The organism is Nonomuraea sp. NPDC049480 (assembly GCF_044465905.1).
Classification (GTDB): Bacteria; Actinomycetota; Actinomycetes; order Streptosporangiales; family Streptosporangiaceae; genus Nonomuraea.
Map to the genome: position 1 here is coordinate 334,845 of NZ_JBITMD010000010.1, position 55,680 is coordinate 390,524.

Below are 55,680 nucleotides of genomic sequence, written 5' to 3' on the forward strand. Positions count from 1 at the left end.
CGGAAGACGGGCTGGGTGAAAGGCACGACCCAGGACCGGCGCAACCCCTTCGGCGCCTTCGAGGCGGGCCGGCACACGATCGTCTACCACCTGCTGACACCTTCGAAGGCCACCAGGAGCGTGTCGTTCACGGCGTGCGAGCCGTTCTCCTAGCCGGTCCTGTCGAAAGCGAATGACGAGCTCAAGAGCCGAGGTAACGCAGCACCGCCAGGACCCGGCGGCTGTAACCCGTGGTGTGCGACAGGTTCAGCTTGTCGAACAGAGCGTTGACGTGCTTTTCCACCGCGCTCTGTGACACGTGCAGGGACTGCGCGATCGAGGCGTTGGTCATGCCCTGCGCCATCAGCTCCAGCACTTCCCGCTCCCGCCCGGTCAGCCGGGCGAGGGGATCGGCGTGGGTGGTGCGCGCGAGCAGCTGCCGCACCACCTCAGGGTCGAAGGCGGCGCCCCCGGCTCCCACCCGCTCCAGCGCGTCCAGGAAGTCGCCCACCTGGGCCACCCGGTCCTTGAGCAGGTAGCCAACGCCCTCGACGTCGGCGCTCATCAGCTCGGTGGCGTACTTCTTCTCCACGTACTGCGAGAGCACCAGGACCTTGACCCGCGGCCAGCGTCGCCTGATCTCCAGGGCGGCACGCAGTCCCTCGTCCGTGTGCGTGGGCGGCATGCGTACATCGACCACCACCACGTCGGGTTCCCGGGCGGCGACCGCCTCGATCAGCGCGACGCCGTCGCCCACCGCGGCGAGCACCTCGTGGCCCTCCTCGGCCAGCAGCCGCACCAGGCCCTCGCGCAGCAGGGTGGAGTCCTCGGCCAGGATCACCCGCATGGCAGCTCCGCCACGATCGTGGTCGGCCCGCCGTACGGGCTCGTCACGGTGAAGCGGCCGTCCAGCGCGGCCACCCGGCGCGCCAGCCCGGAGAGCCCGGTGCTCGCCGCGTCGGCCCCGCCCACACCATCGTCCTCAACGCGCACGATGACCATTGTGTCGTGTTCGCCGACCTCGACGGTGATCAGAGTGGCCTGGGAGTGTTTGTCGGCGTTGGTCACCGCCTCGCTGACCACGAAGTACGCCGCCGTCTCCACCGCCGCCACCGGCCGTGCCGACAGCTCGCAGGTGACCTTGACCGGGATCCCCGCGCGCTCGGCCACGCCGGCCAGCGCGTCGGCCAGCCCGAGGGAGTCCAGCGCCGACGGGTAGACCCGCCAGGCCACCTCGCGCAGCTCGGCCAGCGCCTGCTGGGCCTGCTCGTGCACCTGCTCCAGCAGCTCCGTACGCCCCCGGCGGGCACGCCCGGCCAGCATCGACAGCGCCACCAGCCGCTGCTGCAGACCGTCGTGCAGGTCCCGCTCGATCCTGCGGCGCTCGGAGTCGACCGCCGCCAGCACCCCCGCGCGGCTCTCGGTCAGCTCCGTGATCCGGCGCCGGAGCGCCTCGGTGGGATCGGGGGCGAGCATCCGTACGGCGAGCCACCGCTCCACCGCGTCCACCCCCACCAGACCCGACAGATCAAGAAAGAGGAGGACGGTGCCGGCCAGGGAGAAATAGGCCACCAACGGCAGGCTGGGCAGCATGCCGTCCACCGGCAGGCCCCTGCCCCATGACCACGTCAGGACGACGGCCACGCCCGCGCCGTACCCGAGCAGGATGACCACCAGGCCGCCGAGCACCCCCACCGGGGCCCTGGCCGCCAGATAGCGCAACTCGCCTCCGTCGGGCCGCCCCTGAAGGACGAGGTCGAGACCCAGCCGGCGAATTTCGAGCACGGCCAGCCGCCGGGCCGCCGCCTGTACCCCCGACCGGCCCGCGAACGGCAGCGCCACCAGGACGAAGGCCAGGTCGAGCAGGGCAGTGACGGTCCCCAGGACCACCGCCCCCAGCAGCCGCAGGCCCCTAGCCGCGAGCCGCATGCCGTCCCTTGTACCGCTCGCTCAGCCTGAGACCCACGAAGACGAGTACGGCCAGCAGCACCGTAGCGATCACCGCATTGGTGCCCACACCGACGTAGGTCTCCACCAGCGACCAGTTCTCGCCCAGGAAGTAGCCGGCCAGCACGAAGATCGTGTTCCAGACGAGGCTGCCGGCCGTGGTGAGCAGCGTGAAGCCGCCCAGCGGCATGCGCTCCATCCCGGCCGGGATCGAGATCAGGCTGCGGAAGATCGGGATCATCCTGCCGAAGAACACCGTCTTGCGGCCGTGCTTCAGGAACCACGCCTCGGTCTTGTCGATGTCGGAGACCTTCAGCAGCGGGATCCGGGCGGCCAGGGCCAGCGTGCGCTCGCGGCCGAGCAGCGCGCCCACCCAGTACAGCGCCAGCGCGCCGATCACCGAGCCCGCCGTGGTCCACAGCAGCACGCTCGGCAGGTCCAGCTCGCCCTGGGAGGAGGTGAAGCCCGCCAGCGGGAGGATCACCTCGCTGGGGAGAGGGGGGAAGAGGTTCTCCAGCGCGATCGCGAGCCCGGCCCCCGGCGCGCCGAAGCTTTCCATCAGTGCAACCAGCCAATCTGTCATGCCAGTGAGGCTATGAATGATCAGGATAGGACCACCATGAGGCCCGCGGCCGTTTCGAGGTGTGGGAAACCACACCCTCGCTGTCTCGCCGGGCCCGCGCCTCAACTGCCGTAGCCGGGGTGGCCGGAAAATCGTTCGCTCCCGCGTACACACTGCGGGCAACATGGCCAAGGCGGCGTCGGCATTCGGGAGGGCGATATGGCTTTGCTCGAATCGCTTGAGGACTCACGAAGCGGTCCATCTGCACGAAAGTCGGCGATCCTGCTGGCACTGCGCCTCTACTGCGGTGAGCTGCGGCGCCAGTGGCGGGTCGCGGTGCCCGCGCTGACGCTACCGGCCATGGGGAACATCTGCCTGTTCTACCTGGCACCGCTGGCGGTGGCCGGGCTTGTCGGGCATCTGGCCGGCGGCGGGGACGGCTCCGTCGCCGCGCTCCTGCCTTATGTGCTCGGCTTCGGCGCGTTGCTGCTGGCGGGCGAGGCGCTGTGGCGGGTGGGAATGCACTTCCTCAACCGTACGGACGCCAGGGGCATCGAGCGGCTCGGCGTGGTGGGCATGGACGAGTTGCTGACCAAGGACGCCGCGTTCTTCCATGACAACTTCGCCGGTTCGCTGACCAAACGGGTGCTGGGATTCTCCTCCAGGTTCGAGGACTTCGCCGACACGCTCACGTTCTCGATCATGGCCAAGGTGGTGCCGCTGGCCTTCGCCTCGGTGGTGCTGTGGCGGTATCACCCGCTGCTGGTCCTCGTTCTCGTGGGCCTGATCATGGTCACCGGTTTTCTCGTAACCCCGCTGATTCGCCGTCGCCAGGCGCTGGTCGACGAACGTGAGGCCGCCAAGGTGCTGGTGTCGGGCCACGTCGCCGATGTGCTGGCCAACATGGAGACGGTCCGCGCGTTCGCCGCCGAGGACCGCGAAGCCGCCGAACATCGGGTCAGGGTCGCCGAGCAGCACAGGCTGTCGCTCCGGTCCTGGGATTACGGCAATCTCCGGGTGGACACCGTCGTCGCGCCGCTGGCGGTCCTCACCAGCTCCGTCGGCCTGCTCCTCGCCGTGGCGCTCCGAGGCGGTCTAGGCGTCGAGGCCATCGTGGTGACGTTCACCTATTACACGAACACGATCAACATCATGTTCGAGTTCAACCAGATCTACCGGCGCATCGAGAGCGTGCTCACCGAAGCCGCCCAGTTCACCGAACTGCTCCTGGTGCCGCCGACCGTGGTGGATCCGCCCGACCCGCAGCCGCTGCGCCCGGCCGACGCGAGCGTGCGCTTCGAGCGGGTGAGGTTCGCGCACGCCGGCGGCCCACCCCTCTTCGAGGGCCTGGATCTGGACATTCCCAGCGGGACCAAGATCGGGCTGGTCGGTCAGTCCGGCGGCGGCAAGAGCACCCTCACCCGGCTGTTGCTGCGCCTCATGGACATCGACGAAGGCCGGATCCTGATAGGCGGCCAGGACATCACCCGACTGCGCCAAGCCGACCTACGCAGCCTGATCGCCTATGTCCCCCAGGAACCCGCCATGTTCCACCGGTCATTGCGCGACAACATCGCGTTCGCCCGGCCGGGCGCCACCGAAGCCGAGATCCTCCGGGCCGCGAGGGCAGCGCATGTCATGGAATTCGCCGACTCTCTGCCGAACGGATTCGACACCTTGGTCGGCGAGCGTGGCATCAAGCTCTCCGGCGGGCAGCGGCAACGCCTCGCCCTCGCCCGCGCCATCCTGCGCGACTCCCCGATCCTGCTGCTGGACGAGGCGACCAGTGCCCTGGACTCCGAAAGCGAACTCCTCGTCCAGGAAGCCTTGTGGCATCTGATGCAGGACCGCACCGCGCTCGTGGTCGCCCACCGCCTGAGCACCGTCGTCCGCATGGACCGGCTTGTTGTGCTCAACCGGGGACATGTCGTGGAGCAGGGCACCCACAGCGAGCTGCTCCAGGCGCAAGGTGCCTACGCCCGGCTCTGGCACCACCAATCCGGTGGCTTCCTGGTCGATGACGACGCCCCGGACGCGCTCCACCGTTGACCGGCCGGTCTCAGTCGCGGCCCATCCAGGTGGCCACATCGACCTCGTTGCCCTCGGCGTCGGCCAACGTCCACCACGCCGGCGCGTTCTCGTCGGAGAGCAGATGCCCGCCCGCGGCGAGCGCCGCAGCGATACGAGCCTCGGCCTGGTCGTGCGGCACCGAGACGTCGATGTGGATCCGGTTGCGCTGCGGGCGCGGCGCGTCCATCTCCTGAAACCAGATCGAAGGCCCCCGCCTGTACGGGTCGACCAGGTCCTCGTCGCCCAGCTCCCGATAGCCCAGCACGGCCCGCCAGAAGGGCATCACCTTGGGGCTGACGAGCGAGTCGATCGCGACCTGGACGGTCTGAACGGCGGCCGGGTCGGCAGGCGCGTCCAGCTCGCGCGCCGCCGCCGAGATCCCCCGGGCCATCTCGACGTCGCGCCGGCTCAGCCCGCCGCCCTGATACGTCATCAGGCGCACCGTCACACCCTCGTGCCGCAGGTCGACATCGGGATGACGGCCGCCGACGCCCGCCAGGTCGCTGATCGCGTTCACGAGCGCGACACCGGCCATGAACGATCCGGTGCGGAAGTACGCACACGCCCCACCGAACAGCACCCGCCAATCGTCGACGCCGACGCTCGCGTGGAACTGCCTCGGTGTGATCTCCTCGACCATGCACACAACGTAACACCGAGGTCGCCCAGGGTTCCTTGCCGGACCGGCCGCCTGACCTCGTGTCGCGCCCTCCACAAGCTCTCTCGCACGGAGGCGCGCCGCATCGCCGTGCCGGCGCGGCTCCTGAACAGGGATCGGGCCGGCCGAAGGCCGCGTGCTGTACCGTGCCCGGGAGCCGGGCGCAGAGGCAAGGTCTAAAGAAGGTGCCGGCGGCGGACGGCCGCTTCCCTCCGGACTTCAGTGAGGAATGCCTCGGTGTGGCGTTCCTCCCCCCGGCCGCCGCATGGATCGTGGCCGGAGAGGGCGTCCTGCGCGTGTGCATGGTGTGGGTACTGCAGCCAGCAGCCGTGGATCCCGGTTATGAGGTTGTTGCGATGGCGGCTGCTGCCGGGTCGACCTGCGAGATCAGCGCCTCGCAGCCGAAGGGAGTTCTGGGTGGTGAAGGCCCTCCTCGGTCCCATAGCCGTGCACGCTGGACCGATGGCGTCCGGAGGGACGTGCCACGCGGGCCGGGGGCTTTGTCCACCGGCACCAGGGCACGAAGACGATCGGCGCATACCCGGCATTTCGCCGTGCATTGTTCCTGGGGATTCCTCAGGATCGCCAAGCCGATCAGAGACGCTTGCGACAGCTCGGTCAGGCAGGTCGCCAGACGCAGGATGTCTGGGAGGAAGGCGGCGGTGGGGAGGTCGGCCACGGTGGTGGCGACGTCGCCGATGCCGGTGCTCCAGTATGCGGTGAGCGCGTTGCGGGTGTGGTCGACGGCATACCGGGTCACGGCAGCTCCTTGAAGGGGAAGCGCGCATGCATGCCCAGGATGCATGATCCACTGTGGATCCGGAGGGCGTCGCCCGTCCCAAAGGGAGACCTTAAGCGATCCGTAAGCAGGTCCCGCGAGGCTGAAGGCACATCAGAACGGCGGGGCCGGACGGCCCCGCCCCTTCCTGGAGGATCATCATGAGGACGATCGCCGCAAGCCTGTTCATCTCCCTCGACGGGGTCGTCGAGGAGCCGGCGGAGTGGCATTTCCCGTACTTCAACGACGAGATGGGTGCCGCCGTGGGGGCGCAGATGACCGACACCCTGCTCCTGGGGCGCAAGACCTATGACAGCTTCGCCGGAGCGTGGCCGGAGCGGGAGGCCGAGGGCGGCGAAGACGCCGGCTTCGCGAAGACGCTCGGTGACGCACGGAAGATCGTCGTGTCGCGGCAGCCCCTGGAGTTCGCCTGGCGCAACTCCGAGTTGCTCCAGGGCGACCTGGTCGAGGCCGTGACCGCGTTGAAGAAGGAGCAGGGCGGCCGCATCGCCGTGAGCGGCTCGATCTCGGTGGTCCGCCAGCTGCTGGCCGCGGGAGTGCTGGACGAACTGCACCTGCTGGTGCACCCGATCGCCGTCCGCAAGGGCGAGCGCCTGTTCGACGAGGGGGACAACCCCGTCCCTCTGGAGCTGATCAAGTCGGAGACGTTCACGACGGGTGTGCTGTACCTGGTATACCGGCCTGCCGGGGCGACCGGCGACGCCTCCTACGCCGACGCCAAGGCCCACCTGTCCCAGGACGAGCAGTAGAAGGAGTTCCGGGGCTGCCCGAACAGGCCGCGGAGAAGGCCGGTGCCGGCCGCACTACGTCGTACGCCCATCTTCAGGGCTAGGCCATTTCCACGCATATCGGATGATCAGTAACATGCACACGACCTCAGCGGTCGCAAAGAATGCATAGTGGAGATTGGCCGTCCCGCCGCCTATCGTAAACACAATGGTTATGACGCATGCGACGATGTTCGCCAAACGATTCATCCTGTACTTCAATACTCGGGACAGGAAGATCATGGCGATGGGGATCTCCAGCAGTGCTGCGAACACCAGCAGGATTCCTGGGGTGATCTGAAGCGAGTCCGCATATCCCGTTGCGATTTCCTGCAGAGTGCCGGGTGTAATAAAGTTTAGAATATCCGCAAAGAGCATGTTGAACAGTACGACGATCCAGAGCGTTGACATTCTCAGTTTCGTGTCGATCTCCGCGCGCGACGCCTGGGTATTTGTGCTCATTTCTTCCTCCAGCCGGGTCGACCGTCTCTTGTGTCGCGACCGTCCGCGCGGCTGCGGGCGTCGTGTGGATCAGCCTGCCGGAGCGCCCGGTCCGCCGCTTCGGTCGAAGGTGGGGATCGGCTGGACATAGGACTACGTTCAGGGTCCGACTTTGGTCGGATGCCGCCGGACCCGCCGACACGTATCGTTTGATCGTGACCATCCCGGCGGACCTGGAGAGTCGGGGCCTGCTGCCCGCCGGTCTGCTCAGCGGCGCCCGCCCCGATCGACCACGCCGGATCCGGCGCTCACGGCGCGATTGGGCAGTCGACGTCCTGTTCTTCTCGCTGGCCGTCTGTTTCACCGTGCTCGTCCTTCTCGACGGCATCGAGCAGCGTCGCCCCCCGGTGCTGCTCGCCGTGGATCTCACCATGGGCGCGCTGGGCTGTCTCGGGTTGTGGCTGCGTCGCCGTTGGCCGGTCGGCATCGCGGTGATCGTGGGGGTGTTCAGCGTCTGGTCGTTGGCCGCCTCCGGCGTGGCGCTGATCGCGCTGTTCACCGTCGCGGTGCACCGGCGCTTCGCGGTGGTCGCCCCGATCGTGGCCGGGCATTCGCTCGCCGCGTTTCTCTCACTGCTGGTCCGGCCGGACGAGTCGGTGACGCACTGGTCGCAAGCCGTGCTCGGCGTCGTCTGCGTGACGGCGATGCTCGCGTGGGGGATGTTCGTCCGGGCCCGGCGGCAGTCTCGACGCGAACGGGCTCGGAGGGCCGAGGCCGAGCATGAGCTCCTGATGGCTCGGGCCCGCCAGCTCGAACGCACCCGCATCGCCCGGGAGATGCACGACGTGCTTGCGCACCGCATCTCCCTGCTGAGCCTGCACGCCGGGGCTTTGGAGCTGCGCTCGGGCGGGCAGGCCGACGAGATCGCCCGCGCCGCAGGGGTGATCCGCGACACCGCCCATCAGGCGTTGGAGGACCTGCGCGAGGTGATCGGCGTGCTGCGGGCGGACCCTGCGGGTGACGACTGGGCCGACGATGCCCCGGAGCGGCCCCAGCCTACGCTGGCCGACCTGCCCCAGCTGGCCGATGAGTCACGGCGGGCCGGGATACGGGTCCGGTTGGACTGCCGGATGGCCGATCCGGCGACCGTGCCGGTGGCGATCGGACGCAACGCGTACCGGATCGTGCAGGAGGGACTCACCAATGCCCGCAAACATGCGCACGGTGCCGAGGTGTCGGTGACCGTGCACGGCATTCGGGGTGATGGTCTGACGGTCGAGATCCGCAACCCATGGCCGCTGGACGCCGCGGACACCAGGTCCATCCCAGGCGCCGGCAGCGGCATCATCGGGCTCGCCGAACGGGCCGGTCTCGCCGGGGGGCGGCTGGAACACGGCCGCACCCCCGCCGGTGACTTCCGGCTCTGGGCCTGGCTGCCGTGGCCGGCATGAGCGCGGCGATCCGGGTCCTCGTCGTGGACGACGACCCGCTCGTGCGGGCGGGTCTGGCGATGATCCTGGACACCGCACCCGATCTCACCCTGGTCGGCGAGGCCGCCGACGGAACCGAGGTGGTCGCGGCGGTCGACGCCTGCGCCCCGGACGTGGTCCTGATGGACATCCGCATGCCCAGGCTCGACGGCCTGGCGGCCACCGAACTCCTGCGCGCCCGGCCAGATCCGCCGGAGGTCATCGTGCTGACCACCTTCCACGCCGACGAGTACGTGCTGCGGGCGCTGCGCGCCGGGGCCGGCGGCTTCCTGCTCAAGGACACCCGGCCCACCGAGATCCTGCATGCGATATCCCGCGTCGCGGCCGGCGACCCGATCCTGTCACCGGCGGTCACCCGCCGGCTCATCGCCCACGTCGGCACCACCGGCGCGGACGCCCGGCAGCGCAACGCCCGGACCTTGCTGGCCAGGCTCAGCCAACGGGAACGGGAGGTCGCCGTGGCGGTGGGCCAGGGCAGGTCCAACGCACAGATCGGCGACGAGCTGTTCATGAGCGTGGCCACCGTCAAAGCGCACGTGTCGTCGATACTCGCCAAGCTGGCCCTCAACAACCGCACCCAGATCGCGCTGCTCGCCCACGACGCCGGACTGACCGGCTGACCGTCACCGAAACGGCGGCGACCTTCGTGTCCGCCGCCTGCTCGATCGACGCCTCGGGCGCCATATGTCTGTTTCGTGACGAGGTCATGCCGGGCTGGTGATCGTCTCTCTGGTTGGCGGGGCCCTCGGCCAGCAGGCTTGCACTCAGTCGATGTGAAGGATTCATCATGAGTGCTCTGCTTCAGCACCGGGAAATTCAGCGCCGGGAAATTCTCAAGGTCGCGTCCTCATGGCACGGGCCGCTCACCTACTGCGCGGCGGCGATGGCGGTGCTCGCTCTGGCCAGCGCACTGGGGCTCGTGGTCGACGGGCGAACGCTGATGGGTCAGGGAGTGTGGCTCAAGCCGTTCAAGTTCGCGGTCTCCTTCGGGCTGTACGCGATCACGCTGGCGTGGATGATCGGTCAGGTCGGGCGGTGGCGGCGGACGTTGTGGTGGCTGGGCACCGTGGCCGTGGCCGGGTTCGTCTGCCCCGAGATCGCGGCCATCACCTTCCAGGCGGCGCGCGGCGTGCCCAGCCACTTCAACTTCTCCACCGGGCTGGACGAGACAGTGTTCATGATCATGGGCGGGGCCGCGTACCTGGGCTGGCTGATGACGTTCGCGATGGGGATCTTCCTGGTGACGCAGCGCCGGGTGGACCGGGCCATGGCGTGGGCGATCCCGCTCGGGCTGGTCATCTCGCTCGCCGGCATGTCGGTCGGCTATCTGATGACCGCGCCCACCCCGGACCAGGCGCACGATCTGGCCGACGGCCTGAGCCTGGCCACGATCGGTGCGCACAGCGTCGGCGCGCCGGACGGCGGCGCGAGCATGCCGGTCACCGGGTGGGAGACCGGCGCGGGCGACCTGCGGGTGGCGCACTTCGTCGGCCTGCACGCGCTGCAGGTACTGCCGCTGCTCGCGATGGGACTGCGCCTGCTGTCTCGCCGTCTTCCCGTTCTCGCGAGCGCCGCGACCCGTACGGCCCTGGTGATCGTCGCGGCGTTCGGGTACGCCGGGCTCACCGGGCTGGTGCTGTGGCAGGCGCAGCGTGGACAGGCCCTCGTCAACCCCGACGCGCTGACCCTCCAAGCCGCGGCCGTCCTGGTCGGGCTGGTGTCGGCTGGCGCCGCCGTGATCCTGGCGGTTTCCGCCCGGCGGGCAACCGGCTCCCAGCCCCGGACGTCCGCCGGGTGGTGACCGCGGCGGGCCCGGTCCCCGTGGCCAGGTGGCGAGGGGACATCTCCTAGGCTGCACGGGTGCACAAGCGGGCGAAACTGATCGTTGCCGTCGTGTTCGCGGGCTTCGCGAGCGTCTACGTGGTGGCCGGGTCGCCCTTGGCGCCGGCCGTGTTCGGGGTGCAGGTGGTCTTCACCCGGCGGCGCTCGTGGTGGCTGATCGCCCTCCAGATGGCCCTGGCGTACGGATCGGTGCTGCTGTTCGGCTCCTCGGTAGGCATCCTGGGCTTCGTCGGCGGGTCGTTGCTCCTGACCCCGCTCTGGCCGCTCGCCCTGGCTGTCGTGGCGAGCGCCGCCCTGCTGGGCCCCGTCGACCCGGTGATCAGCATGGTGCTGATCTCTCTGGTCGTGCACGGCCTGACCAGGATGATCGACCGAATCGACGAGGTGACCGCGGCCCGGCTGTCGCTGGCGATGACGGCGGCCGCCGAGGAGCGGCTGCGCATCGCCGCAGAGCTGAACGCGGGCCTGGGACGGGCACTGTCCGCGATCGCCGACGGCGCGCGTACCGGAACACCTGACGTGGAGACGGCGCGCAGTTCGCTGGCCGATGCCCGGGCGGCGGCGGCGAGCTACCGGGCCATGTCCCTGGCACCCGAGCTCTCCACCGCCAAGGCGATGCTGACCACGGCAGGCGTCACCGTGGACGTGCGCGTCGGCCACGCCGAGCCGCTCGGCCCAGCGGGCGCGCTCCTGGCGGCGGTGCTCAGAGAGGCCGTGATCGAGATCGTCCGGCGCCGCACGGCCACCACCTGCCGCATCGAGACGCTCACGGAGGGGACCGCGGTACGACTGCGCGTCTCCCACGACGGCGCCCGGACGGCGGGCGACGAGGATCTCGGCGATCTGCCGGAACAAGTCGAGGCAGCCGGCGGCACACTCACCGTCGAGCTCGCCGGGGACGCCTCGGTGACCGTGGAGACGACCCTGCCCGCCGTACGCCCGCCCGTCCAGCCCTCCTACGACAGCGCGTTGTCCATGGCGTTGCTGGCGGCCGTATCGGTGGGGTTCTCGGTGAAGGCGCTGCTGGCGGCCGGCTCGCTGTGGCCGGCTGCGCTGCTGGCCGTCATCGTCTTCATGCAGCTGCGATCGGTCGAGGGCCGTCACCCCGTGGCGCTGTCGATCATGGCGGTGCTGACGTTCGCCCCGATCCCGCTGTTCGGGCAGGCCTGGCTGGGAGTGGCCGGCTTCCTGGCGGGGCCGGTCCTGCTGGTCTTCCAGTGGGCGGTGGCGCTGCCACTGGTGGCGTTGATCGTGGCGACCGTCACGGTCTCGGGCGTGCTGCTCGCCATGCCGATCCCGCTGACCGTGAACTACGCGATCAGCACGGTGGTCACGGGCCTGGTCGTGTACGGACTGCTCAAGCTGGCCCAGCTGGCCAGGGAACTGCGCGAGTCGAAAGACGGCCTGGCCCGCGCGGCCGTCGTCGAGGAGCGGCTGCGGGCCGCCCGGGACCTGCACGACCTCCTCGGGCACACCCTGGCGGCGATCCTCCTCAAGTGCGAGCTCGCCCGCAGGCTCGACGCCGAGCGGGCGCGGAAGGAGCTCGACGACGTGCTGACGATGACCGAGCGGGCGATGCAGGACCTGCGGGCGGTGTCGGGCGAGCACGGCGAGTTGTCGCTGACCGCGGAGGCGGACTCGGCCCGCTCGCTGCTGTCGGCCGCGGGCATCGAGGTCGAGCTCGACCTGGGCCACGACACCCTCGGCAGGGACGTGGACACCACACTCGGCATCGTGCTCAGGGAGGCGGTCACCAACGTGCTGCGGCACAGCTCCGCCCGCCGGTGCACGGTCACGACGTCAGTGGAGGACGGGGTCGTACGACTGAGCGTGCGCAACGACGGCGTGGGCTCCACGACGTCCCGCCGCGGCTCGTCCGGGATCGGCAACCTCACCACCCGGCTGGCCGCGCTCGACGGCCGGCTGGCCGTCTCCGCCGAGGACGGCTGGTTCGAGCTGACCGCCACGGTGCCGACACTCGCCTGGGCACCCGCCTAGATCCAGCCCGCCTCGGAGGCGATGCGCACCGCGTCGGTGCGGTTGCGGGCGTTGAGCTTGGCCACGATCGTGGTGATGTAGTTGCGCACGGTCCCCGCGCTGAGGAAAAGCTGCCCGGCGATCTCGGGCGGTTCGGACCCCGCGGCGACCAGCCGCAGGACATCGGCTTCGCGTGGGGTGAGCGGGTTGTCGGCCAGGTGCCACGCGGTGGCGGCGAGTGAGGGGTCGAGGACGCGTTCGCCCCGTGCCACCTTCCTGATCGCAGAGGCGAGCTCCTCCGGCGAGGCGGTCTTCAGCAGGAAGCCGTCCACCTGGGAGGCGAGCGCGCGGCGGAGATGGCCCGGCTTGCCGTGGCCGGTGAGCATGAGCGTGCGGCAGGTCGGCAGCTTGGCGCGCAGCTCGCCGGCGGCGTCGAGGCCGTCGATCTTGCCGGGCATGTCGATGTCCAGGACGGCTATGTCCGGCCGGTGCACCAGTGCCGCGGCCACCGCCGCGTCCCCCGACTCGACCGCCTCCACGACCTCGATGTCGGGCTCGAGGCTGAGCAGGGTCACGAGCGCTTCTCTGATGACGTGCTGGTCCTCGGCCAGGAGCATACGGATCACCTGACCATTATGTCCGGATCATGATGAGGTCATGACCGGGTCGTGATCGCCTCTCTGGCAGCGGAAAGCGCTGATCAGCAGGCTTGGTCCCATGACAGATGCAGTGCGTTTGGACGCGGTGAGCAAGGTGTACGGCAAGGGCCGGAGCGCGGTGGCGGCTCTGCGCGAGGTGTCGGTCGGCATCCCCCGGGGCACCTTCACCGCCGTCATGGGCCCCTCCGGCTCGGGCAAGAGCACCTTCCTGCATTGTGCGGCCGGGCTCGATGTGCCCAGCTCAGGAGCGGTACGACTGGGTGGCACCGACCTGACCAGCATGGACGAGAACGCGCTGACCGAGCTCCGGCGGGGCCGGGTCGGCTTCGTGTTCCAGGCCTTCAACCTGGTCTCCGCGCTGACCGTGACCGAGAACATCACGCTCCCGCTCATGCTGGCCGGCGCCCGGATCGACCGGCCCTGGCTGGACGAGGTCGTGCACCGGGTGGGTCTCGGCGGGCGTACCGACCATCGCCCCGCCGAACTCTCCGGCGGCCAGCAGCAGCGCGTGGCCATCGCCAGAGCGCTGGTGACCAGGCCGGAGGTGGTGTTCGGCGACGAGCCGACCGGTGCGCTGGACACCATGACCGCCCGCGACGTGCTGACCCTGCTGCGGGAGGTGGTCTCCGCGCTCGGCCAGACCGTGGTGATGGTCACCCACGACCCGGTGTCCGCCGCGTACGCCGACACGGTGCTCTTCCTGGCCGACGGCCGGATCGTGGACGCGATGACGGCCCCGACCGCCGAGAAGGTGGCCGAGCGCATGACCAGGCTGGGGGCGTGGAAGTAATGATCTCCTTCGCGTTGAGAACGCTCCGCCACCGCAAGGCCGGATTCGCCGGCGCGTTCGTGGCCCTGCTGTGCGCCGCCGCGCTGGTGACGGCGTGCGGGATGTTGTTGGAGACGGGACTGCGCGGCGGCGTCGCCCCCGAGCGGTACGCCGGCGCCCCGATGATCGTGGCGGGTGACCAGTACGTCAGGCACACCAAGGAGAGCGGCAAGGAGAAGGCCAAGCTCCTGTCCGAGCGCCGGTGGATCCCCGCCTCCCTGGCCTCGGAGATCCGGCGGGTCCCCGGCGTCACGAAGGTGGTGACCGAGGTGACCTTCCCCTACGCCGGGTACACCGCCCACGGGTGGGAGTCCGCCGCGCTCACCCCGTTCACGCTCGCCGAGGGGCGCGCCCCCAAGGCCGCGGACGAGGTGGTCGTGGACGTGCGCCACGCCGGCCAGGCGATTCCCGGCTACCGCGTGGTGGGAGTGACCGCACAGGCGCTGCCCAGCCAGGACACGATCTTCTTCGCCACCGGCGAGGCCCGCCGCCTGGCCGGACGCGACGGCCTGGTGACGGCGATCGGCGTCTGGCCCGGAGCAGACGTCACCGTCAAGGGCGCCGTGGCCTACACCGGTGACGAGCGCGGCGCGGTCGAATTCCCGGAGGGGGAGGGCTCCCGGGTCAGGCTCATCAGCCTGGGCGGCGCGCTCGGCGGCACCTCGCTGCTGGTGGCGATCCTCGTCGTGGTGGGCACGTTCGCGCTGTCCATGCAGCAGCGCCGGCGCGAGATCGCCCTGCTGAGGGCCGTCGGCGCCATGCCGCGCCAGGTCAGGAAGCTCATCGGCGGCGAGGCCCTGGCAATCAGCGCAGTCGCCGGAGCGCTCGGCTCCGGGGGAGGGATCCTGCTGGGATTCTGGCTGCGGGCCAGGTTCGTCGACCTGGGCGCGATGCCCCCGAACCTGCGGCTGGTCGTCAGCCCGTTCCCCGCGATCGCCGCGGTGCTGACCACTCTGGCGGCCGCGTGGGTGGCGGCACGCGTCTCCGCCCGCCGTACCGCGCGGATCAGGCCGGTGGAGGCGCTGGGAGAGACAGCGATGCCCGCCGCGGGTCTCCCGCCGGCGCGGCTGATCGCGGGCCTGATCGCCCTCGCCGGCGGGGTGGCGCTGACGATCGTGCTGTCCAATCTGTCCACGGAGGCGGCATCCAGCCCGGTCACCATGCTGACCGCGCTGGTGTGGACGATCGCGGTCGCGCTGCTCGGACCGGCGATCGCGCGGGCGGCGACGGCGCTGCCGCTGCGGGCGCCCGGCGTGGCCGGCTACCTGGCGCGGAAGAGCCTGCGCGCCGGGACCGGGCGGCTGGCCTCCGTGATCACGCCGTTGACCCTGATGACGGCGATGACCTGCACGATCCTGTTCGCGCCGGCCACCATGGGACACGCCGCCCAGAGCGAGCGGAACGCGGGCGTCAAGGCCGACCATGTGCTCGCCCCGGGCACGTCCGTGGCCGCCGTTCGCCAGGTGCCCGGCGTGCGAGCCGTGACCGAGGTGCTGCGTACCTCGGTCAGGATCGATCTCGAGAAGTACGACGCCCAAGCCGTCACCCTCGACGGCCTGGAGCGGACGATGGACCTGGGTCTGGTGGCGGGCTCTCTGGACGGGCTCGGCGACACGTCGGCGGCTATCAGCCGTACCGCCGCCTCCCGGCTGGACGCCGGCGTGGGCGACCGGCTCTCGCTGGTGCTCGGCGACGGCACTCCAGCCGTGGTGCGGATCGCCGCGATCTACTCCCGTGGCCTGGGCTTCGGTGACCTGACCCTCTCCCGCGGGCTCGTCGCGGGCCACGTGGACGACACCCGTGGCACCGTGCTGGTGGCCGGCGGCTCACGTGCGGCGCTTCCCGCCGGGACCGTGCTGGACCAGGCTGCGCCCGGCGCCCCCAACGCGGCGGTCGCGTACGTCGCCATGGGGCTGATCATCGCCTTCTGCGCGATCGCCGTGGTCAACACCTTGGCCATGTCCACCCTGGCCCGCTCGCGCGAGCTCGCCCTGCTGCGCGTGGTGGGCACGACGCGGCGGCAGGCGGCGCGCATGCTGCGTACGGAGACGCTGACGGCGCTGGCCGTCGCCGTGGCCGTAGGGACGCTGATCTCGCTGGTCACGCTGGCGGCCTTCAGCTTGGGGATGACGGGATCGGCGCTGCCGTACGTGCCGCCGCTCACGTACGTCGCGGTGATCGGCGCCGTGGCCGCCCTTGCGCTGGCGGCCACGGCGATCCCGGCCAGATTCACACTGAGGCCCCGCCCCGCCGATGCGCTCGGCGCGCGCGAGTGATCTCAGCTGCTCAATGTAGCGGGCTAGCGGCAGGCGACGCCGGTGAGGCTACGGCGACCGTTGTAGTCGTCCTCGCCTCCGGGACCGGTGTGGTCGCCGTGCATGACGTGGATACTCACGCACATGTTCTTGCCGTAGACCTTGACCGGGCCGGCGTAGTACTTGAACCTGCCCTGTTCCATGTCGTAGTTGTTCTTGACGGCGTCCTCGGCGTAGCGCTCGTTGTACATCTCGATGAACAACGGGGTCTTCTCGCCGTAGCGGGCGTGTCCGGGACGCTTGACCAGGGCGGCGCAGTTCCAGCCGCTGGCCGGGTTGTAGAACAGCTTGATGTCGCTGCGGTAGTACGTCTCGCCGGTGAGCAGGTCCTTCAACGGCACCCGCCAGCTTCCGACGAGGTTGCCGCGGCAGCCGTAGGCACCCGCGTTCGCCGCTGAGGGAAGCGCGATCGCCACCGCCGAGACGGTCATTGTCGCCGTGAGCATGGTGAGTATTCGCTTGAACGTGCTGTTGCTCATGGTGTGACGGCGGGCCTGCTTGTCCGATTGGCGTCGCCCGGCCCGTTGTCCCGCCTGTGGGCACTCACCGTTTCCTGTCCACTCTCTGGGCATCTGCCTCGAAAAGTCTGTGGCGCAATGCACACTGAACCATTCTTTTTGTCCGAGGTGCGGGGTGCGCCGGCGCGCGGGTGGCCACGGCTTGGAAGTTCTTGAGCCGGTTGATCGCCCGTTCATGACATTGCGCCGGCCGTCCGACTGCGGCGTGACCTGCAACGCAGCTTGGCCGGGAATCTGCAACATTGTTTGGCCGCGTACGTCACGGACAGCAGCGGGGTGGTCAGCTGATCCCGATGACCAGAGCATCGCGGGCGGCATCGATGACCTCGGCGGTGATCCGGTCGACGCCGTCGTTGAGTTTCATCACCCAGGATCAGCCCCAGGCTGCTGCGGTCGTAGAAGTCGCGGACCTGATCAAGGGCGCGGGTGGTGAGCCGGGGTTTCCGGGAGCCCTGGTCGCTTCGGTGTCCTGTCGGTTCCTGTAGGGCGATCGCCGCGTCGTTGTCGGAGACGTCGTCCGCAGTAATCCGTTTGTGTATCACCACAGCCCGCTGTCAGTATGAGGGCCCATGCGTCACCCTCTTGACACGCTGGACTGGCCGATTTCCACCGAGCGGCTGCTGTTGCGCCGGGCTGCCCCCGACGACCTGGACGCGACCTGGGCCTTCCGGCAACTGCCGGAGACTCACGAATGGGTCGCGGCCGCCACAAAGACCTACGACGACTACCGTGAGCGTTTCCTCCGCGAGGAGCGGCTCGTAGACCTGCTCATCGTCGAACTGGACGGCCGGGTGATCGGCGACCTGACACTGAAAATCCAGGATGGTTGGGCCCAGGAAGAGGTCGCTGACCAGGCGAAAAGCGTCCAAGGAGAGCTCGGGTGGACGCTCGATCCCTCCTACGGCGGCAAGGGCTACGCCACCGAAGCGGTACGCGCCCTCATCGACATCTCCTTCAAGAGTCTTGGCCTGCGCCGCCTGCACGCGGACTGCTTCTACGACAACGAATCCTCGTGGCGGCTGATGGAGCGGGTCGGGATGCGCCGCGAACAGCACACGGTGAGAGACTCACTCCACCGCACCAAGGGATGGCTCGACGGTCTCTCATACGCGCTCCTGGCGGAGGAATGGCCCGCTCACGAGTGATTACGGCGGAGACGCTTGGGAGCCTCGCCGGGACGAAGATCACGTTGTCACTCATACACGCGGCCGCTCTCCTGCCGGCGCTGCGGCTGGAACCCAAGGACGCCACCGCGCCGGCACGGCTCAGTGCGTGGGGTGAAGCGCGGTGAAGGACATTCGGCCCGCCCGTCGTCGTGGGCGTCCAGGGGGTGAGCCAACGCTATGCGCGGGCACTGACAATCTGCGGGCGCCGGCGGGCCGTCTCAGAAACGCTCGATTCCGCGACCGGCCGCGGCTTGTCAATCGCTGAGGTAGCGGTGCAGGGAGGTCTTGGGGATGCCGGTCTTGGCGGCGATGACGCCGAGGGAGTCGCCTTGGGCCTTGAGGAGCAAGCAGCGGATGCAACGGATCGTCGGCTCGGCGCTGGACCAGTCCGGAAGGCCCTGACGCTGCGTATGTCCTCGCGAATCAGCGACGACGTCATCCAGCGGATGTTCACCCTGATCGCCCGCCGCAGCGAGGCCGCAGAGGCGGCCGACCAGGCCGAGCAGGAGTCACCCAGCCTAGGGACGACGAAGGGGAGGAGACGCCGGTGGACAGCGAGGGCGCGGACGTGTTCGCGGCGATCCGCGAGTACCCCGGCAACGTCAGCGTCACCACGATGGAGAAGGAGGTGTTCAAGCTCGGCGCCATCAAGGCGATCGGGCTGCCGGAGGACCTCTTCGACGACATCGCCCCGGGCGTGCTGCTGTCGTGGCGGGCCCGGCCAGCGAACACGCTCACGTGCTCCGCCAGGCCAACCTGATCGTCAGCGTCCGGCAGCTCAACCTGGTGCTGCACTTCCTCACCGAACTGGGCGCCGACCTCCTCCTCGGGCGGTCCGCCGCGGACCAGCGTCTTTCGGCGGACGCCGAAACACCCTCGCCCCCTGACGGCCGCGCGCCGATGATGGAATCCGCCGGGCGCTTGGACGAGCCCCGTACCAGGGGCGTCATGCTCACGCTGACTCGTCGGCCCGGATGAGCCCCTACGCGAGGAGACGCACCATGCGCGCACCAGGAAAGCCGCCGCGGTGATCCTGGCTACAGCACTGATGGCGGCCAGTCCGATGATCGCTCATGCACAGTCATCCGAGAGCCACGAACGAGCCCGCGCGTCGTTGCCGGCCTCGGAAGGCGCGCACAACATCGTCTATTACGGGATCCGGAACTACAAGTCCAAGAAGTTCCTTCAGCCCGCGTACGAGATCGACGCCGTCGGCGCCAGGATCGTCCAGGAGGCCGAAGCGCCGACGTGGTACCAGAGCTGGAACGATATCTTGGACGGCGGCTACTGGAGTTTCGAGAACATGGGCTCCCGCAAGAACCTCGGCATCAGCGGCGGCAGCACCGCGCACGGCGCGATAGCCATTCAGGCGAATCCGGCCGGCGACCTCAATCAGGACTGGGAGATCCGCTACGGCGTGCACCCCTACCCGGCAGGCATCTTCGTGCTGGTCAACCGCAGGAGCGGGCTGTGTCTGGGCATTTCCAACGCGAGCATCGAGAACGGCGCGCAGGCCGCCCCAGTTCCGCTGTGACGGGTCGCTCAACCAAGGCTGGGACATGCCCGTTACCGTTAACGATTAGCCTGGTCAGGCGTTCAAGCCGACACCGCTGCGATCGCGCCGACCCCGGCCAGCGCGTGCGCGCACCTGGACGACGTGCGCGCCCTCCACGCCGCGCTCGGCCCCATGGTCTCCGACCTGCTCGCGCTCGCCCTCCACGCTAACGGCCTGGACGCCGAAGCCCGCGAGGTCCGCGCGTCACCCAGCCCGATCCGCCCCGACTTCTTGGCCCGGCGCTCGGGTAGCTGCGACGGGCCCCAAAGTAGCGTTGGGTGCAACGATCACGTGAGGTAGTCGGACACCTGGAAGACGGCTCGAACATGGCGGGATAAGTCTGGCGTTATAACGATCACCAGTATGTTTCCCCAGGTCGTGGTGCTCGATATCTCTCTTTATGCCAAGCCGCCCGGGCTCCGGGTTACGCACCGTCGCTTTGGGCCGGGCGGCTCGACTCTTATCGGCACCTCTTATACGGGACCACAGTCCGATGCCAGGTAGATTCCTCGGCCGCGAGGGGCCCCGGCGCCGGCGTATCGAAACGACTTGTAGAGGTCCGCGCCGGAGATTGTGAAGGGCCCCTTGTCGGGCCAGTTGTTGATGTCCACGCAGAAGGTCTTGGACGTCGTGCAGGTGTTCTTCACCTCAACGTAACGGCCGTTATTTTTCGTGTACCACTTCGAGACGGAAATGCCACAAGCGGCTGTGACATCGGTACCCGATGTGACCTTGGCAGATGCCAGGGCGGGGGTGGTTCCGCCCATGAGCGCAGCCGCTGCGATGAGCCCCCCTGCCAAGGTGCCGATCTTACGTCCTAGCAACTTGTTTCCCCTTTCCGAGGCCCAGTCGGTCGACTGGGATGGGTCATGAGCCTCAGGCTAGGGATCGGCGGTATGTAGCCGGTATGCCGCCTACGGCGGTGGCCAGCACGCCGCCGGTCGCGTCCCGGACGCGGCGTAAATAGATCACGAGCGTAGGTTCCGTACTGAACCGCCAAGTTCCGTACGAAGGAGTCCCACGCTCGTGACTCGTCGAGTATCACCCTGCCTGGAGCGAGCCTGCCCTTCGCGGGCAGGGCAGCCGCCTGTGGCTGACCTGTAAGGCGTGGAGCCGGCCGATCAGCCTGGCGATGCGGCGTTCGCCCATGACGAGAACCTCGACCCGCTGGAGCCGGACGACCCCACGAGCCATAGCGCCATCGCCATCGCGAGCGCGTTCTTGGAGTCCGGGGGCCGGATCTCAGCCCGAGGTCACTCTCGACGACTCGTTCCTTCTGACGACGCCCTTGACCGGGTGAACGCCGTGGCGCGCGAGGGTCGGCTGGTCGGCGGCCTGGTGGCCGCGCGGACATCCTGAGCCGGGATCAGGGACGTGGATCAGGGACATGCAGGCGGGTGGAGGAGACCACGGGTCCCCGCGATCACCCGGTTTTGTCGGCGCCCTGCAGTAGATTGCCGCCACGGCTGACGCCCCAGCATCCGGACGACCTCGCCGAGCTGGAGGCGGCCAAAGCCGAGTGCCCTGGGAGTGCCTGTGTCACAACCCGATGAGGCATCGTGATCACGCAATTTCGGCTGGCTAGCCGAAGACTTTGGGTTGCTCGTTGTCTGCCTGGGGCCAAGGATGATGTCCCATGGACGAGGACGAGGGTGGCTCCGAGCGCTTCACCCTCTCGATCGGCCTGCACGAGCACTTCATCGTCGCCCGCGCGGCGGGCGAGCTCGACTACACCTCCGCCAAAATGCTGCATCTCCAGGTCAAGGACGCCTGGCAGGCGACCCGCACCTCGGGGCTGGTCCTGGACCTGAGCGGCGTGACCTTCTGCGACTCTATGGGCGTCGGCGTGTTGGTGCTGCTGCTCAAGCAGAGCCCGAGCAGCAGAGCAACCTGGTCTTGTCGAACATCCCGCCCCTGCTGGAGCGCATCCTGACGATCACAGGTCTGCGCACCGCGTTCCAGGTGGAGTCGTCGGTGGAGGAGGCCATCGAGACGGGGCAGCCGCCGCCGGGCCTGAGACACCTGAACAGCAGGCCGACCTGGCTGGAGACGCAAGGACCATGTCACGGGCGCCGTCACGGGCACCTGGGAACCGCACGTGCTGAAGCCCAGACACCCATGACCCGACGATTCGGCTCCCCCCGGCAGCCAGCCGCACAGCCCCTGCATACCAGTGATCGACGGCGTGCGAAACGTCATCACACACTGGTAGGTGGCATGAATTCCGGGAGATGCGTGGCCAGAGACAACGAGCGCGATCAAGTCGCCAACCTGCGCACCAAGACCCGGTCAGCCTCACGCTTCCGGGTCTTCTCACACCGCCGGTGTTAGTGTCCGGCCGGGCGGTCGCGCGCGTTGTTGATGCGCAGCGCCTCGGCGAGTTGGTCTTCCAAGATGATGATCCGGCAGGCGGCATCCACGGGTGTGCCCTGATCGACGAGTTCCCGGGCTCGCGCGGCCAGGCGCAGTTGGTAGCGGGAGTAGCGGCGGTGACCGCCTCTGGAGCGTTTCGGCTCGATCAGTTTCGCGGCGCCCAGAGCCCGCAGGAACGTGGGGCTGACACCGAGCATTTCCGCGGCCGCGCCCATGCTGTAGGCGGGGTAGTCCCCATCGTCGAAGCGATCGTCGAACCGGTCTTCAGCCCTGAATCCAGCCCTGGATCCGGCCGTGTCCGCAATCCTGCCGTGAGCGAGCGTGTCACCGCCGGCAGCCGAGCGACGTTGATCCATACATTCCTTTCCGTTTACGCACAGGGGGCCCCGGCGCCTGTCGCGCCGGGGCCCCGAAGAGTTCAAACACCATCTACCATCTACCGGCCATCTGGCCGGCTTACTGTTTTCCGCACCCGCCGTACTGTCCGGCGGTGATGCGGGGATCGCGGATGCGTGACCGAAGACCACCTTCCTGTCTGTGGAACTGCGGTACCCGAGCGGCGAGACTCAGCCGGCAACGGGCGATCCCGATGGCGTTCAACACTCCCTTCATCTCTTCTTCGCGACCTACTGTCCAACTTCACCTACGGCAGCGCGTCCACGGTCAGGACCCCCAACCACTTCGCTGGCCCATCACGTCCGACCTTCTGCCACCTACCAACTGCAACTACAACTTCACCTACGGCAGCGCGTCCACGGTCAGGACCCCAAACCACTTCGCTGGCCCATCACGTCCGACCTTCTGCCATCCACTTCCACTTCATCTTGCTCCGGGCAGTTCATCGTGGTGCCAATACTTCCGCTGCCCGGTCGATCCGGTCCTTGCGATGTGAGAAACAATAGCCTCAGCGGCCACAAATGTCTACTGTGGCGAACACAGGTTTTCGGTGTCGGACGCGGCAGTCTTCCAGAGGCGCCGTTGACCAGCGGAACGCCGTTACGCCGGTGGCCGTCAGGTATCTGGACACCGGCGGCGATGTCGGCGTAGCCGACCTCGCGCCCGTGATTGCAGCGCAGCCAGATCATCACTTCGGCGACGTCTTCCTCGGCCTGCGTGAAGCCCGTTGCCTCACGCCGGGAGGTCTGCCGGCGGCTCATGGCAGCCCACCGGCATCGTCCAGGAACTTCGCCAGCGCGGCGTCGTCCAGGGCCGAGCCGGTGGCCAGGTCCCGGACGGCGGTGATGGGGTGCCGTCAAGAACCATGCGATGAGCCGCCAAACCGCGCCGTCCAGGCCGGGCTGCTGCGCGAGGGCGTCCTGCTCCACCACCAACCCCACCCCAGCGGACACGGCCCGGGCCACGGCTTGGGCCACCACCAGACCGACAAACGCCGCCCCGACGTGCGCACCCTGGCCGCCCGCGGCCTGGCCGGCACCAGTCGCCACACCAGCTGGCGACCCGAAGACGATCGGCACCTTCCCGGGCACGACCACAGCACCCTGTGGATGTGGCAGCGCCGGCTGGTCCTGCGCAACCTCATCCGCCCCTCCACCAGCAGCTCAAACTCGTCTCCGACCTCGACGGCCTTCCCCTGGGTGCCGTCCGCCGCCTCTCCCACGCCCTCAACCTGACCTGGCCCGACTGGCTCGAAGCCGCCGACGACCCCCAGCCGTGCCCGGCCCTGCCCGACACCCTGAACACCACCGCCGGCCGCGCAACCCAGGCCTTCGACGACACCGGCCGCCTCCACGCCCTCCTGGCCCTGGTCCTCGGCCAATCCCTCACCCACCAGCAGATCGCCGACGTCCTGGACTGGCCCCTGCAGCGCGTACAAACCGCGCTCGCGCACCTCGTCCCCACCTCCCGGGGCATGCAGCTGAACCTCGACGACACCACCGCCGAACTCACCATCGCGCCCCGCGCCCTGCCAGCAGGCGCGCGCGACCGGCTCCAGCAGCTTCTTCTTCGGCAACACCCACCCCGGCTCTGGCCTACATCGCCTTCCGTATCGGCGCTCACAAAACCAGCGACGCGCTGGAGTTCGCCCGACACCGCCCCGACGCCATCGGCGCCGCCAAGGCCGCCGGGCTTGTCACATACAGCATCGGAGACGAGCAGTCCCCGTCACTATGGGTGACGGGGTCGTGGACTGCACTCAGCTCCACAATTGGGACGCGGCGTTAACGGGGTTTCTCCTGGTCGGCTAGCCCAGCCTTTCCTTTTCGGATGCGCGCGGGAAGACGATTCCGGCTTGCGGCGAAGGATGGGTGATCGTGACCGCCGACCGGAAGGCCGACCTTATGCCGAAGACAAGAACGTGAGCGCCGAAGTGAGCGAACAGGTGACCGACGCCGAGCTCGTCGCCCGGTACCGGCGCGACCCCGACCTGTTCACCGCCGTCCACGACCGCTACTACCGCGATATCTACCTGTACGTCGCCGGCCGCCTGGACACGCAGATCGCCGAGGACCTCGCCGCCGAGACGTTCCTGCTGGCCTTCGACCGGCGCGACCGGTACGAACCGGAACGCGGAGACCTGCGGCCCTGGCTGTTCGGCATCGCCACCAATCTGATCGCCAGGCACCGCCGCAAGGAGACCCGCCACTACAAGGCGCTGGCCAAGCTGGGGCCCGAGCCCGTCGTGGAAGGCCACGAGGACCGGGTCGTCACCTCCGTCGCCGCCGAGCGCATGCAGCCGCACCTGGCCAAGGCGCTCGCCGCCCTGTCCGGCGGCGAGCGCGACGTGCTGCTGCTCGTGGCCCTGGGCCAGCTCAGCTACGACGAGGTGGCTCAGGCGCTCGGCATCGCCGTCGGCACCGTGGGCTCCCGGCTCAGCCGCGCCCGCAGCAAGATCCTCGCCCTCATCGACAAGGAGAACGCCCATGGATGACCTGAACGCCGTCGCGAGCCTGCTGGCCAAGCCCGAACCGTCCACTGAGGCGATCACCCGCAGCAGGGGACGTCTCCAGGACAGGATGACGCGGGGCCGCGCCCGCCGGCGCCGCGGCCGGCTCCTACCGGTGCTGGGCATGGCGGTCGCCGCCGCAGTGGCCGTCGCCGTGATCGTCACCGGCGTGGCCCCGCCCGCCGCCACGCCGGTCTCGGGCAGAGACGTCCTGCTCATGGCCGCGGCCAGCGCCGAGCACATCCCCCGGGGTACGGGGACCTATTGGCACATCACGCGTACGTGGCAGGGCCCGGACGCGCCCCAGATGCAGGAGAGCTGGACCACCCGCGACGGCCACCGCTGGTCCAGGAACGAGCCGTACGCCACTCCCGGCGCCGTCGTCGAGGACCCGGCCCCGTTCAGGCTCATGGGCGCCAAGATCAGTTTCGAGGAGCTCGAAGGGCTTCCATCGGATCCGGAGGAGCTGAAGGAGCGCATCGCCGGGCTACCCCGCCATGACAGCGCCATGACCCCTGCCGACCGGCAAGGCGAGCTCGTCTCCCCGCTGATCACCCTGATCACGGAGCTGCCGACGCCCGCGCAGGTCCGTTCGGCTGCATTCGAGGCCCTCGCCGCGACGCCGGGGGTCAAGAACGCGGGGCCGGTCGAGGGCGGGCAGGAACTGCTGATCCCGCTCTTCGGGAGCCTACAGGTCAGGATGGTCGTCGATCCCGAGACCGCCCGGGTGACGCGCGCCAACACCTTGCTGACCGCCGAAGGGGGCTCGGCGATGAGCAACTCGTATATCTCGGTGACCACCGAGTGGACGGACGAGCTGCCGCGGTGAAAACCCGTCGTAGTTGAGGCGGGCGCGGCCGGTGTGCGGACCGCAGGTTCCGGGATGGTGTGGCGGATCTTGCGGCGGTGCGGGTAGCACTGGTTGGCGCGGGGCCCGGCTGATCAGACCTCTGCTGTCGATCCGGAGAAGTTCTGCACGCCGATCACGGTGAGCAGGCGCAGTTGCTCGACCGCCGGGCTGCCGGCCGGGGCGGTGAAGAACTGCAGGCGTTGCCGGCCGTCCTCGCTGAACAGGTTCTGGCAGTGGACTTCGACGACGCCCAGCGTGGGGTGGATGACGCGCTTGCGATCCCCGCGGCGCACGGCGACGTCGCCGGTCTCCCACAACTCCGAGAACTCCCGGCTGGCCCGCCGCAGGCGGGTCACCATGTCCATGGACTGCGCGTCGTAGCCGCGACGTCCTATTGCCGCTCGCAGGTCGTAGACCATCACGCGCGAATGGTGCGGGTGCTCGTCCTCCGGGTAGATCAACCGGCTGCTCGGGTCGGTGAACCAGCGGTACACATAGCCGGCCGCGGGTCCTGTCGTGTGCGCGGGCGGGCCGAGCAGGGCCACGGCCAGCCGGTTCTGGTGCCCGCCGGAACGCTCACCTCCGAGCAGAAGGAGGAACTGGTCGCCAAGGTCACCGACCTGTACTGCGCGACCTTCGGCAATGCCGTACGCGATAACACGATGGTGCTCGTCGACGAGGTCGTCGACGGGGGCTGGGGCATCCAGGGTGAGGTCCTCACCCTGGCCAAGATCCAGCAGCACGCCTGAAACCCCCGCCCGGTCCCGCGGCACGTGCCGCGGGACCGCCGCCATCGCCAGGTCCTGTACGCCGACGGAGGCTTCGCATGAACAAGACCGCCGTCATCGGTGGCTGTTCCGCACTTCTTGTGGGCGTGCCATTGACATGCGATGACGCGGATGCTTGGGTTCCTCATACGTATTAGATCCGGATGAGGAAGATTCCACATGCCTGGTAGGCCCAGCCAGCGGGACATCGCGCGACTTGCGGGGATCTCGCAGGCGACCGTGTCCATCGTGCTCAACGGCAGGGCCGACGAGTACGGCATCGCCGTCGCGACGCAGGACAAGGTGCGCGAGGCCATGCGGCAACTGGACTACGTGCCGGACGTGGCGGGCCGGTCGCTGCGCGGCGGGCGCAACGGGCTGATCGGCGTGCACACATTCGAGCGTGTCTTCCCGGTCCGCGCCGATGACTACTACCACGGGTTCCTCGTCGGCATCGAGGAGAAGGCCGTCGAGCTGGGACAGGACCTGGTGCTGTTCGCCTCGACCCAGCGTCCCGACGGCACCCGCAGCATTTATGGAGCGGGAGCCAACCGGCTGCGGCTTGCGGATGGAGCGATCATCCTTGGTCTCGAGCGCAATGACGACGAGCTGGTTCGACTCGCGGCCGAAGGCTTCCCGTTCGTCTTCATAGGGCGTCGGGACCTCCCCGGTGCGCAGGTGCCTTATGTCGCCGCCGACTACGCCGGTGCGATCGACGACGTGGTCGAGCGGCTGTCGGAGGCCGGTCATACTCGTGTCGGCTACCTGGGCGGACCTCTGCGGCGAGGCCCGCAAGAGGAACGGCGCGAAGCCTTCTACCGGTCCAGGCTGGCCACGAGCCGGCCCGTCCTGGCAGAGGCGGAGGCCGTGACCGGGCGGTGGCTGCGGGAGGTGCTGGCGTCGGCGACCACGGCGCTGCTCATCGAGACCCTTGAGCTGGCCGGCGCCGTGGCCGCGGCCGCTCGTGACGAAAAGGTCGAGATCCCCGAAGAGCTGTCGGTGGTCTGTCTCGACATCCTCCCCGACTCGCCCGCCACCAGGGGCTGGAGCCATATCCCGGTGCCCAAGCAGGAGATGGGCGCGCGCGCGGTCGCCCTTCTCCTGGGCCTGCTCGACGGCGAGGTGCCCGCCGACCGCCACGAGACGGTGGCCTGCGGGCCGCTGGCCGGCACGACCATCGCACCGCCCCGCTGATCCGAAAACGAACACCTCTATGCAACGGCTATTCACCAGCTCTAATACGAATTAGGAGTGATCATGGGCAAACATCGCTGGTCGGCGGCGGGAGCCGTACTCCTGCTGCTCGCCGGATGCGGACTGGGCGGAGGAGGGACGCAGCCGAGCAAGTCCGCGGGCAACTCGCTCACCGTCTGGTTCCCCGGCACCAACAAGACCGAGATCGACCTGGTCACCGCCACGATCGTGCCGAAGTTCGAGAAGGAGACGGGCGCGAAGGTCACGGTGACCTTCCTCGACTGGCCCGACCTGTCCACCAAACTGAACGCGGCCTTCGCCGCGGGATCCGCGCCCGACATCTTCGGCCACGGCCCTGCCGCGGTCGCCGACTTCGTGAAGAACGACCGTCTCGAGCCGCTGACCGCCTACGTCGCCAAGCTCAGCCGGCAGGACCGTGACGACCTCGCCAATGCACTGCCCGGCGGTCAAGTGGGCGGGACCCAGTACCTCATGCCGCTGTCCATGCAGGGCAACCTCATCGCCTATCGCGCCGATGACTTCACCAAGGCGGGCCTCGATCCGGACAAGCCACCCGCCACCTGGGAGGCCGTCAAGGAAGCGGCCGAGAAGCTGACCGAACGCGCCGCCGGCAAGATCACGCATGCCGGCCTGCTGCTGCCGAGCCATCCGATCGGGCGGCAGCAGACCTTCGCCGGCCTGCTGGGTTCCGCGGGCGGCACGCAACTCAGCGCCGACGGCAAGAGCGCGGCGTTCGCCTCGCCCGCCGGGGTCAAGGCACTCGACTACTTCATCGCCGCCTACCAGGGGCCCGATGCCGTGGCCGACCAGCTCGGCGGCAACTACCAGGACCTGCCGGTCGCCCAGCAACCGCTGGTGACCGGAGACGCGTCCATGACCGTTCTGGCGCCGCAGACCGTGCAGCAGATGGTCAGGGCCAACCCCGGCCTCGACATCCGGGTCATGCCGGTGCCGAAGTTCGAGGGCGCGGAGCAGGGCGTGGCCGTCGGCGGCGCCGGACCCGGGCTAATGATCAACAAGGACAGCGCGCAGAAGGAACTGGCCTGGAGGTTCATCTCCTACATGATCTCTACCGGGACGAGCGTCGAGTACACGCAGGGCATCGGCGCGATACCCGCGCGCGTCTCCGCGGCCGAGAGCGACTACGTCAAGAGCAGCCCGGTCATCCAGGCCTTCGTCCAGCAGGCCAGCCACTTCCGGCCCAACCCCAACGTGCCCGGCTGGACGCAGATTCGTGACACCCTCTCCAAGCACCTGGAGCGGGCTCTCAACAAGAAGGCCGGCGCCCAGGAAGCCTTGACGGAGGCCGCGGCCGAAGTCGACACCATCCTCAAGAGCGGATGAGCGCACTCGTCGGGAAGCGCCGGTGGGTGGGGGCGCTGTTCGTCCTGCCCGCCGCGCTCTACCTCGTCTGCTTCCAGCTGGTGCCCGTCCTGTACGGGTTCGCGCTGAGCTTCACCCGCTACAGCCCGCTCAGCCGTACCGGACCCGAGCCTGTGGGCGTGGACAACTACGCCAGGCTGCTGGACAGCTCCGAGTTCAGCCAGGCGCTGCTGGTGACCGGGAAGTACGTCCTGATCGTGTTGCCGTTCACCGTGGTCATCGCGCTCGGACTGGCCATGCTCGCCAAGCGGCCCTTCCGCGGGGTCGGCCTGTTCCGCTCGGCGCTCTACGTCCCGCACATCGTCTCGCTCACCGCGGTCAGCATGGTGTGGCTGTGGATCTACTCCCAGAACGGCCTGGTCAACGAAATCCTCGGCCTGCTCGGCCTGCAGGAGCAGAACTGGCTGCTGGAGGAGGGCTCAGCGCTGAACGCCGCCTCTGCCATGCGGGTCTGGAAGGCGCTGGGAGCCAACATGGTGCTGCTCCTGGCCGGGCTGCAGGCGATCCCGACCGTCCTGTACGAGGCGGCGCGAGTCGACGGGGCGGCACGCTGGAACGTCTTCCAGCACGTCACCCTGCCGGGACTGCGGCCGATGCTCACCTACGTCGTCGCCATGGACATCGTCTTCCTCGCCCAAGGCTTTGCCGAGATCTTCGTCCTGACCAGGGGCGGGCCGCTCGGCAGCACCACGACCGTCAACTACCTGATCTACACCGAGGCGTTCCAGTACAACCGGTTCGGCAGCGCGTCCGCGATGGCCTTCGTCCTGTTCGCCTTCATCGTCGGCTTCTCGTTCCTGGCCATCCGCGGCGTCGGAGGGAGGCGCTCATGAACCGGACCGCCCTCGCCATCGCCGCATTGCTCGTGGTCATGCCGTTCCTCTGGATGATCAGTCTGGCCTTCACGCCGGAGAACGACGCCTTCCGATCGGTGTCGCTGATTCCCGCGCGGCCCACCGCGGAGAACTTCGTGACCGCGTTCACCGACGCCCATCTGGGCCGGGCGCTGCTCAACTCGGCCGTCGTGACGGTGGTGGCCGTGCTCACGAACTGCCTGACCGCGGTGGCCGCCGGGTACGGCTTCGCGTTGTTGCCCTTCCGCGGCAGCACGCCGCTGTTCTACGCGCTGGTATCCACGGCGGCGATCCCCGTCTCGGTGACCTTGATCCCGCTGTTCCTCATGGCCAAGAGCATGCCGCTGATCGGCGGCAACGACCTGGCAGGAGTGGGCGGGACGGGGCTGCTGGACAGCCTGGGCGGCGTGGTTCTGCCGTATCTCGTCCTGCCCATGAACATCTTTCTGGCCAGGCAGTACTTCAGCACCGCCGACCCGCATCTGGCCGAGGCCGCCCGGATGGACGGCGCCGGCGAATGGCGGGTGTTCTGGAGCGTTTACTTCCCGCTCGCCCGGCCGCTGGTCGCGGTCGTCGCGATCTTCTCTTTCACCGCGGTATGGGACGACTTCCTCTGGCCGCTCGTGGTCACCACCTCGGAAGAGACCCAGACCGTGCAGCTGGCCCTGGCGCGGTTCCTGTCCACGGGCAACGTGCAGTACGGGCCGCTGATGGCCGGGGCTGTGCTCGTGACGCTGCCCGTCCTGGCCGTTTTCCTGGTCAACCAGCGCAGCTTCATCTCCGGTCTCACCGACGGCAGCGTCAAAGGCTAGAAAGGTTCCTCACATCATGCGTGAAGTCGATCTTGTCATTGTCGGGGGTGGTCTGGGCGGCGTCGCCGCCGCGCTCACCGCCACCAGGCTTGGACAGCGGGTCGTACTGGTCGAGCGGTCCGACTGGCTGGGCGGGCAGCTGACCAGTCAGGCGGTGCCCCCGGACGAGCACCAGTGGATCGAGTCGTCGTTGAGCTCGCCCAGCTATCGCGAGCTGCGCGGGCGCATCCGTGACCACTACCGGCGCAATTATCCGTTGACGGCGCAGGCGCGGGCGTGGGAGGCGCTCAATCCCGGGTTCGGCAACGTGTCGCGGTTGTGCCACGAGCCGCGGGTGGCGTCGCTGGTCATCCAGGAGATGCTCTCACCGCTGATCGCCTCGGGCCTGTTGAGCGTGATGGCGGAGCACGAGGCGGTCGAGGCGCGTCGGGAGGGCGAGCGGATCAGCTCGATCCGTGTCCGAAGCTTGCGCACGGGTCGGGAGGTCACCTTGTCGGCGCCCCTTGTGGTGGATGCGACCGAGCTGGGTGAGCTGCTGGAACTGGCGGCGGTGCCGTACGTCATAGGGGCGGAGAGCGCGGCGCAGACGGGTGAGCTGCACGCGCCCGAGCAAGCCGATCCGCTGGACCAACAGGCGGTGAGCTGGTGTTGCGCCCTGGAGTACCGGCCTGGTGAGGACCACACGATCGACGAGCCCGAAGGGTACGCGTACTGGCGGGACACGGTGGACCCGCGCTGGCCCGGCCCGCAGTTGTCGTGGGACGACGTGGTGCCCGATCTGCTGACCACCCGCACCCGGCCGCTCTTCCTCGAGAACACCGACGATGACCTGTGGCGCTACCGGCGCATCCTGGCCAAGCGCAATCTCGAGCCCGGTTTCCCGGGTGGGGAGATCACGCTGGTCAACTGGCCGCAGATCGACTATTGGGAGTTGCCGCTGCTCGGTGTCGACGACGCCACGCGGGAGCGAGCACTTCAGCAGGCCAGAGAGTTGACGTTGTCGCTGGTCTTCTGGATGCAGACGGAGGCCGGACATCCCGGGCTGCGGCTGCGTGGTGACGTGACCGGTACGGAGGACGGCCTGGCCAAGGAGGTCTACGTCCGCGAGTCGCGCCGCATCAAGGCGCTGTTCACCGTCACCGAGCAGCACATCGGGCGCGAGATGCGCGGTGCGGACGCGGGCGCGGCGAGCTTCGACGACAGCGTCGGCATCGGCTACTACCGGATCGACCTGCACCCGAGCACCTCAGGCCGCACCTACGTGGACATCGACTGCTTCCCGTTCCAGATCCCGCTCGGTGCGCTGCTGCCGCAGGGCACGCGCAACCTGCTGGCCGCCAACAAGAACATCGGCACCACCCACATCACCAACGGCGCCTACCGCCTGCACCCGGTGGAGTGGTCGATCGGGGAGGCCGTCGGCGCCCTGTCCGCTTACTGCTCGACCGAGCGGACCGAGCCGGAGGCGGTGTACGGCACGCCTTCCCTGCTGACCGGTTTCCAGCGCATGCTCACCGACCGGCTCGGCATTTCCCTCTCCTGGCCGGAGGACATCCGTGCGCCGCAGGCCAGGCACGACTCGATTCCCAAGGAGGTGTCCGTCCGTGTGGGTTGACCTGACGGGCACCTGGCACCTGGCGGACGGCACCCCGGCGATCGTGCCGGGAGTCGTCCACACCGACCTGCTGCGCGCGGGGCGCATCCCCGACCCCTACCTCGGCGACAACGAGTCCGAACTGCACTGGATCGGGCGTACCGAGTGGCGCTACATCAGGACCTTCACCTGGGAGCCCAACGAGCACGAACGGCATGAGCTCGTCTGCGAGGGCCTGGACACGATCGCCACCGTCGAGCTCAACGGCACCATCGTCGGCCACGCGGCCAACCAGCACCGGACCCACACCTTCGACGTCACCTCGCTGCTTTGTCCCGGCGCCAACGAGCTGGCCATCACCTTCGCGTCCGCCCTGGAGTACGCGGAGCGGCAGGAACCGCGGCCGCACGTCAACCAGCACCCGTACAACGCGGTACGGAAGATGGCCTGCAACTTCGGCTGGGACTGGGGTCCCGACCTGGTCACCGCCGGTATCTGGAAGCCCATCGGCATCCGCTCCTTCACCGGGGCCAGGATCGCGAGCGTCCGTCCGCTGGCCACCGCGGCGAGCGTCTCGTTCGTCGTCGATCTCGTTCCCGGTCCCGCACCGGTGACGGTCACCGCCCGGCTGGGGTCCGACGTGCGGACGGTCGAGGTCCCCGCGGGTCGGAGCCAGGTGACCGTGCCGGTCACCGTCGAGCGTCCTCGCCTGTGGTGGCCTCGTGGGTACGGTGACCAGCACCTCTACGAAGCCGCCGTGACCCTCGACGGGCAGGAGGAGTGGCGGGGACGTGTCGGCCTGCGCACCGTCGAGCTGGACACCACCGGCGGAGCGTTCATCGTGCGGATCAACGGCCAGGACGTATTCGTCCGCGGCGCGAACTGGATCCCCGACGACGCCTTCCCCACCCGCGTGGACCATGAGCGCTACGCCGCCCGCATCGCCGACGCCACGGAGGCCGGGATCAACCTGCTGCGCGTCTGGGGCGGCGGCATCTACGAGAGCGAGGACTTCTACCGGCTGTGCGACGAGGCCGGGGTGCTGGTCTGGCAGGACTTCCTGTTCGCCTGTGCGGCCTACGACGAGGAGCTCCTGTGGGCGGAGGTCGACGCCGAGGCCCGCGAGGCGGTCACCCGGCTGTCCCAGCATCCCAGCCTGGTCCTGTGGAACGGCGGCAACGAGAACCTGTGGGGTTACGAGGACTGGGGCTGGAAGGAACAGCTGAGTGATCGCAGCTGGGGGGCCGGATTCTACAACGATCTGCTGCCCGGCATCGTCGCCGAACTGGATCCGACCAGGCCCTACATCCCCGGCAGCCCGTATTCGACCGCCGGCCGTCCCAACGACCCGAGCACCGGCCCGATCCACATCTGGGACGTCTGGAACGAGAAGGACTACCTGGCCTACGCCGAGTACACGCCGCGCTTCGTGGCCGAGTTCGGCTTCCAGGGCCCGCCCGCCTGGTCGACCCTGACGGCCGCCGGAGCCATCCACCAGAAGGCCGAGGACGGAAACGGCAAACTCGAACGCGGGTGGCGAGGCCATTTCCCCGACCCGGCCGACCTCACCGCCTGGCACTGGACCACCCAGCTGAACCAGGCCCACGCGATCACTTTCGCCGTCGAGCGCTTCCGTGCTCTCGCTCCGCACTGCCGGGGAGTGATCCTCTGGCAGCTCAACGACTGCTGGCCGGTGGTCTCGTGGGCGGCGGTCGACGGGTACGGCCGGCGCAAGCCGCTCTGGTACGCCCTGCGCCGCGCCTACGCCGAGCGGCTGGTCACCGTTCAGCCCCAGGGCCTGGTCGTGGTCAACGACGCCGCGTCGCCCTGGGAGGCGCAGTTGCTGGTGCGCTATCTGGGACTCGACGGCAAGGAGCTGGGCGACCGGCCTGTGGACGTCCGGCTGGCCGCCCGGCAGACGATGACGGTGCCCATAGAGCCGGACGGCGCCGCCCTCATCGCGGTGGACGGCCCCGGCGTCCGCGTCCGCCACTTCCTCGACGGCGGGCTGCCCGCCCCTGACTGGCACGGCACGCTGACCCCGGTTCCGGGCGGCTACGTGGTCGACGTCGAAGCGCGGACCCTGCTCCGAGACCTCAGCCTGCACGCCGACCGCCTCGACCCTGAGGCGGTCGTCGACGAGCAGCTCGTCACGCTCCTGCCCGGCGAGCGGGCACGCTTCACGATCATCACCCGCGCCTCGCTCGAGGCCGGGCAGGTCCTCGCCTATCCCGTCCTGACCACGGCCAACCACCTGGAGGTCGCATGCGATTCCTAGTCATCGCCCTGGCGATGTCGCTGCTGTCCGTCGACCCCGGCGACGTCCCCGCCGACCGGCTCCCGCGCGGCGGGTGGACCGACACCCAGTGGCGTAACCCGGGCGGCTTCTTCACCGTGGACGTCACCACCCGAGGACTTCCCGCGAACAACAGCGGCATCGACGCCTCTGCCAAGATCCGCGAGATCATCGCCGCCACATCCGGCAACCGCGTGTTGTACTTCCCGCCCGGCGCGTACTACTTCCGGTCCACGCTGAACATCACCACGGACAACATCCTCCTGCGCGGCGCCGGCCGTACTCAGACCAGATTCCTGATCGGGGCGGCCGACGCGGAGCTGAAGTTCAGCGGCGCCTACACCGGTGACCCGGTGAGCACCACGGTGACGGGCAGCCGGACGATCGCGGTGCCCGGCGCGTCCAGCTTGCAGGCGGGCGACTTCGTCCAGCTGTACAAGGACGCGGGCAGGCACGCCTACGGCTATCCCATCGAGACCCAGATCTTCAAAGTGCTCTCCCGGAGTGGCGACACCCTGACCCTGAACATGGAGATCGGCTTGGACTACCCGGCGTCGTCCGCGCCCCAGGTCAGGGAGATCGACATGCTGGAGAACGCCGGCGTCGACCAGCTGAAGATCGAGCGGCTCGTCCAGCCCACCGTGGAGAACGTCAACAACCTGACCTTCCACATGGTCAACAACGGCTTCGTCGAGGACATCGAGTCGGTGAAGTCCGGCCGCTCCCACATCAACATCTACTGGAGCAAGGACATCTCGATCGACCGCAACTACGTGCACGGCGCCTTCGTCATGCAGAACGGCTACGCCTACGGCATCAGCCTCAACTGGGGATCCACCCGCGTGCGCGTCAGCGACAACAAGCTGTGGGACCTACGGCACAGCATCCTGATGCAGCTCGGCGCCAACCACAACGTCGTCAGCTACAACTCCATTGAGGCGCCCTTCCAGGGCTACAACGATCTGGCCCTGCACGGCACCTTCGCCTACATGAATCTCATCGAGGGCAACCGCTTCTACGAGGGGTACGCCGACAACTCCAAGCTGGGCCAGGGAGAGCTGGAAGCCACCGGCCCCGGCAACACCTGGTTCCGCAACTACGCCACCTACCAGATCGGCAGCATCAACGGCCAGACGGTCAGGCAGAACGTCATCGGGAACAAGCTCGGCCTCATCCGTCTGTCGGGCACTGACCATTACCACGGCGCCAACCTGGAGGGAAGCACGCTGAAGTGGGGGGCTCTCACCTCGAGCTCCCGGATCCCGCCGTCGCTCTACACCAGCACCAAACCGGCGTTTCTCGGCAACACCCCCTGGCCGGTGTACGGCCCCGGGGCCGCCGACTGGGGAACGGCCAACAGCCTCCCGGCGGCGACCCGGCCGCGGTGAGGACTCAGGACGGCGAGCAGGAGATGACCGCACGCCGCCTGGCCGACCGACTGCAGTGCGACGCGTCGACCGCTACCTCGATGATCGACCGCTTTACCGGCGGCGCGGGGGACTGGGCCTGGTCACCGCCCCGTCCGCATCGATGTCCTCGTCGACAACGCGGGGGCAGCGTTCCCTCGCTACGGACAGTCCGCAGACGGTGTCGAGCGCACCTACGCCGTCAACCATCACGCATCGTTCCTGTTGGCGACCAGCAAACTGCTCAGCCTCCTGGCCACCAGGGAACTGGCCCGCCGCCTGCCCGCCGGCATGCACGCCTACAGCGTCAATCCCGGCATGGTGAGGGACACCGGTATGAACACCAGCGCCGGCGGACTGATTGAGGTTGACCGCGCCGCTGTTCCGGCCGTTCTCCATCACGCCGGACGAGGGCGTGCAGACCACACTGGGGCTGGGCACCGAAGTCCTCCAGGCCGGTTAGTGCTCGGCTGGTGCTTGTCGAAAGCGCATGCGGGTCCTGTTCACCGGCGCGCATAGGCACGCCGCACGAACGGGCGCTCGAACAGGTGGTAGAAGAGGTAGATGCCGACCTGGAAGATCATCGCGAACGCGATGCCCTCCACGGACCGCGACCAGACCGCCCACCCGTAACCCTGGAGATTGCCGACGCTGTACATGGGGTTGCCGACATACCGATAGGGGCCCGAGATGATGAGCCCGCCGCCGTCGTCCATCGAGCGGCCGATGAACATGTCGCGGCAGTAGTACGTGTCCAGGCCGGTCGTGTTCGCCGCCCAGACCTTGCAGGACAGTCCCACCACCATGAGGACCGCGCCGCCGAGGTAGCTCATCCAGGCAGGGATCAGGGCAGGAAAGCCATCACCGAAGGCATTGATGACGACGGCCTGCGCGAAGCCCTGGTTGAGGAAAAGGACGCCCAAGGCGACCTCGAAGAGCGCATAGCCCCGATCCTCCCCGAACCGTCTGATCAAGTATTTCCTGCCCGGTCCACCCAGGATCAGGCTCAGACCGCCGTAATAGGCGATCCAGACGGTCACGGCGTACCAACTGGCGATCAACGGTGTCGCCACCAGCGGCAAGGTGACGTAGTACAGCGCGGTCATGCCCGAGAAAAGGGCCAGCCGCAGGAGCCGATAGGCGGCGCGGCCGTCCAGTCGCAGCCCGGACATGCCGAGGCAGATGATGGCGAGGCGCCACAGTGATGACGATTGGACGGTGGACGGGAGCACGGGAGGCCCTCCAGCGAGAGAAGGATGTTCCAGGGGTCTGCTCTACGGGGCCGTGGTTCTGGGGCACACGACGATGCGGCAGTCGTGGCCGGGCAGGTTGGAGATCGCCCGCCATTTGATCGGCTCGTCGCGCGGCTCGGCGGGGCTGAGCACCGCCGAGCGGGTGAAGACGTGCAGGAACGTCTTCATCAGCATGAGTGTCAGCCGATCACCGATGCAGGTCCGCTGGCCGCCGCCGAACGGCATCCACCCATAGCCCCCCGGCCGCTTGCTGAGCCAGCGTTCGGGGCGGAACGCCGTGGGGTCAGGGTAGAGGCCAGGGTCGTGGTGAAGTGCCCGGAGATGGATGGTGATGGCGGTGCCCGGCCGCAGCAGGCGTCCGCCCAGCTCGAACGGCCGCTGGGCTTTCCGGCCGAAGAACGCCACCGGTGGTCGCACCCGGAGCGCCTCGTACGACACCGCGCCCGCGTAGACGTCCTGGGCCGCCGCATCGCTCTCCGCGGTCAGCCGCCGCAGCACCTCCGGATGGCGAACCACCCGTTCGAACGCCCAGGCGATGCCGGTGGCGGCGGTGGTGCGCGCACCGGCGATGATGCTCATCACCTGGTCGCGCAGTGCCTGATCGGTCAGTTGGGCGCCACGGTCGTCGCGGGCCCGCATCAGCACCCCGAGCAGATCGTCGCGATCCTCGCCGCGATGGCGTCGGCGGTCGATCTCGGTGTAGATCAAGCGGTCGCACACGTCCATGCTGCGGCGGAACGACGGCCACAGGGCCAGTCCGCCGACGTGGCGCAGCATGTACCGCACAGTGATCTCGGCGGAGACGGCACGCTGGAACATCCGCGTCGTCACCCGGATCCATTCGCCGAATGCCGGGGACCGGTCCTCGCCGATGATGAGCGTCAGGATCGTCTCCATCATGGCCGTTCGGAGCCGCGGGCCCAGAGCGAACGGCGTGCCGACGGGACACTCGTCCACCAGCCGCTGTGCGCGCAGCGCCGTCAACTCGCGCAGGCGGAGCAGCGCCTCGGGGCGAAGGGCGGGCGTCATGATCTGGCGCAGGCAGCGGTTCTGGGCGCGATCCAGCACCGCCAGGCCCTGGCGTCCGATGACCGGGCTTTGGACGCGATTCACCTCGTAGTCGTCGATGACGTCGGCGGGGGCGAGCATGACCTGCCGAATCAGGGCAGGGTCCCGCAGCATCACGGCATTGCCGACGCCGGGGATCCACAGGCCGAACATGCCGCCCATCCGGCTGAACGCGCGATCGACGACCTGCTCGCCCAGGACCATGGCGGCGGGAAGCACGATGGTGCCCACGCATTGCTCCCAGAACGGACGCGCTGATCGATCAGGCACCATCCCTCCCTCCGATGGCGACCGGGACCCGCCCGCTGATCGTGTTGATGCGACCGGCGACGGCGGCGACGGCGCTCAGGAGACGATCCACCTGGGCGTCGGTGTGGGCCGCGGTGACGCTGATGCGGATCAGCGCCTTTCCCTCGGGGACGCTCGGCGGGAGCATGACATTGGCGAGAATCCCCTCGTCGAGGAGCTCGGCCCAGAACCGGCAGCAGAGCAGGGCATCTCCCACCTGCAGTGGAACGGTGGGCGTGCCGCCAGGCGGAATCGCGAATCCGAGCGCGGTCAGGCCCGAGCGCAGGCGTTCGGCGGTGGTCAGGACGGCCCGGCGGCGTTCCGGCTCCGTACGGATGATGTCGAGGGCGGCCAGCGCGGCGGCGGTGCAGGCCGGTGGCAGGGAGGCTGAAAACAGCGCTGCCCGCGCGCTGTGGCGCAGGTAGTCGATGACGTGCCTGGGCCCTGCAACGGCTCCGCCGAGGCTGCCGAAGCACTTGGAGAAGGTGAGCGTCTGCACGTCGACGGCCGATTGCAGATCATGGTGCTCGGCGGTGCCACGACCGCCGGCGCCCAGCAGGCCGACGTCGTGGGCGCTGTCGAGAATGACCCGCGCGCCGTATCTGCCGGTGAGCTCCGCGATGCCGGGCAGGTCGCACAGGTCGCCGCCGACCGAGAACATGCCTTCGGTGAGGATCAGGGACCCGGCGGCGGGATCGGCGGTCTCGAGCAGGTGGCCGAGCTGCGCCATGTCGTTGTGCCGGTATCGCCGCAACCGGGCCTGGCCCAGGCGAATGGCCTCAACGAGCGAGGCGTGGATGTGCCGGTCGGCGAGCAGGACGTCGTGCGGGCCGAACAGTGGGCTGAGGGTGAGGTTGGCCTGATAGCCGGTGGAGACCACCATCGTCGCTTCGTGGCCGAGGAACTCGGCCAGCTCGCACTCGAGGTTCTCGTGCAGGGTCAGCGTGCCGTTGAGAACCCGCGAGCCGGAGTTGCCCGTGCCCAGCCGGCGTAGCGCGTCGGCGCCCGCCGCCTTCAGCCGCGGGTCGTCCGCCAGGGCCAGGTAGTCGTTGGAGCCGGCCATCAGCACGCGGCGGCCGCGGACCATGACCTCGCCGCCTCCCAGGCGCTCCTCGATCGGCACGTAAAAGGGGTAGACGCCCGAGGCGTGGAGAGCCTCGGCCTCCTGCGGGAGCCGGCATTTGCTGAAGGCGTCCGACACGGTGCGGCACTCACTTTCCGGCTCTGTCCGAGCATTCGGGCGATCAACCCTGCCTCAAGGGATGGTAGCTGACAGTGACGAATGATAATAGTAGAGTAATCATCGCTGTTCCGGATCAAGGGCGCCCGACCGAGCGGCGATCGGTCCACAGCCCGGCAAGGACGTACGCATGGACGATGACGAGATCTTTCAACAGTTGCGCGCCATCTGCGCGAAGATCCTTTCCGTTGAGCCCGCGCTCATCACGCCGGACACGGATCTCCGTGAAGATCTGGAGGCCGACAGCCTCGACCTGGCCGAGCTGGTCGCGGCCACCGAAGATCACTTCAAGCTCGTCGTGGGCGTGGACACCGCCAAGCAGGCGCGCACCCTGGCAGACGTGACCATGCTGGTCCGAGCTGGGTCCCAGGCCGGCTGATGCACCAGCGGGCACGCGTTGCGGTCACCGGGCTGGGTGTGCGCACCCCGGCCGGCAATGACATCGAGGCCTTGTGGAGCACTCTGATGGCCGGACGTTCCACCGCGCGCACGATCACCGCCTTCGAGAGTGATGACCTGCCGGTCGACTTCGCATGCCAGGTTCCCGACTTCGCCACCGGCGATTACGTGACGGGCAAGCTGGCGCGCCGGATGGATCGCGCGACCCTGCTGGCCGTGTGCGCCGCCGACGACGCGCTGGCCGATGCGGGCCGATCCGACGTCCTGCCCGAACGCCGCGCGGTCGTGACCGGGACGGCCCTGGCCGGTAACGAGACCACCGAGACCATCCTGCTCGGACACGGCGAACGAGGTGCCGGGCAGCCGAGTGCGCTTTACATCCCGAAGGCGATGCCCAACGCCGCCGCGGCGTTCGTCAGCATGCGTCACCAGATCCTGGGCCCGAGCCTTACGGTCTCTACGGCCTGCGCCTCCGGCGGTCACACGATCGGGGAGGGGCTGCGCCTGCTCCGGGACGGCTCCGCTGATCTGGTGGTGGCCGGCGGGACGGAGGCGTGCGTCTCACCGACCATCCTGCTCGCCTTCCACCGGTGCGGCGCCCTGTCGCAGCGCGTGGCCGACCCCGAACGGGCCTCACGCCCCTTCGACGCCGACCGCGACGGCTTCGTCCTGGCCGAAGGCGCCGCTTTCGTCGTGCTCGAACGCCTCGAGGACGCCGTACGGCGCGGTGCCCGGGTGTACGCGGAGCTGACCGGCTACGGACGCACCTCCGACGCCCACCACCTGACCTCTCCCGACCCGAAGGGCGCGGGCGCCGAACGCTGCATACGCCAGGCGCTGACCGATGCGCGACTGTCTCCCGGGGACGTGACGCACGTGAACGCGCACGGCAGCGGCACCCCGCTCAACGATGTCACCGAGGCCCAGGTCATCGCCCGGTTGTTCGGCCCCGGTCAGGTCCCGGTCACCTCGACCAAGAGCGTCCTCGGTCACGCGATCGGCGCGGCCGGAGCGATCGAGGCGGTGGTGAGCGTGCTGACGCTGCACAAACGCCTGATGCATCCCACCATCAACCTCGACGTCCAGGATCCCGCCTGCGAGATCGACGTGGTGCGCCGCCCACGTTCCCTCGCGCCCGGTGCCGTTCTGTCCAACTCGTTCGCCTTCGGGGGTCACAATGCGAGCCTCGTCTTCACCCCGCCCGGCTCTTGACGCATGCCGGTGACCGCCGAGCCGGTCCGCACCCGCCGCCACCTCAAGCAGTTCATCGAACTGCCGTACCTGTTGCATGGTCGCGACCCCCACTTCGTGCCGCCGTTGCGCGGCGATTGCCGTCGCCTGCTCGACCGGCGGCGCAATCCGTTCTTCGCCTACGGCGACGCCGAGCTCTTCACGGCTCGCCAGAACGGGCGCGTTGCCGGCCGGATCGCAGCCGTGCACAATCCCCGCCACAACAGCGCTCATCAGGCGCGTGACGGCTTCTTCGGTCAGTTCGAATGCGTCGACGACCCCTCCGTCGCTCGGAAGCTCCTGGACGCCGCGGCGGAGTGGTTGGGCGTGCGTGGGCTCGACACCATGCTCGGGCCGGTCAATTTCACCACCAACGACGAATGCGGACTGCTGGTGGACGGTTTCCATGCCCCGCCGACCGTGATGATGCCCTACAACCCTGCCTACTACCCGGGACTGCTGGAAGGCTGCGGCCTGACCAAGGCCAAGGACCTGTGGGCGTGGGCGTTCGACCCGCGTCCACTCGGGGATCGGCTGCTGCGGATCGCCCGGCAGGCCGAGCGGCGTCAGCAGATCACCATCCGGCCGCTCGATCTGAGCGATTTCCCTGCCGAGATCATCCGCATCAAACACGTCTACGACAGCGCATGGCAGCACAACTGGGGCTTCACGCCGATGACGGATGCGGAGTTCGCCGCGGTCGCGCAACGCCTGCGCAAGATCATGGACTCAAGGCTCGTCCAGTTGGCCGAGGTGGCGGGCGAGCCGGTCGCGGTCGCCCTCGTGCTCCCCGATCTCAACCAGGCCCTGCCCGTCGCGCGTGGCCGCTTGAGCCGCTTCGGCCTTCCGGTCGGGCTGATCCGCCTGTCCTTGGCGGTCCGCCGCATCGATCGCACTCGCGCCGTCCTGCTCGGCGTCGTTCCGCGCCTGCGAGGCTGCGGCATCGAAACCGTGCTCTTCGCCCGGACCCATGAGGCGGTCATGGCCTGTGGCTACCACGGTGGCGTGGAACTCGGCTGGACGCTGGACGACAACCCGGACATCAACCGGTATCTCGCCCGCGTCGGCTGCACCCACGCCAAGACTTACCGCATCTACAAACGAGCCCTATGACGCATTACCTGCTCACCGGCGCCACCGGCTTCATCGGCGCCCGGCTGACCCGGATGATCTTGGCGCGCGGCGACACCGTCACCGCGCTGGCCCGCTCCTCTTCCCGCACCCAGGCGCTGCACGAGCTGGGCGTCGAGGTGGTCCACGGCGACCTTGCGACCGGCCAGGGCATTCCCGAGGCGCTCCGCGGAGCCGATCGAGTGATCCACCTGGCCGCCGCTCTCAGGGCACGCAGCGCCGCCGAATACTGGGCGCTCAACCGCGACGGCGTCGCACACCTGGTCCGCGCGCTGGCCGTCACGCCCAACCCGCCGCGCCTCGTGCTCTGCTCCTCCCTGGCCGCCGCCGGCCCGGCCTCGCCGGCCATGGCGCCGGTGTCCCTCTACGGCGCCAGCAAGCTGGCGGGTGAACAGATCGTCAGGGAGCACGCCCGCCGGGTGCCGTCGGTCATCGTGCGCCCCGGCATCGTGTACGGCCCGGGGGAATCTGCGCTGCTACCGGCGCTCATGCCCATGATCCGGCTCGGCGTGGTCATCAAAGCGGGGTTCGGCCCTCGCCGCTACTGCCTGGTCTATGTCGACGACCTGTGCACGGCCCTGCTCGCCGCCGCCGAACGCGGACCGACCGTGCACCCTGACGACCCGCGGATCGGCACCTATCCGATCAGCGACGGCAACGTCTATGACTGGGGCGACATCTGCCGTGCCCTCGCCCGGGCGGCCGGCCGCCGCGACCCCCTGGTGGTCCCACTGCCGATGCCTGCTGTGTGCGCCGTGGCGGCCTTGACCGAGCTCGCCGGACGGATTCGCGGGAGCGTCCCGGCGCTCAACCGCGACAAGGCGCGCGAAATGCGCTGCGTCGCCTGGACCTGCGTGCCCGCCGACGCTGTACGGGAGCTCGGCTTTGCGCCTGCCACCACGCTCACGCAAGGATTCGCTGCGGCTCTGGCCGCGCGCCGTACCGCTCGTTGATCGCATGCGCGACCAGCGCTACCAACAGTCCGGCGATGACATCGGACACGTAGTGGTACCAGTCGTAGACGACGGCGACGGTCAGCCCGACGGTCAGCGTCCACAGGACGAGGCGGACCTTTCTGGACACGAATCGTCGCAGGCACAGCAGGGTGATCCAGGCGCCCGCCACGTGTGGCGAGGGAAAGCACGCGCCCGGCGGGTCGAACGTGGCCATGATCTTGCTTTGCAAGGCGGTGATCACGTATCCGGACGGTTGGTGAGAGGCGAACAGTTCCGGCGACGCCAGCGCCGGGCCGGCCAGCGGGACGACGATGAACCCCAGATAACAGGACAACAGAGCGGTCAGCGTGGCGAACATATAACGCTCACCCAGCGCTCTGCGCCCCCGGACATACAGGAACACCGGAATCAGGAAACAGCTGTAGAAGGAGAAATAGCAGAAAGTCAGCAGCTCCGTCAGCAGCGGAGTGCTGACAGCGCCGATGGCGGCGTTGGGAAGAGTCCCGAACAGGGCCGTCTCCCACGCTTTCACGGCGTCGTCGAGAAAACGTCCGTGCAGGACGAGAACCGTGCGCGCGGCGGCGGTGTACACAAAGGGGAGCACGAGGAGAGGTGCGGCGAATCGCACGAACGACACCGTCCCATTTCCGGGAAGCCGTCGCTCGACCCGCTGCAGGACGATGAGGAGCAGGGCGGCCACGGCATATCCGGCGAGCAGCGCCGGCCAATCGGTCAGGCGCTCCCGGGATACGGAGACGATAATCCCCATGAGCCCGAAATAACCCAACATCAGCACTTCAACCGGCCTGATCTCCACATTACCCCTGAATTTGTGCGGTCAGCCTTTGCCGAAGGCTTAATATATAGCCGCTGATGCCGATGGATTTCTTTACTTCACCGGCATCAGGAAGATAGCGTTGCGTCTGTGGACGGCGAATTCACCGCTGGCGCGGTTCCCCTGACTTTCGGCGACCATTATGTGTCGCGTCTCAGCGCCGGCGTGGCCGACGATTCCCACATGCACCTCGGAGTCGCTGTTCGCCTGCCGGGATCGCCGCCGGTGCCGGATGACCTCCACAGGCTCATCGCCGAAACGGTGAGAACGCGGGCACCCGCGCTGGCCTACCGGCTGACCGGACAGGGGCGGCGCGCACGATGGGAGCCCGATCCCGCTTTCGATCCGGCGTACCACATCGAATACCATCGGCTGCCGCGCGGGGAGGACGTCCACCAAGCGGTGATGGAGGCCATGCGGATTCGTCCTCTTTCCCGAGAGCGGCCGCTGTGGAGTTTGATGCTGTTGCACGGCCATGCCGATGAAGCACATATTCTCTGCTACCGGGCACACCATGTTTTCCAGGACGGCATGGGAGCCGTCGGCGCCCTCCGGGCCTTGCTGGGCGCCGAGACGTTGCCGGTCCCTTCGGCAGGCATCGGCTCCGTGGCACCATCGGGTGGGGCGCGCCGGGCGCTGGCCGATCTGCGGCGGCTGGCTGGTGCGCCGCCGCGCTGGTTCGCCACCTGCGCCTCCGGCACCTCTGATCGCCGTTTGCACGTGGTCAGCTTGGACAGCGCGTCCTTCCGCGATATCTCCCGCGTCACCGGCGCCAGCGTCGCACAGATCGGCATCACGCTCGTGGCCGGTGCCCTGCGGTCGTGGAATCCGCGACCGTGGGCGCGCCGCGGAGACTTCGTGATCGCCTTGCCGGTCGGATTGCGGGGCCATCGGCAGCACGCTGGGCTGGGCAACCACACGGGCCTGCTCCCCGTTGCCCTGCCCTGTGGCGAACCGTCCGCGATGATCCGGCTGCGACGGATCCTCGACCAGACGACCATCAGGAGGATCGGCCTCGCTCGGCAAGCCGCGCGGGAAATGTACGGCGTATCCCCTGCACTCGCGGTGCCGGCTCTCCGGTTCCTCTCGCCGCTCTTCAGGAAGGGGTCGGCCAGAGGGTTCAATGTGACCACGGTGCCTTGGCCCATGACCGCCTCCTCGGCCACTGAGGTGTTCGCGATTCCGCCGCTGGCTCCTGGGGTCGCCGGCATGATCGCCTTCGTGCCCGCCGGCCCCACCGTGTCGTTCTCGGGAGTGTTCGACGCCCGGGTGTCCCGGTCCGAGCAACTGCTGGACCTGCTGCGGCAGGAGCTCACCGAGCTGCATGCCCTGGCCACCAGATGAGCCGCCCCATGTGGTGGGCGAGGGCCGGCACCAGGAACGACCGTACGATGACGGTGTCGATGATCACTCCGATGGCCACCAGCAACCCGAGTTGAATGACCGGGACCAGCGGCAGCACAGTCAGCACAACGAATGCCGCGGCCAGGACGACCCCCGCCGCAGTGATCACTCCGCCGGTCGCCCTCAACGCGTGCAAGGTGGCCTGGCGCGTTTCCAGACGGGCGGCCTCCTCGCGCACCCGGGCCATCAGGAAGATGTTGTAGTCGATGCCGAAGGCGATGAGGAAGACGAACGCGTACAGCATGAACGACGCGTCCATGGCCGGATAACCGAGGAGCCCGGTGAACAACACCGAGCAGAGCCCGAGGGTCGCGGCGAAGGAAAGTACGACCGTGCCGATCAGCAGCAACGGCGCCACCAACGAGCGCAGCAGGACGACCAGGATCATGCCCACGATCAGCAGGATCAGGGGGACCACGAGGAGGGCGTCGTCGAGGGCCGCGTCCTTGACGTCGACGAGTTCCGTGGTGAACCCGCCGACCAGCGCGGCGTCTCCGGCCACGTGACGCACGGACTGGCGAAGGCCGGCCACCAGCCGTTGCGCGGCTCTGGTGTTCGGCTCGGCGGCCAGGACCACGTCGATGGGCTGCCACGGAGCCGGCGGTCCGAGATGGACCGATGTGACGCCTTCCGTCTTCCGTGCGGCGGCGGCCACCGCGGTGCTCATGCCAGGCCTGGACAGGACCACCACGGGGGCGTTGGCGGGATAGTGCCGTTCCAGGGCGTCATGGCCGGCCACGGAGTCCGTGCGCATGGTGAACATGGCGGACGGAGGGATACCTGAGGCGTCCAGCGTGGTCAGTCCCGTGCACAGCGCGGCCAGGAGCAAGGCCGACCCCGCCCAGCAGAGCCGGGGGCGGCGGCCGACGAAGCCGGCGACGTTCCTCCACAGCCCGTCGCGCGCCGATTCCCCAGGCTGGGGGGTACTGGGCCAGAAAGCCCGCCGTCCCCCCAGGAGCATCAACGCGGGAAGGAACGTCACCATCACCGCCATCGTGATCAAGATTCCGACGGCGGCGGCAGCGCCGATCGAGCGCAGCGCGTTCGTGTCGGCCACCAGGAGACAGCCGACACCGCCCGCGACCGTGAGCGCCGAGGCCACGACCGTGCGGATCCCTCCTGCCAGCGCGGCTTTCAGCGCCCCCGCCTCGTCCGCCGTCGCGCGCAGGCGCTCCCGGTATCGGGCGATGAGCAGGAGCGCGTAATCCGTGGCCACGCCGAAAACCAGCACGGTGAAGACCTCGGGCGTCGCGCCGCGAAGCGTCATCAGGCCGGCCCGTGCCAGCGCGTAGACGGCCGCCGCCGAGATGAGATAAGCCACCACCACGGCGAGCATCGGGATCACCCAGAGGACAGGGCTGCGGTAGACGGCGAGCAGGACCAGGAACACCACTCCCAGGCTCAGGGCCAGGAGCGTGCCATCGACGTGACGGAAGGAATCGACATAGTCCGCCGCGGCTCCGCCCGCGCCGCTCACATGACCGGTCAGTCCCGGGGGACGACCTTCGGCGACGACCTGGCGGAGCTGTTCGACCAGCGGGCCGACGAGCACGCCCGGCTTGCCCGACAGCAGCACCGTCACCTGGAGCGCGCGCCCGTCCGCGCTGGGAACCGGCGCTGCCGAGGTGCCGACCACGCCCGGCACGCCGGCGAACCGCCGGACCTGCTGCTCGACCGCCGCAAGATCTCCTGATTCGAGCCGCCCGGCGCGTTCATAGACCACCAGAGCGGGAACCACCCTGCCGCCCTGGTTCGCCATCACGTCGAGGACCCGGGCCGATTCGGCGCCGCGCGCCAGCATCGACGTGCCGCTGGTGATCCTCACGTCGTCGAGACGACCACTCGTGAGAACGGCCGCGACGGCCAGAGCCGCCCAGCAGATCACCACGCCGACTGCGACTCTTCGCGCATCGACCATACGAAAGAAAGCCGACAATTCCTGCCCACCCCCGCATCGATTCGATTTGCCGGTCGATACGCAGACTCTAATTTCTCAGAATTACTTGAACAAGTTTCTGTAGCTGTCTCACATTTACTACATGTACGGATCAAGCGGGTAATCAATGAGTGCGGCGTCGGCTTTATGCGTCGAGAGAATAGCGTACGGAGCCGAGGAAATATGATTGCCGGCCCCCCATCGCAAAGCGTTCGATGCCGGGAATCCGGCTCACCAGCGCGTCACCACCAGGAACTTGGAATGCTGTTTCTGCCGTGCCGCGCGGTCGGCGGCGCCGACTACGAGAACGACGTCGTCATCACCGGCTTCGGCTCCGAGATCATCACGTCCTGCCCTGGCTGAGGGGCGGGCGGCGGGCCCAGGTGGCCCAGCGCCATAGCCACTCGATGGGGCCCTGGCGGTAGCGGCGCAGCCAGAGGGCGGAGAGCAGCCACTGGGCCGCGAGGATGGCTCCCGCGGTCAGGTACGCCGCCGTCAAGGATTGGCCGATCGGCAGGCCGAGGATGTGACTGGCAGCCAGGACGAGGAGTGTGGCGGTCAGATAGCCGGTCAGCGCCATCCGGCCCAGCGGCGCGAAGACGGCCTGCAGCGCCGGTCGCAGCGGCGTTCTGAGCAGGACCAGCAGGGCGCACACGTACACACCGGCGAGCAGCAGATCGGCAAGGGCGGACGTGAAAGACGGCTGCGGCGTGCCCGCCCCGGTTTGCAAGCCGGCCTGAACCCACAGGGCAGAGGCCGCTGCCGCCGCGAAGACCAGCCCCAGCAGGAGCGGCCCGCGGGTGGACCGGTCGATCTGCTCGATGACCCCGTACCGGACCAGTGCCGAGCCCAGCAGGAACAGCCCGGCAATCAGCAAGGGCCCGCCCCCGCCGCCGATCAGTGCCGCCGGGACGAGTGCGGCGGCGAGGCCGGCCACGGCCCACCGCGGCAGCCAGGTCGAGGGCAGCAGCACCAGCATGCCGATGATGGCGTACTTGGTCAGGATTTCGCCCGGCCACAGCAGCACATGCACAAGGCCGATCGCGAGCAGCGCCAGAAGCCGGCGCAGCAGGGCCAGCCGTGGGCGGGGGACGCGGTTCGCGGCGGAGTCCAGCAGCAGCGAGAACCCGACACCGAACAGCAGGGAGAAGATCGGGAGCCCGAGCCAGGGGTCCCAGTCGCCCATGGGCTGCGTCGCGACGGCGGTGCCGTCGTTGGCTATCAGCTGGATGTTGGCGAGCAGGATCTCGCACAGCGTGAACCCGCGCAGCACGTCGAGCGCCATGATCCGGGGCCGACCGGAGGCAAGCCCAGCGGTCTGGGCCTGGCCGGACGCGGGCGCGGCGGTCTGGGGCTGAGCGGGGGAGGCGGCGGCGGGTCCGTCGTGCGGGAGACGGTGGCCGGGATGGCCGGCCGGGCCCTTGGGGTGCGGTTCCTGGGGGAGGTCTTCGTGTGGCATGGACCTCATGCTGCGGGGCCCGCCCGGGGGACGGCACGGGTCGAAAGCAGGGTTCACGGCGTCCGAGTTCGTACTTTCGGCCGGTTCATCGGGCGAAGGCGGCGCCTGCCGTGGCGCAGCCGACCCCGCCGATCCCGATCGCCGCAGTCAACACCCCTGCCGCGCTCCACCCGCTCACCTCGACGACCCACACGTACACGGGCGGTCCAGGAGCGTGCCCAAACTGCCCAACTGCGTCACCGCCCCGACTCCCCAGGCCACACGATCATCGGCCACCGCGGGCAGTGCCGCGCCCGGCCGCCAGATAGGCCGGCAGCACGGTGACCACGGTGACCCCGACCAGGGCGACCAGGGCGAATCCGGCCGCCAGCGCGGCCACCGGCCATCTCGTACCCGGTCCGCCGCGTTCGCCGATCCGCCCCTCGGGACGGGCATCCCGCGGCACGGTGGCGGCCAGCGCCGCCACCGCCAACGTGACCACCCCCCACCCCAGCGACCGCCGCCCGCCATCCGCCCGGCCCCGCGAACGCGCCTGCCATCCCGGCCAGCGCCAGCCCGCCCGGGACGCCAAGCCCCCACAACGCCAGAGCGGTCTCTCGCGACCGGCCCTCCAGCAGCCGCGCCAGCAGACTCGGCCCGATGACCACCACCAGGGCATACCCGGCGGCCTGGACCACCCGCCAGGAGAACAACGCCGCGCCGCCGCCGCTGACCGCCGCACCCAGCCCGGACACCCCCAGCACGGCCAGCGCCGCCACGAACACCCCGCGCAGCCGGTACTGATCGAGCCGCATCCCCAGCGGCAGGCAGGCCAGCCCGGCGACCACCGTGATCGCCGACGACAACCAGCCCGCACCGGTCAGCGACAGGCCGAACTCCGCACCCACCGACGTCAGGAACGGGATGAACTCCCCCAAGGCCATGCTGGCCGCCACACCCGCCGCCACCACCGTGACGGCGATTCGAAAGCTCATCGGGGCACGCACCTCCCACAGGTCGGGGAGACGCGACCGGAGAGCCGGCCCGATCCTCATGCCCGGGAGGGGCGACGCCTCAGCGAGGATCCTTGCGCAACGAGCGACGGCACAGACCGCCGCACCTGAGCGTAACCCAACCCGAGCAGCGACCGCGGGCGGGCAGGTTGGGCGCGACCGCCCGCGACAGACCGTCTGCGCTCACCCTCCTCAGGCCGCGTCACCTGGGATGTAGCTTCAGCGTCTCTTGCGGCGCAGCCCTGCTCCTGCCTGATGAAGGCCATCGTCGGCGTGCTCGGCCTGGCCGCCGCCACCGGCACCAGTGTGGTGGATACCCCGCGAACGGTCCTCAAGGTCGTGCTCGGCGAGACCGTCTTCGTCGGCCTGGCCTTCCGCCCCACTGCCGCTCACCCCCTCGCCCCTGGCCCTCTGGGCACTGGCCGCCGTCGCCGGCTCGGCCCTGGCCGGAGCGGCCCCCGCACGCCGCGCCGCCCGGCTGACCATCCGCCAAGCCCTCGCCTACGTCTGAGGAGACTCCTATGCGAAAGAAGCTGCTCATCCTGCTCGCTGTCGCCATCGTGATCGTCGGTCTCGTCGTGGCCGCTCGTCAGTTGGACTTCGGAGACCTGATCCAGCAACTCCACGGGGGATGATCCGACGTCACGTCTGCGGAGGCTCGACGGAAAGGAGCAGGGCGACGACCCCTTGAAGATCGTTGTCCGGATCCGAGCTGAGGGAGGTCGCGTCGTGAACAGGTGGTGCGCAGTGGCCACGAGGGCGAGCGCGAGTGCCAGGTTGTCTGCCCCTGCACGCGCAGTGCTTCACATAATCGTTTTGCGCCCGCTGTCCGGTCGCGGCTAGCGTGCGCAAGCACGCGGAGAGACGACCCTGAAGGTAGGCAATTGACGCACCGAATCAGACTGGCCACGCAGCAAGACGCCCCGGACCTGGCCAAGGTGCAGACGGCATCGTGGCGGGCGGCCTTTCGCGGGCTTTTGTCGGACGAATTTCTGGATGCCCTCGACCATGAGGCGCTGACGAGGACATGGGAAGGATCGCTGACCCGCTTCGAAGGGCCACTGGCCGGCACCCTGATCTCCGAGCAGGCGTACCGCGTTGTCGGATACTCGCTTTACTACCCCTCGGACGACGAGGACGACGACTCCGTGCGGGTAGGAATGATCGGCTCGCTGTACACGCTCCCCGACGTCTGGGGCACCGGCGTGGGCAAAGCATTGATCACCGCCAGCCTCGACGCCATGACGTCGGCCGGATATGCCGAGGCAACCCTCTGGGTCCTGGAAGGCAACACCCGAGCACGCTCCTTCTACGGCCGAAACGGCTGGCACCACGATGGCGCGGTCGTCGTTGATCGCAGTGACGTTCCTCCATTCAGGAAGTTGCGCTACCGAAAGGACCTCAGCGGCTGACCAGCGGGTGCACACGACACCTGTAGGTGCGGCGTGGCGAACTGCTCGGCCTCCGTTGGGACGACACAACAACCCGTCGGATTCCCGGGATCCTTGTCGCCGGCCGCGGTCGCCACGGCGGCCGCCGTCGATGAACGGTGACATGCGGCGGACAACGCGCGCATATTCGGCGTCAATCGTGGTTCGTCATGGACGAACCACGCACCATCCCACCTCGGCCCCGTGACCGGCTGTACGCCGCGGTCACGCTGGTGCTCGCCGTGCTCCTGCTGCCCGCGGCGTTCGCCCGCCGTCCCGGCCGCGCCCGCGAACTGGCCTGCCGCTGGGCGTTGCGGATGCGATTCCCCGCCGAGGACCTCACCGGGCTCACCGACGGCGCCAAGGCGGCGTTCACCGCGGCGCGCACCGAGGCGCTCTGGCGTCACGGCCGGCTCGTCGGCCTCACCTCGGGATACCGCGATCCCCTTGTCCAGCAACGGATGTTCGACGAGGAGGTGCGCCGCGCCGGCTCCCCGGCCTCGGCACGCATGCTCGTGTTACCACCGGCGGAATCCAGCCACGTCAAGGGCATCGCGCTGGACGTGCGCCCCCACGAAGGCGCGCGCTGGCTCGAGGAACACGGCGCCCGCTATGACCTCTACCGCATGTACGACAACGAGTGGTGGCACTTCGAGCACCGCCCAGACAGCGGCGGCACGCCACCACGACGACTGCCCCACCCCGGCATGGGCTACGTAAGCGAGAACGGGGGCCAACTGTAGCCCAGGTCCGGGTCCACCCATGCGGGCGATTTGGGGACGTTGACGGGTTTGCACCCGGTAACCGAACCGGTAATCCGGCCAGCGCGCTCAAGGGTTCGGCCCGGCCGTTCAACAGCGGTATCGACCGGGTGTTCGGAGAGGGGGCAGGGGTATGTCATCGGGGAGTGACAACAAGTCCGGATTGCTGGGATGGCGGCTGCAAGCAGCGCGTGAGATGGCGTTTGCGGGGCGGGAGGAAGAGCTCGCGGTTTTCAACGCGGCGTTGTACGGCGGGGGCTGCAGCGTTCTGTATGTGCACGGTCCCGGCGGCATCGGGAAGTCAGCTTTGTTGCGGCGGTTCGCTCACGAGGCCGCGCGGGCGGGGCGGCCGGTGTCCATGGTGGACGGGCGCATGTCGGAGCCGTCCCCGGCGGCGTTCGAGGCCGAGGCTGAGCTGGTGCTTCGTGACGGGGACGCGGTGGTGCTGGTCGACAACTTCGAACGCATTCAGGGCTTGGAGGGATGGCTGCGCGAGCGGTTCCTGCCGCGGGTGCCCATGGGGGCGCTGGTGGTGATCGCGGGGCGAACCCCGCCGGATATGCGGTGGCAGGCGGATCCGGGATGGGCGGGGGCGCTGGAGGTGCTGCCGCTGCGCGACCTGCGGGCTGGAGATGCGCACGCCATGATGGACTCCTGCGGGGTGCCGGCCGAGTTGCGCGAGCCGCTGCTGGCCTTCGCCGGTGGTCATCCGCTGGCGCTGCTGCTGGGGGCCGCCGTGGCGGTGAAGGACGGTGGGGCCGGCAGGCGGTGGATGCCGAATCAGGACGTGGTGGCCACGTTGCTGGATCAGCTGGTGGGCGAGCTGCCTTCGGCGGCGCATCGGCATGCTCTGGAGGTCTGCGCGCATGCGTACATGACGACGGAGGACCTGCTGCGGGCGGCCTCGCCGGAGGACGCCGGGACGTTGTTCCGGTGGTTGCGGCGGTTGCCGTTCGTGGAGTCGAGCAGTCTCGGGCTGTTTCCGCATGACGTGGTGCGGGAGCTGCTGGAGGCGGACCTGCGATGGCGGGATCCCGAGGGGTACGCGGTCATGCACGACCGCATTCATGCGCATCTGGCGGAGAGGGTGCGCACGGGGAGCGATGTGGACGTGCTCGGCGCGGTGGCGGCACTGCTCTACCTGCATCGCGACAACGGGGCGCCGGCCGATTTCCACGGTCGCCACGACGAGGGCGAGTTCCAGGAAGAGGTGTTGCGCAAGGAGGACGTCGGCACGTTGCTCCGGGTGGCGACGGCAGCGGAGGGTGCGGCGTCCGCGGGCTGCGCCGCCTTCTGGGCGGAACGTCAGCCGGAGGCGTTCCGGCTGTATCGACGGACCGAAACCGGCGAGCCCGTGGCTTTCTCCGCGTGGTTGCGGTTGGCGGAACTCGATGAGGAGGAGCTGGCCGCCGATCCCATCGTGGCCATGGCGTGGACGCATGCGCGTGCCACCACGCCGTTGCGCGCCGGTGAACATTTGGCGGTCGCCCGGCTATGGGCGCTGCCGCCGTATCGCGGAAACTCGCCGGTGATGGATTTGATCCAGTGGCGAGTGATCGGCAATTGTTTGCGGGCCGAGCGGATGGCCTGGTCATATATCGAGATACGGCATCCGAACCAAGCCTGGGTGGAGCATTTACGGCGGTACGGGATGCGAGACATCTCCGAGCAGCCACGGCTGGGGGATGACGCGTACACCCTGTTCGTTCATGACTGGCGCGCGGTGCCGGCGCAGGCGTGGCTGGAGCGGATGAACCAACGGCTCGTCGCGGGGCCTGCCGGCGGCCCGAGTGCCGCGACGGCGGAACTGGCGGTGCTGTCCCAGGCGGAGTTCGCCAAGGCGGTCCGCAAGGCGTTGCGCCAACTGTCACGGCTGGACGCGCTGGCCGCTTCCCCGCTGACGCACACCAGGCTGATCGCCGAGCGGGCCGGGCAGGACCCGGCCGCAGCACTGGGTGACCTGCTGCGCCAGGCTATCGACGATCTGCGCGAGGATCCGCGCTCGGTCAAGTTTCACCGGGCGCTGTCCGTCACGTTCCTCAGCGGCACGCCCACCCAGGAGCTGGCCGCGGAACAACTGAGCCTCCCTTTCACCACCTACCGCCGCCATCTGACGGCCGGCATCGAACGTGTCTGCGCCGACCTGTGGCACCGCGAGCTGTATGGCACCAACGCACCGGCGTACCGATCCACCTGAGCCGCCACATCGTGCCGGCGCGGCGGCGCCGCAGGGTGCGCGGGCCCTACTCGGAGGCGCGGGCCCCTACCGCCGTGAACGAACGCGACCGAAGGCGTGTCAGTCGGCAAGCGCGAAGCCGGCCGCCGCCTCCGCGTGCAGTCGAGCGCTCGGCAGCACCGGGATGGCGCTGTCCTTCTCACTGATCAGCAGCTCGATCTCCGTGCAGCCGAGGATGACGCCTTCAGCGCCGTCGTCTGCGAAATCATCGATGATCTGGGCGTACGCGTCCCTGGACGATTCCCGGAGCACCCCGCGCACCAGTTCGTCGAAGATCACGCGATGGACCAGTTCCCGCTGCTCGCGCCGCGGGACGACCACGTCGAAGCCGTGGGCCGCCAGCCGATCCCGGTAGAAGGCCTGCTCCATGGTGAAGCGAGTGCCCAGCAGACCGACCTTGCGCATGCCCCTGGCGCGGACCCCGGAGCCCACGGCGTCGGCGATGTGCAGCACGGGCACGCTCACGGCCCGCTCCACGTCGTCGCTCACCCGGCTGAAGGTGTTGCTGCAGATGAGCAGGAGGTCGGCGCCGAGATCCTCCAGTTTCCTGCCCGCGCCGGTCAGCAACGTACTCACCTCGTCCCAGCGGTCGGCGAAGATGAGGTCCTCGACGGTCGTGTAGTCGACCGACCAGATGAGGCTGTCGGCGGAATGGCTGCCGCCGAGTCGCTCGCGTACCCGCTGGTTGATGATCTGGTAGTAGATCACCGTCGATTCCCAGCTCAACCCGCCGATGAGACCGATAGTGCGCATGGAACTCCGTTTCGCCAGCTTGTGCGGGATAAGGTCATCTATGTCCGCTTCGCTCAGCTCAGCGGCGCTGCCGGCATCGGATGTACGGGCCTTCGGCGATGCGCCAACGGTCAGGCGCCGGCCAGCGCACGGGCGCAGGCACCGAGCCCGATCTCGCTGGAGGCCTTGACGAACACCACGTCTCCCGGTTCGAGAAGCGCGGTGGCCAGCTCGACGGCCCAGGCCACGTCCTGAACGGTGTGGACGGCCACGCCCTGGTCCGAGGACTCCGCTGCCTCCG

56 protein-coding genes (2 of these 56 running past the window's edge) are annotated in these 55,680 nt (G+C 68.8%); 35 read left to right on the top strand and 21 right to left on the bottom strand.

Translation table 11 applies throughout. From position 1 onward, the window contains the following. On the top strand, nucleotides 1–153 hold the 3' end of the coding sequence (locus ACIBX3_RS29155; protein ID WP_397122403.1) for a serine/threonine-protein kinase. 1,290 nt of this gene lie to the left of the window's left edge; only the last 153 of its 1,443 coding nucleotides appear in the window; the start codon falls outside the window, past its left edge; its stop codon occupies nucleotides 151–153. A 28-nt stretch (nucleotides 154–181) separates the two neighbouring features. On the opposite strand, the gene ACIBX3_RS29160 is transcribed toward ACIBX3_RS29155, so the two are convergent. From ACIBX3_RS29160 to ACIBX3_RS29170, 3 genes are read right to left on the bottom strand one after another with little or no spacing between them, the layout of a single operon-like run. After that, entirely contained in the window at nucleotides 182–826 is a 645-nt protein-coding gene (locus ACIBX3_RS29160; RefSeq protein WP_397122405.1) for a response regulator, read from the bottom strand. After that, nucleotides 817–1,908, bottom strand: a complete 1,092-nt coding sequence (locus ACIBX3_RS29165) for a sensor histidine kinase (protein WP_397122407.1) — start codon at nucleotides 1,906–1,908, stop codon at nucleotides 817–819. The genes ACIBX3_RS29160 and ACIBX3_RS29165 overlap by 10 nt, the downstream gene beginning before the upstream one ends. Beyond that, complete coding sequence (locus ACIBX3_RS29170; protein ID WP_397122409.1) at nucleotides 1,892–2,509, bottom strand: DedA family protein; 618 nt, start codon at nucleotides 2,507–2,509, stop codon at nucleotides 1,892–1,894. The genes ACIBX3_RS29165 and ACIBX3_RS29170 overlap by 17 nt, the downstream gene beginning before the upstream one ends. 198 nt (nucleotides 2,510–2,707) lie before the next feature. Between ACIBX3_RS29170 and ACIBX3_RS29175 the strand changes: the two genes are divergently transcribed. Further along, nucleotides 2,708–4,537, top strand: coding sequence for an ABC transporter ATP-binding protein (locus ACIBX3_RS29175; protein WP_397122411.1), 1,830 nt, complete (start codon nucleotides 2,708–2,710; stop codon nucleotides 4,535–4,537). A 10-nt stretch (nucleotides 4,538–4,547) separates the two neighbouring features. Here the strand turns inward: ACIBX3_RS29175 and ACIBX3_RS29180 are convergent, their stop codons facing one another. Continuing rightward, the gene (locus ACIBX3_RS29180; RefSeq protein WP_397122413.1) at nucleotides 4,548–5,198 is read right to left on the bottom strand and encodes a VOC family protein; all 651 of its coding nucleotides are present in this window, start codon (nucleotides 5,196–5,198) and stop codon (nucleotides 4,548–4,550) included. Nucleotides 5,199–5,556: 358 nt separating this feature from the next. After that, nucleotides 5,557–5,976: a hypothetical protein gene (locus ACIBX3_RS29185; RefSeq protein WP_397122415.1), complete on the bottom strand. Its 420-nt coding sequence runs from the start codon at nucleotides 5,974–5,976 to the stop codon at nucleotides 5,557–5,559. Between the two features lie 179 nt (nucleotides 5,977–6,155). Between ACIBX3_RS29185 and ACIBX3_RS29190 the strand changes: the two genes are divergently transcribed. Continuing rightward, nucleotides 6,156–6,764: a dihydrofolate reductase family protein gene (locus tag ACIBX3_RS29190; RefSeq protein ID WP_397122417.1), complete on the top strand. Its 609-nt coding sequence runs from the start codon at nucleotides 6,156–6,158 to the stop codon at nucleotides 6,762–6,764. Between the two features lie 54 nt (nucleotides 6,765–6,818). Here the strand turns inward: ACIBX3_RS29190 and ACIBX3_RS29195 are convergent, their stop codons facing one another. Then, nucleotides 6,819–7,244, bottom strand: coding sequence for a DUF6326 family protein (locus ACIBX3_RS29195; RefSeq protein ID WP_397122419.1), 426 nt, complete (start codon nucleotides 7,242–7,244; stop codon nucleotides 6,819–6,821). Nucleotides 7,245–7,438: 194 nt separating this feature from the next. Between ACIBX3_RS29195 and ACIBX3_RS29200 the strand changes: the two genes are divergently transcribed. The 4 genes from ACIBX3_RS29200 (at nucleotide 7,439) to ACIBX3_RS29215 (ending at nucleotide 12,553) form a co-directional block, all read left to right on the top strand. Then, nucleotides 7,439–8,674 (top strand): sensor histidine kinase, encoded by a 1,236-nt coding sequence (locus ACIBX3_RS29200; RefSeq protein WP_397122421.1) that lies wholly within the window; start codon nucleotides 7,439–7,441, stop codon nucleotides 8,672–8,674. Further along, a complete protein-coding gene (locus ACIBX3_RS29205) occupies nucleotides 8,671–9,333 on the top strand; it encodes a response regulator (protein ID WP_397122423.1) in 663 nt (220 codons plus the stop codon). Before ACIBX3_RS29200 ends, ACIBX3_RS29205 begins: the two co-directional genes overlap by 4 nt. Before the next feature lie 167 nt (nucleotides 9,334–9,500). Next, the gene (locus tag ACIBX3_RS29210; protein ID WP_397122425.1) at nucleotides 9,501–10,514 is read left to right on the top strand and encodes a hypothetical protein; all 1,014 of its coding nucleotides are present in this window, start codon (nucleotides 9,501–9,503) and stop codon (nucleotides 10,512–10,514) included. Nucleotides 10,515–10,573: 59 nt separating this feature from the next. Continuing rightward, on the top strand, nucleotides 10,574–12,553 hold the full coding sequence (locus tag ACIBX3_RS29215; RefSeq protein ID WP_397122427.1) for a histidine kinase: 1,980 nt from the start codon (nucleotides 10,574–10,576) through the stop codon (nucleotides 12,551–12,553). Here the strand turns inward: ACIBX3_RS29215 and ACIBX3_RS29220 are convergent. Next, nucleotides 12,550–13,158: a DNA-binding response regulator gene (locus ACIBX3_RS29220; protein ID WP_397122429.1), complete on the bottom strand. Its 609-nt coding sequence runs from the start codon at nucleotides 13,156–13,158 to the stop codon at nucleotides 12,550–12,552. The genes ACIBX3_RS29215 and ACIBX3_RS29220 overlap by 4 nt on opposite strands. A gap of 91 nt (nucleotides 13,159–13,249) precedes the next feature. On the opposite strand from ACIBX3_RS29220, the gene ACIBX3_RS29225 reads away from it, so the two are divergent. Then, complete coding sequence (locus tag ACIBX3_RS29225; protein WP_397122431.1) at nucleotides 13,250–13,981, top strand: ABC transporter ATP-binding protein; 732 nt, start codon at nucleotides 13,250–13,252, stop codon at nucleotides 13,979–13,981. Then, complete coding sequence (locus ACIBX3_RS29230; protein ID WP_397122559.1) at nucleotides 13,981–16,296, top strand: FtsX-like permease family protein; 2,316 nt, start codon at nucleotides 13,981–13,983, stop codon at nucleotides 16,294–16,296. Before ACIBX3_RS29225 ends, ACIBX3_RS29230 begins: the two co-directional genes overlap by 1 nt. A gap of 23 nt (nucleotides 16,297–16,319) precedes the next feature. On the opposite strand, the gene ACIBX3_RS29235 is transcribed toward ACIBX3_RS29230, so the two are convergent. Then, nucleotides 16,320–16,814 carry a hypothetical protein gene (locus ACIBX3_RS29235; protein WP_397122433.1) on the bottom strand — a complete coding sequence of 165 codons (495 nt, stop codon included), beginning with the start codon at nucleotides 16,812–16,814 and terminating at the stop codon, nucleotides 16,320–16,322. A 332-nt stretch (nucleotides 16,815–17,146) separates the two neighbouring features. Here ACIBX3_RS29235 and ACIBX3_RS29240 point away from each other — a divergent pair, with 332 nt between their 5' ends. Then, on the top strand, nucleotides 17,147–17,338 hold the full coding sequence (locus tag ACIBX3_RS29240; RefSeq protein WP_397122435.1) for a hypothetical protein: 192 nt from the start codon (nucleotides 17,147–17,149) through the stop codon (nucleotides 17,336–17,338). Between the two features lie 84 nt (nucleotides 17,339–17,422). Continuing rightward, on the top strand, nucleotides 17,423–17,998 hold the full coding sequence (locus tag ACIBX3_RS29245; RefSeq protein WP_397122437.1) for a GNAT family N-acetyltransferase: 576 nt from the start codon (nucleotides 17,423–17,425) through the stop codon (nucleotides 17,996–17,998). 275 nt (nucleotides 17,999–18,273) lie between these two features. Here ACIBX3_RS29245 and ACIBX3_RS29250 read toward each other — a convergent pair whose 3' ends face one another. Beyond that, nucleotides 18,274–18,366, bottom strand: coding sequence for a helix-turn-helix domain-containing protein (locus ACIBX3_RS29250; RefSeq protein ID WP_397122439.1), 93 nt, complete (start codon nucleotides 18,364–18,366; stop codon nucleotides 18,274–18,276). 200 nt (nucleotides 18,367–18,566) lie between these two features. Between ACIBX3_RS29250 and ACIBX3_RS29255 the strand changes: the two genes are divergently transcribed. From ACIBX3_RS29255 to ACIBX3_RS29275, 5 genes are all read left to right on the top strand, one after another. Then, nucleotides 18,567–18,779 (top strand): hypothetical protein, encoded by a 213-nt coding sequence (locus ACIBX3_RS29255; protein WP_397122440.1) that lies wholly within the window; start codon nucleotides 18,567–18,569, stop codon nucleotides 18,777–18,779. Continuing rightward, nucleotides 18,758–18,997, top strand: a complete 240-nt coding sequence (locus tag ACIBX3_RS29260; protein WP_397122442.1) for a hypothetical protein — start codon at nucleotides 18,758–18,760, stop codon at nucleotides 18,995–18,997. Before ACIBX3_RS29255 ends, ACIBX3_RS29260 begins: the two co-directional genes overlap by 22 nt. 49 nt (nucleotides 18,998–19,046) lie before the next feature. Further along, entirely contained in the window at nucleotides 19,047–19,553 is a 507-nt protein-coding gene (locus ACIBX3_RS29265; protein ID WP_397122444.1) for an RICIN domain-containing protein, read from the top strand. 1,128 nt (nucleotides 19,554–20,681) lie between these two features. Then, nucleotides 20,682–20,933: a hypothetical protein gene (locus ACIBX3_RS29270; protein WP_397122446.1), complete on the top strand. Its 252-nt coding sequence runs from the start codon at nucleotides 20,682–20,684 to the stop codon at nucleotides 20,931–20,933. Nucleotides 20,934–21,210: 277 nt separating this feature from the next. Next, nucleotides 21,211–21,507 carry an STAS domain-containing protein gene (locus ACIBX3_RS29275; protein WP_397122448.1) on the top strand — a complete coding sequence of 99 codons (297 nt, stop codon included), beginning with the start codon at nucleotides 21,211–21,213 and terminating at the stop codon, nucleotides 21,505–21,507. A gap of 394 nt (nucleotides 21,508–21,901) precedes the next feature. Here ACIBX3_RS29275 and ACIBX3_RS29280 read toward each other — a convergent pair whose 3' ends face one another. Together ACIBX3_RS29280 and ACIBX3_RS29285 are read right to left on the bottom strand one after the other, a co-directional pair. After that, nucleotides 21,902–22,303 carry a helix-turn-helix domain-containing protein gene (locus ACIBX3_RS29280; protein ID WP_397122450.1) on the bottom strand — a complete coding sequence of 134 codons (402 nt, stop codon included), beginning with the start codon at nucleotides 22,301–22,303 and terminating at the stop codon, nucleotides 21,902–21,904. Between the two features lie 402 nt (nucleotides 22,304–22,705). Further along, entirely contained in the window at nucleotides 22,706–23,104 is a 399-nt protein-coding gene (locus tag ACIBX3_RS29285) for a hypothetical protein (protein WP_397122452.1), read from the bottom strand. Nucleotides 23,105–23,454: 350 nt separating this feature from the next. Between ACIBX3_RS29285 and ACIBX3_RS29290 the strand changes: the two genes are divergently transcribed. From ACIBX3_RS29290 to ACIBX3_RS29300, 3 genes are all read left to right on the top strand, one after another. Further along, a complete protein-coding gene (locus ACIBX3_RS29290; protein ID WP_397122454.1) occupies nucleotides 23,455–24,084 on the top strand; it encodes a hypothetical protein in 630 nt (209 codons plus the stop codon). 180 nt (nucleotides 24,085–24,264) lie between these two features. Continuing rightward, a complete protein-coding gene (locus ACIBX3_RS29295) occupies nucleotides 24,265–24,837 on the top strand; it encodes an RNA polymerase sigma factor (protein ID WP_397122456.1) in 573 nt (190 codons plus the stop codon). Further along, a complete protein-coding gene (locus ACIBX3_RS29300; RefSeq protein ID WP_397122458.1) occupies nucleotides 24,830–25,681 on the top strand; it encodes a CU044_5270 family protein in 852 nt (283 codons plus the stop codon). The genes ACIBX3_RS29295 and ACIBX3_RS29300 overlap by 8 nt, the downstream gene beginning before the upstream one ends. A 113-nt stretch (nucleotides 25,682–25,794) precedes the next feature. Here the strand turns inward: ACIBX3_RS29300 and ACIBX3_RS29305 are convergent, their stop codons facing one another. After that, on the bottom strand, nucleotides 25,795–26,346 hold the full coding sequence (locus tag ACIBX3_RS29305; protein WP_397122561.1) for a hypothetical protein: 552 nt from the start codon (nucleotides 26,344–26,346) through the stop codon (nucleotides 25,795–25,797). On the opposite strand from ACIBX3_RS29305, the gene ACIBX3_RS29310 reads away from it, so the two are divergent. The 8 genes from ACIBX3_RS29310 (at nucleotide 26,263) to ACIBX3_RS29345 (ending at nucleotide 36,011) form a co-directional block, all read left to right on the top strand. Beyond that, nucleotides 26,263–26,451, top strand: a complete 189-nt coding sequence (locus ACIBX3_RS29310) for a 4-oxalocrotonate tautomerase family protein (RefSeq protein ID WP_397122563.1) — start codon at nucleotides 26,263–26,265, stop codon at nucleotides 26,449–26,451. The two genes, ACIBX3_RS29305 and ACIBX3_RS29310, sit on opposite strands and share 84 nt — an antisense overlap. Nucleotides 26,452–26,649: 198 nt before the next feature. Next, the gene (locus tag ACIBX3_RS29315; RefSeq protein WP_397122460.1) at nucleotides 26,650–27,663 is read left to right on the top strand and encodes a LacI family DNA-binding transcriptional regulator; all 1,014 of its coding nucleotides are present in this window, start codon (nucleotides 26,650–26,652) and stop codon (nucleotides 27,661–27,663) included. A 63-nt stretch (nucleotides 27,664–27,726) separates the two neighbouring features. Continuing rightward, a complete protein-coding gene (locus tag ACIBX3_RS29320; protein ID WP_397122462.1) occupies nucleotides 27,727–29,028 on the top strand; it encodes an ABC transporter substrate-binding protein in 1,302 nt (433 codons plus the stop codon). Beyond that, nucleotides 29,025–29,900, top strand: coding sequence for a carbohydrate ABC transporter permease (locus ACIBX3_RS29325; protein WP_397122464.1), 876 nt, complete (start codon nucleotides 29,025–29,027; stop codon nucleotides 29,898–29,900). Before ACIBX3_RS29320 ends, ACIBX3_RS29325 begins: the two co-directional genes overlap by 4 nt. Next, nucleotides 29,897–30,733 (top strand): carbohydrate ABC transporter permease, encoded by an 837-nt coding sequence (locus ACIBX3_RS29330; protein WP_397122466.1) that lies wholly within the window; start codon nucleotides 29,897–29,899, stop codon nucleotides 30,731–30,733. The genes ACIBX3_RS29325 and ACIBX3_RS29330 overlap by 4 nt, the downstream gene beginning before the upstream one ends. 16 nt (nucleotides 30,734–30,749) lie before the next feature. After that, complete coding sequence (locus ACIBX3_RS29335; protein ID WP_397122468.1) at nucleotides 30,750–32,348, top strand: FAD-dependent oxidoreductase; 1,599 nt, start codon at nucleotides 30,750–30,752, stop codon at nucleotides 32,346–32,348. Further along, complete coding sequence (locus ACIBX3_RS29340; protein ID WP_397122470.1) at nucleotides 32,338–34,605, top strand: glycoside hydrolase family 2 protein; 2,268 nt, start codon at nucleotides 32,338–32,340, stop codon at nucleotides 34,603–34,605. The genes ACIBX3_RS29335 and ACIBX3_RS29340 overlap by 11 nt, the downstream gene beginning before the upstream one ends. Beyond that, a complete protein-coding gene (locus tag ACIBX3_RS29345; protein ID WP_397122472.1) occupies nucleotides 34,593–36,011 on the top strand; it encodes a hypothetical protein in 1,419 nt (472 codons plus the stop codon). Before ACIBX3_RS29340 ends, ACIBX3_RS29345 begins: the two co-directional genes overlap by 13 nt. A gap of 521 nt (nucleotides 36,012–36,532) precedes the next feature. Here the strand turns inward: ACIBX3_RS29345 and ACIBX3_RS29350 are convergent. The 3 genes from ACIBX3_RS29350 to ACIBX3_RS29360 all read right to left on the bottom strand — a co-directional run bounded on the left by ACIBX3_RS29350 (nucleotide 36,533) and on the right by ACIBX3_RS29360 (nucleotide 39,839). Then, nucleotides 36,533–37,201, bottom strand: coding sequence for a PEMT/PEM2 family methyltransferase (locus ACIBX3_RS29350; RefSeq protein WP_397122474.1), 669 nt, complete (start codon nucleotides 37,199–37,201; stop codon nucleotides 36,533–36,535). A 102-nt stretch (nucleotides 37,202–37,303) separates the two neighbouring features. Beyond that, complete coding sequence (locus tag ACIBX3_RS29355; RefSeq protein ID WP_397122476.1) at nucleotides 37,304–38,581, bottom strand: cytochrome P450; 1,278 nt, start codon at nucleotides 38,579–38,581, stop codon at nucleotides 37,304–37,306. 31 nt (nucleotides 38,582–38,612) lie between these two features. After that, entirely contained in the window at nucleotides 38,613–39,839 is a 1,227-nt protein-coding gene (locus tag ACIBX3_RS29360; protein WP_397122478.1) for an aminotransferase class I/II-fold pyridoxal phosphate-dependent enzyme, read from the bottom strand. Nucleotides 39,840–40,008: 169 nt separating this feature from the next. Here ACIBX3_RS29360 and ACIBX3_RS29365 point away from each other — a divergent pair, with 169 nt between their 5' ends. Genes ACIBX3_RS29365 through ACIBX3_RS29380 form a run of 4 tightly spaced genes read left to right on the top strand, consistent with a single transcriptional unit; the run spans nucleotide 40,009 to nucleotide 43,591 of the window. Then, nucleotides 40,009–40,257: an acyl carrier protein gene (locus tag ACIBX3_RS29365; RefSeq protein WP_397122480.1), complete on the top strand. Its 249-nt coding sequence runs from the start codon at nucleotides 40,009–40,011 to the stop codon at nucleotides 40,255–40,257. Then, on the top strand, nucleotides 40,257–41,489 hold the full coding sequence (locus tag ACIBX3_RS29370) for a beta-ketoacyl-[acyl-carrier-protein] synthase family protein (protein WP_397122482.1): 1,233 nt from the start codon (nucleotides 40,257–40,259) through the stop codon (nucleotides 41,487–41,489). The genes ACIBX3_RS29365 and ACIBX3_RS29370 overlap by 1 nt, the downstream gene beginning before the upstream one ends. A gap of 3 nt (nucleotides 41,490–41,492) precedes the next feature. Further along, nucleotides 41,493–42,620: a hypothetical protein gene (locus ACIBX3_RS29375; protein WP_397122484.1), complete on the top strand. Its 1,128-nt coding sequence runs from the start codon at nucleotides 41,493–41,495 to the stop codon at nucleotides 42,618–42,620. Continuing rightward, entirely contained in the window at nucleotides 42,617–43,591 is a 975-nt protein-coding gene (locus ACIBX3_RS29380; protein ID WP_397122486.1) for an NAD-dependent epimerase/dehydratase family protein, read from the top strand. Before ACIBX3_RS29375 ends, ACIBX3_RS29380 begins: the two co-directional genes overlap by 4 nt. Here ACIBX3_RS29380 and ACIBX3_RS29385 read toward each other — a convergent pair. After that, entirely contained in the window at nucleotides 43,542–44,411 is an 870-nt protein-coding gene (locus tag ACIBX3_RS29385; protein WP_397122488.1) for a phosphatase PAP2 family protein, read from the bottom strand. The genes ACIBX3_RS29380 and ACIBX3_RS29385 overlap by 50 nt on opposite strands. 108 nt (nucleotides 44,412–44,519) lie before the next feature. Between ACIBX3_RS29385 and ACIBX3_RS29390 the strand changes: the two genes are divergently transcribed. Continuing rightward, nucleotides 44,520–45,773, top strand: coding sequence for a wax ester/triacylglycerol synthase domain-containing protein (locus ACIBX3_RS29390; RefSeq protein ID WP_397122490.1), 1,254 nt, complete (start codon nucleotides 44,520–44,522; stop codon nucleotides 45,771–45,773). Here the strand turns inward: ACIBX3_RS29390 and ACIBX3_RS29395 are convergent. From ACIBX3_RS29395 to ACIBX3_RS29405, 3 genes are all read right to left on the bottom strand, one after another. Next, nucleotides 45,742–47,658, bottom strand: coding sequence for an MMPL family transporter (locus ACIBX3_RS29395; RefSeq protein ID WP_397122492.1), 1,917 nt, complete (start codon nucleotides 47,656–47,658; stop codon nucleotides 45,742–45,744). The two genes, ACIBX3_RS29390 and ACIBX3_RS29395, sit on opposite strands and share 32 nt — an antisense overlap. Nucleotides 47,659–48,112: 454 nt before the next feature. After that, nucleotides 48,113–49,228, bottom strand: coding sequence for a DUF418 domain-containing protein (locus ACIBX3_RS29400; protein ID WP_397122494.1), 1,116 nt, complete (start codon nucleotides 49,226–49,228; stop codon nucleotides 48,113–48,115). A gap of 236 nt (nucleotides 49,229–49,464) precedes the next feature. Beyond that, nucleotides 49,465–50,202 (bottom strand): MFS transporter, encoded by a 738-nt coding sequence (locus ACIBX3_RS29405; RefSeq protein ID WP_397122496.1) that lies wholly within the window; start codon nucleotides 50,200–50,202, stop codon nucleotides 49,465–49,467. Between the two features lie 902 nt (nucleotides 50,203–51,104). Between ACIBX3_RS29405 and ACIBX3_RS29410 the strand changes: the two genes are divergently transcribed. From ACIBX3_RS29410 to ACIBX3_RS29420, 3 genes are all read left to right on the top strand, one after another. Continuing rightward, a complete protein-coding gene (locus tag ACIBX3_RS29410) occupies nucleotides 51,105–51,632 on the top strand; it encodes a GNAT family N-acetyltransferase (protein ID WP_397122498.1) in 528 nt (175 codons plus the stop codon). A gap of 188 nt (nucleotides 51,633–51,820) precedes the next feature. After that, nucleotides 51,821–52,393 carry a D,D-peptidase/D,D-carboxypeptidase VanY-N gene (gene vanY-N / locus ACIBX3_RS29415; protein ID WP_397122500.1) on the top strand — a complete coding sequence of 191 codons (573 nt, stop codon included), beginning with the start codon at nucleotides 51,821–51,823 and terminating at the stop codon, nucleotides 52,391–52,393. Between the two features lie 214 nt (nucleotides 52,394–52,607). Beyond that, the gene (locus ACIBX3_RS29420) at nucleotides 52,608–54,608 is read left to right on the top strand and encodes an ATP-binding protein (RefSeq protein WP_397122502.1); all 2,001 of its coding nucleotides are present in this window, start codon (nucleotides 52,608–52,610) and stop codon (nucleotides 54,606–54,608) included. Between the two features lie 99 nt (nucleotides 54,609–54,707). On the opposite strand, the gene ACIBX3_RS29425 is transcribed toward ACIBX3_RS29420, so the two are convergent. Together ACIBX3_RS29425 and murF are read right to left on the bottom strand one after the other, a co-directional pair. Next, a complete protein-coding gene (locus tag ACIBX3_RS29425; RefSeq protein ID WP_397122504.1) occupies nucleotides 54,708–55,400 on the bottom strand; it encodes an aspartate/glutamate racemase family protein in 693 nt (230 codons plus the stop codon). A gap of 110 nt (nucleotides 55,401–55,510) precedes the next feature. After that, nucleotides 55,511–55,680 carry the 3' portion of a UDP-N-acetylmuramoyl-tripeptide--D-alanyl-D-alanine ligase gene (gene murF / locus ACIBX3_RS29430; protein WP_397122506.1) on the bottom strand. Its footprint extends 1,210 nt past the window's final position, so 170 of the gene's 1,380 nt are visible here — the last part of the coding sequence; the start codon falls outside the window, past its right edge; it ends in the stop codon at nucleotides 55,511–55,513.

Excerpts from the sequence above, each read along its gene's own strand:
- ACIBX3_RS29160 (WP_397122405.1), bottom strand. The coding sequence starts at position 826 with ATGCGGGTGATCCTGGCCGAGGACTCCACCCTGCTGCGCGAGGGCCTG.
- ACIBX3_RS29165 (WP_397122407.1), bottom strand. The coding sequence starts at position 1,908 with ATGCGGCTCGCGGCTAGGGGCCTGCGGCTGCTGGGGGCGGTGGTCCTG.
- ACIBX3_RS29170 (WP_397122409.1), bottom strand. The coding sequence starts at position 2,509 with ATGACAGATTGGCTGGTTGCACTGATGGAAAGCTTCGGCGCGCCGGGG.
- ACIBX3_RS29175 (WP_397122411.1), top strand. The coding sequence starts at position 2,708 with ATGGCTTTGCTCGAATCGCTTGAGGACTCACGAAGCGGTCCATCTGCA.
- ACIBX3_RS29180 (WP_397122413.1), bottom strand. The coding sequence starts at position 5,198 with ATGGTCGAGGAGATCACACCGAGGCAGTTCCACGCGAGCGTCGGCGTC.
- ACIBX3_RS29190 (WP_397122417.1), top strand. The coding sequence starts at position 6,156 with ATGAGGACGATCGCCGCAAGCCTGTTCATCTCCCTCGACGGGGTCGTC.
- ACIBX3_RS29195 (WP_397122419.1), bottom strand. The coding sequence starts at position 7,244 with ATGAGCACAAATACCCAGGCGTCGCGCGCGGAGATCGACACGAAACTG.
- ACIBX3_RS29205 (WP_397122423.1), top strand. The coding sequence starts at position 8,671 with ATGAGCGCGGCGATCCGGGTCCTCGTCGTGGACGACGACCCGCTCGTG.
- ACIBX3_RS29210 (WP_397122425.1), top strand. The coding sequence starts at position 9,501 with ATGAGTGCTCTGCTTCAGCACCGGGAAATTCAGCGCCGGGAAATTCTC.
- ACIBX3_RS29225 (WP_397122431.1), top strand. The coding sequence starts at position 13,250 with ATGACAGATGCAGTGCGTTTGGACGCGGTGAGCAAGGTGTACGGCAAG.
- ACIBX3_RS29230 (WP_397122559.1), top strand. The coding sequence starts at position 13,981 with ATGATCTCCTTCGCGTTGAGAACGCTCCGCCACCGCAAGGCCGGATTC.
- ACIBX3_RS29235 (WP_397122433.1), bottom strand. The coding sequence starts at position 16,814 with ATGAGCAACAGCACGTTCAAGCGAATACTCACCATGCTCACGGCGACA.
- ACIBX3_RS29240 (WP_397122435.1), top strand. The coding sequence starts at position 17,147 with ATGACCAGAGCATCGCGGGCGGCATCGATGACCTCGGCGGTGATCCGG.
- ACIBX3_RS29245 (WP_397122437.1), top strand. The coding sequence starts at position 17,423 with ATGCGTCACCCTCTTGACACGCTGGACTGGCCGATTTCCACCGAGCGG.
- ACIBX3_RS29275 (WP_397122448.1), top strand. The coding sequence starts at position 21,211 with ATGGACGAGGACGAGGGTGGCTCCGAGCGCTTCACCCTCTCGATCGGC.
- ACIBX3_RS29280 (WP_397122450.1), bottom strand. The coding sequence starts at position 22,303 with ATGGATCAACGTCGCTCGGCTGCCGGCGGTGACACGCTCGCTCACGGC.
- ACIBX3_RS29285 (WP_397122452.1), bottom strand. The coding sequence starts at position 23,104 with ATGAGCCGCCGGCAGACCTCCCGGCGTGAGGCAACGGGCTTCACGCAG.
- ACIBX3_RS29300 (WP_397122458.1), top strand. The coding sequence starts at position 24,830 with ATGGATGACCTGAACGCCGTCGCGAGCCTGCTGGCCAAGCCCGAACCG.
- ACIBX3_RS29315 (WP_397122460.1), top strand. The coding sequence starts at position 26,650 with ATGCCTGGTAGGCCCAGCCAGCGGGACATCGCGCGACTTGCGGGGATC.
- ACIBX3_RS29320 (WP_397122462.1), top strand. The coding sequence starts at position 27,727 with ATGGGCAAACATCGCTGGTCGGCGGCGGGAGCCGTACTCCTGCTGCTC.
- ACIBX3_RS29325 (WP_397122464.1), top strand. The coding sequence starts at position 29,025 with ATGAGCGCACTCGTCGGGAAGCGCCGGTGGGTGGGGGCGCTGTTCGTC.
- ACIBX3_RS29330 (WP_397122466.1), top strand. The coding sequence starts at position 29,897 with ATGAACCGGACCGCCCTCGCCATCGCCGCATTGCTCGTGGTCATGCCG.
- ACIBX3_RS29335 (WP_397122468.1), top strand. The coding sequence starts at position 30,750 with ATGCGTGAAGTCGATCTTGTCATTGTCGGGGGTGGTCTGGGCGGCGTC.
- ACIBX3_RS29345 (WP_397122472.1), top strand. The coding sequence starts at position 34,593 with ATGCGATTCCTAGTCATCGCCCTGGCGATGTCGCTGCTGTCCGTCGAC.
- ACIBX3_RS29350 (WP_397122474.1), bottom strand. The coding sequence starts at position 37,201 with ATGTCCGGGCTGCGACTGGACGGCCGCGCCGCCTATCGGCTCCTGCGG.
- ACIBX3_RS29365 (WP_397122480.1), top strand. The coding sequence starts at position 40,009 with ATGGACGATGACGAGATCTTTCAACAGTTGCGCGCCATCTGCGCGAAG.
- ACIBX3_RS29370 (WP_397122482.1), top strand. The coding sequence starts at position 40,257 with ATGCACCAGCGGGCACGCGTTGCGGTCACCGGGCTGGGTGTGCGCACC.
- ACIBX3_RS29375 (WP_397122484.1), top strand. The coding sequence starts at position 41,493 with ATGCCGGTGACCGCCGAGCCGGTCCGCACCCGCCGCCACCTCAAGCAG.
- ACIBX3_RS29380 (WP_397122486.1), top strand. The coding sequence starts at position 42,617 with ATGACGCATTACCTGCTCACCGGCGCCACCGGCTTCATCGGCGCCCGG.
- ACIBX3_RS29400 (WP_397122494.1), bottom strand. The coding sequence starts at position 49,228 with ATGCCACACGAAGACCTCCCCCAGGAACCGCACCCCAAGGGCCCGGCC.
- ACIBX3_RS29405 (WP_397122496.1), bottom strand. The coding sequence starts at position 50,202 with ATGAGCTTTCGAATCGCCGTCACGGTGGTGGCGGCGGGTGTGGCGGCC.
- vanY-N (WP_397122500.1), top strand. The coding sequence starts at position 51,821 with ATGGACGAACCACGCACCATCCCACCTCGGCCCCGTGACCGGCTGTAC.
- ACIBX3_RS29420 (WP_397122502.1), top strand. The coding sequence starts at position 52,608 with ATGGCGTTTGCGGGGCGGGAGGAAGAGCTCGCGGTTTTCAACGCGGCG.
- ACIBX3_RS29425 (WP_397122504.1), bottom strand. The coding sequence starts at position 55,400 with ATGCGCACTATCGGTCTCATCGGCGGGTTGAGCTGGGAATCGACGGTG.